The following is a 56,257-nucleotide window of genomic DNA, read 5'->3' as shown; positions in this document are numbered from 1 at the left end:
CATCGCGGTCGCCGACGCGTTCGACTCGATGACCTCCGACCGCTCCTACCGCGGGGCGCGGCCGGTGCCCGTCGCCGTCGAGGAGCTGCGCAAGAGCGCGGGCACCCACTTCGACCCCGTCATGGTCGACGCCTTCATCCGGGCGCTCGAACGCGAGCCGTGGCAGCCGCCGCGCCGGGTCGACCCGCCGCCGCCCGAGGCCGTCGCCACGACCATCAAGGACCACGACGACCCCACCACGCCCATCCAGGTCGTGACCGGGCCATGATCGCCACCGGACGTGTCTCACGCACCACGGGACGCTCGTTCAGCACCGTCCTGCGCAGGCTCGACTCGGGCCAGTTGCTGCTCATCTGCGCGGCCGGACTGGTCGCCGTGGCGGGCGTCGCCCACACCGCCACCGTCGGGCTGGACCGGCCGGAGATCGCCGTCGGGTTCGGCGCGCTGATCGCGGTCGGCGAGCTGGCCAGGCTCACCATGCCGGGCAACCGGGAGGTCGCGCCCATCGGGGCCGCCGCCGCGCTCGGCTACACCCTGCTGCTCGACCTCAGCCAGAACCCGCTGACCCACTCCGCGCTGCAGGTCGTGGCGGTGATCGCGGTCGGCATGGCGGCGGGGGCCGCGCCCCACCTGGCCGTGGGCCGCCCGCCCCGGCTGGACGCGATGGCCCGCAGGCTGCTCACCGGCGCGCTGCTGGCCTTCGCCTTCCGTCCGCTGGCCGATCCGCTCCGCCGGATGACCGAGCCGCCCACCAGCACCTGGTGGCCGGCGCTCGCCGTGATGGTCACCCTCATCGCCGTCAGCCTGCTGGTCGACGTGCTGATCGCCGCCTGGCTGCGGGCCGAGCAGGTGCGCACCGCGTTCCGGGTGGCGGTGCGCGACGAGCTCAACATGGCCTTCCCGCTCGGCGCCGCCGTGGCCGCCTCCGGCGTGCTGCTGGCGCTCGCCACCCACAGCATGGACCTCGTCGCGCTGCTGGTGTTCGCCGCGCCGCTGCTGGTCACGCAGGTGGCCTTCCGCAAGTACGCCGGCATCCGGGCGACCTACCTGCAGACCGTGCGCGCGCTGTCGCGGGTCACCGAGGTCGGCGGCTACGTCGAGCCCGGCCACTCGCGCCGGGTGAGCCGCCTCGCCGTGGCCGTCGGCAGGGAGCTGGGCATGGCCGAGCCCGAGCTGCTGGAGCTGGAGTACGCGGCCCTGATGCACGACATCGGGCAGCTCTCGCTGCGCGATCCGATCCCCGGCGGCGCGACCGTCCTCACCGAGCCCGAGCAGGCCCGCCGGATCGCCGAGCTGGGCGCCGAGGTCATCAGGCAGACGGGCGTGCTCGACCGGGTGGCCGAGGTGGTGCGGCGGCAGTGCGACCCGATCTCCGCCGACCCGCCGCTGTCCAGCCGGATCATCAAGGTCGCCAACGCCTACGACGACCTGGTGGGCCCCTCGACCGACCGCGACCGGGCGGGCGCGGCGCTGGAGCGCATCCGCTGCGCGCCGGGCGGCGCGTACGACCCGCACGCGCTGGAGGCGCTGGCCCGGGTGATCGACCGGGGCCGGCTCTGACCCCATTGTGGGGTTCCTACAGTTCGGCTCCGCCGGATCGGTGGTTTCGGGCGAAAGGGGAAAAGCCACCCGCGGTCATAGGGTAATCCGCGTGCTGACTGAGACGCTCGGACCCGTTCTGATCGCCAACCGAGGGGAGATCGCGCGCCGGATCATCCGTACGGTCAAACGGATGGGCTTGCGGGCCGTCGCCGTGCACTCGGAGGCCGACGCCGACCTGCCGTTCGTACGGGAGGCCGATGAGGCCGTGCTGCTCGGCCCCGCCAACCCCGCGCAGAGCTACCTCGACGTCGCCAAGGTGCTGGAGGCGGCCCGCGCCACCGGAGCGCGGGCGATCCACCCCGGCTACGGGTTCCTCTCGGAGAACGCCGCCTTCGCCCGCGCCGTGGTCGCGGCCGGGATGACCTGGATCGGGCCGTCGCCCGAGGCCATCGACCGCATGGGCGACAAGATCAACGCCAGGAACCTCATGGAGGCCGCCGGCGTGCCGGTCGCGGCGGGCACCCGCGAGCCGGTCACCGACCTGTCGCTCGCGCTGCGGGCCGCCGAGCGCATCGGCTACCCCGTCATGGTCAAGACCGCTGGCGGCGGCGGTGGCATCGGCATGAGCGTGGCGCACGACGACGAGGCGCTGGCCAAGGCGTACGAGCAGGCGGCGCGGGCGGCGTCCAGGTTCGCGGGCGACGCGCTTGACGGCCCCGCGGTGCTGATCGAGCGCTACATCGAGCGGGCCCGTCACGTCGAGGTGCAGATCCTGGGCCTGCCCGACGGCCGGGTGCTGGCGCTCGGCGAGCGCGACTGCTCGGTGCAGCGCCGCCACCAGAAGGTCGTCGAGGAGTCGCCGTCCCCCGGCATCACCCCCGAGCTGCGCGAGCGCATGCTGGCCGCCGCGGTACGGGCCGGCGAGGCGGTCGGCTATCTCGGCGCGGGCACGGTCGAGTGCCTGGTGGACGCCGACCAGCAGGACTTCGTGTTCCTGGAGATGAACACCAGGCTCCAGGTGGAGCACCCGGTCACCGAGCTGGTCACCGGCCTCGACCTGGTCGAGCTGCAACTGCGGGTGGCGGCCGGCGAGAGCCCCGACCTCGACGTACGGCCCCGCGGGCACGCGATCGAGTTCCGCGTCTACGCCGAGGACCCCAAGCGCTTCTTCCCCGGCCCCGGCGTCATCACGACCTGGGACGAGCCGGTAGGCGAGGGCGTACGGGTCGACTCGGGCTACGAGGCGGGCAACACCGTCACGCCGTTCTACGACCCGCTCATGGCCAAGCTGTGCGTGTACGGCGAGGACCGCGCGGACGCCCTGGCCAAGGGGCGCAAGGCGGTCGAGGCGTTCGCGGTCGCGGGACCCAAGAACAACCTGCCGTTCTGCGCCGAGCTGCTGGACAACGAGGAGTTCGTCAGCGGCGACTACGACACCGCGCTCGTCGCGCGGATGCGCGGCGGACGGGCCTAGAGTGAACACATTGACGAAAGAGGGGAGCCCCGGTGGCTGAGGTACGCGCTGAGATGGTGGCCAACGTCTGGAAGGTCCTCGTGAGCGAGGGCGACACCGTCTCGGACGGCGACACGCTGGTCATCCTGGAGTCCATGAAGATGGAGATCCCGGTGCTCGCCGAGGACGACGGCGTGGTCGCGCAGCTCAAGGTCGCCGAGGGCGACGTGATCCAGGAGGGCGATCTCATCGCCGTCATCGACTAGCCGCCCGCCCGCCGCCCGGTCAGCCGAGCCGGCGCTGCGCGCCCGCGAGGAACTTGTGCCGGTCGACGACGACGCGCTCGATCGTCCCCTGGCCCACGACGCCGCGCTTGTCGTGGGCCTCGAAGGCGAAGACCAGCCGGCGGCCGTCCACCTCGGTCAGCTCGACGCCGATCTGCACGTGCGTGCCGAGCGGGCTGGCCGCGAGGTGTTCGAGCGCCACCCGGGTGCCGACGGAGGTCTCGCCGGGCGCGAGGTGCTTCTCGACCGCCTGCACGGTCGCGGCCTCGGCGAGCGCGAGCAGGCGCGGCGTGGCCAGCACGGGCACGTCGCCGCTGCCGGCCCGCTTCGCGGTGTCCGACATCTCGACCATGATGAGCAGCTGAGAGCGGAGACCAGGAGCGAGCGTCATGGGGTCAGCCTAGCGACAGGGATGCCGACTTCCCGGAAACGCGGACAAGTGCCACCACAAGGCCCCAGGATATGGTTTGTACGGCTTAAGACATTTGAGTGGCATGTGGGTCAGGTGAGTCGTACACTCTCTGAGCTTCGTGACCACCGTGTTACCTCGCCGCGACACAAGTTCGCTTTGTTGGGAACCCGCGGGGGCGAGAGGTTACAGAGGTAGGAGGGTAGCGGGGGAATCATGGTGGCCCAAGGAACCACACTGGCGGGGCGGTATCGCTTGGATACCCGCATCGGCGCCGGTGGCATGGGCGAGGTGTGGCGGGGTGAGGACACCGTCCTCGCTCGCACCGTCGCCGTCAAGGTGCTGCTTCCGGGCCGCATGCAGGACCCCGGCTTCGTCGCTCGCTTTCAGGGGGAAGCGCGGGCGATGGCCACGATCAACCACTCCGGCGTCGTGGACGTCTACGACTACGGGGTGAGCGGCGACACCGTCTATCTGGTGATGAAGTTCGTCGACGGCGAGCCGCTCGACCGGCTGCTGGCCCGGCTGGGCCGCATCCCGCCGCAGGCGGCCATGGAGCTCATCGCGCAGGCCGCCTCCGCCCTGCAGGCCGTCCACGACCAGGGCATCGTGCACCGCGACGTCAAGCCGGGCAACCTGCTCGTGCAGCGCGACGGCACGCTCGTGCTCACCGACTTCGGCATCGCCCGCTCCGACCTCGCCAACCGGCTCACCGACGCCGGCATGGTGCTGGGCACGGCCGCCTACTGCGCGCCCGAGCAGGCCGAGGGCGCGCCCGTCACGCCCGCCGTCGACATCTACGCGCTCGGCGTGGTCGCCTACGAGTGCCTGGTGGGGCAGCGGCCGTTCGACGGTGACAGCGCGGTCACGATCGCGCTCAAGCACATCCGCGAGGCGCCGCCGCCGCTGCCTGCCGACATCCCGCAGCCGGTGCGCGCCCTGGTCGAGATCGCGCTGTCGAAGGACCCGGCCCGGCGCTTCCCGTCGGCCAGGGCCATGAGCGACGCGGCCAGGGCCGCCGGCAGCGGGCAGGCCCCGGCCCTTCCCGAGCCGTCCCCCGGCCAGGCGCCGCCCGTCACCGGCGCCACGATGGCGCCCCCAACGGACTACCCGCAGCAGAGCGGCCATTACGAGCAGGGCGGCCACTACGCCGAGACCGGCCACTACGAGCAGTACAAGACCGGCGCCCACCTGCCGGCGCAGGAGCAGACCACGGTCGCCGAGCGGCGCGGCGGGCGGCGGGCCGCCAAGGCGCCGCGCAGGGGCGGGCTGGTCGCGGCCATCGCCGCCGTGGTGGTGCTCGGCGCGGGCGCGACGGCGGTCGCGCTCACCGGCATGACCACCGATGCGCCGCCGCAGGTCACACCCAGCACCGAGCACATGGACGCCGAGTCGCCCACGCCGACGGTGACCAAGCGCAAGAAGAAGCCCACCTTGTCGCCCACCCCCAGGACGGTCACCACCCGGCCGCAGCCGGCGGAGACCTCGGAGGAGCCCACCCCGACCCCCACGCCGACCCCGACGCCCACCCCGACCCCCACGAAGACCCCCACCAGCACGCCGGCGTCCACGGCGAAGAAGGCGGAGGTGCCCCAGCTCGTCGGCATGCGCTATCAGGACGCGCAGGCGGCGGTCGAGGCGTCCGGGTTCACCGCGCGCGTCGAGAACAACACGGTCACCACGGACGGCCTGCGCTGCGGCAAGATCTCCGCGCAGTCGCCGAAGGGCGGGACGATGCTCGAAGTGGGCAAGGTGGTCAAGATGGTCGTCATCGACGGCGGCTGCGAGTCGCCGAGCCCGACGGCCAGCCCGACCACCTCCAAATAGCGCTCAGACCCCCGTCGTGTTGCGGGGGTAGGCGATCTGCGGGTCGGTGGCGATGTTCACCATGTAGGGGATGCCGGAGTCGAACGCCCTGCGCAGCGCCGGGCCGATCTCCGACGGGTCGGTGACCAGCTCGCCGCCCCCGCCGAGCGCGGTGACCACCTGGTCGTAGCGGCAGTTGGGCTGCAGCTCGGCGGCCACGTCGTAGCCGTACAGCAGCTGCATGGGGTGCTTCTCCAGGCCCCAGATGCCGTTGTTGCCGCAGATCATCACGACCGGGAGGCGGTGGCGGACGAGCGTGTCGACGTCCATCAGCGAGAAGCCGGCCGCGCCGTCGCCGAGCAGCAGCACCACCTGCGAGGACGGGCGGGCCAGGCGGGCCGCGATGGAGTAGCCGAGGCCGGTGCCGAGGCAGCCGTACGGGCCCGGGTCGAGCCAGTTGCCGGGGCGGCGCGGCTCGACGTATTTGCCGGCGTAGGAGACGAAGTCGCCGCCGTCGCCGATGACCACGGCGTCGTCGTCCAGGACCCGGTTGAGCTCGCCGTAGATGCGCATGGGGTGGATCGGGTCGGCGTCGGCGGCCAGTAGCTCGGCGTCGCCCGCGATGGCCGCAGCGGCCGCCTCGGAGAGCTTGGAGACCCAGGAGGCGTACCTCTCCGGCTTGACCCCGGCGTCGCCGCAGGCCGCGCCGAGGCCCCAGAACACCACCGACAGGTCGCCGGCGGCCTTGGCGGCCGGCTGCATGTGCGTGGCGAGCTGCGAGGGCGCGTCGGCGATGTGCACGACCCTGGCCAGCGGGGCGCCGTCCTTGCCGCCGAACCAGCCGTAGCCGAGCCGGAAGTCGAGCGGCGTGCCGATCACGACCACCAGGTCGGCCTGGGCGAAGGCGAGCCCGCGGGCGCGCGTCACGAGCAGCTCGTGGCCCGCGGGCAGGATGCCGCGGCCCTGGCCGTTCGGGATGACCGGCAGCCGCCAGGCCTCGGCGAAGTCGCGGGCGGCCTCCTCGGCACGGTCCATCCACACGTCGGAGCCGTAGACCAGCACCGGGCGCTCGGCCTCGGCCAGCAGCCGGGCGATGGCCGCCAGGTCGTCGGGGTCCGGCTCCAGCGGCGACGGCGTCTGCGTCTCCACCGCGTGCGGCTCGGAGGGGGCGAACAGGTGGTCCATGTAGAAGTCGAGGAAGACCGGGCCGCGGTGCGGCGCGACCGCCGTGCGGAAGGCCATCTCGACGTCCTGGCCGACCGAGTCGGCCCCGCTCGCGGTGAACGACAGCTTCGTGATCGGTTCGAGCAGCGGCGGGTGGTCCATCTCCTGCAGTGCGCCGCTGCCCCAGCGGGACTGGGGCGCCCGGCCGCCGAGCACGACCACCGGCGAGCCGTTGAAGTGCGCGGTGGCGACCCCGCTGACGCCGTTGGTGATGCCGGGACCGGCGGTCAGCACGGCGAGGCCCGGCTTCCTCGTCAGCCGGGCGGTCGCCTCGGCGGCGAACACGGCGCTCTGCTCGTGGCGTACGTCGAGGATGCGCATGCCCTCGTGCACCGCGCCGTCGTAGAGCGGGAAGACGTGCCCTCCCGACAGGGTGAACATGGTCTCGGCCCCATAGGCCTTGGACACGGCGACGGCCACGTCACCGGCATGCTTCGCAGACTCCATGCCGGGAACTTACCAACCAGTCACACTCGTAAACAGACCTTCACCGGCAGCACACCGACACCGCGCCCGTGTGGGTGCTGACCTCGATCTTCCGTGGCGCGGCCATGTCCCTTTCGACGGCGAGTGTGACGTTGGTGGCGGAGGCCGTCACGGCGTACGGCGCCGGCGGGACGACGACGGTGACGTCGCCCCTCGTGCGCACCACGGCCCGCACGGACGTCGGCCGGCCGGTGAACGCCGCCCGCACCTCGCCCGCGCCCGTCTCCAGGTCGGCGGACTCGCCGCCCAGCCCGCCGGCGTCGATGTCGCCGCTGCCGGTCCGCGCCCAGATCGGCCCGGCGACCCCGTCGAGCCGTACGGTGCCCGAGACCGAGGTCAGCCGCAGGCTGCCGAACAGGTCGTCCACGGAGAGCTCCCCGGCGGTCGTCCCCGCCACGACGTCGGTCTCCGGCGGCACGAAGACCGTGTAGTCCGCCTGGCAGAGCGAGCCGTCCGGCTGTCCTGAGCCGGGACAGTCGGTGCCCAGCCGCAGCGTGGCGGCGGCGGGGTCCCAGTTCTCCGACACCTTCGGCCGTTCCTTGGACCAGCTCAGCGACCGGCTGATCATCAGCTCGCCGGCCCGGCCGGGCACGATGAACAGGTTGACCGGCGTGGCCGTCGCCTTGATCTCCACGGTGTCGCCGTCGAACGGGATCGACCGCAGGTCGGTGACGACCGGCTCGCGGGCGCGGGCGAAGGCGGTCCAGAGCGCCGCCGTGGACCAGACGAGCGCGATCACGGTCGCCATCGCGCCGGCGGTCAGCCAGAGTGCCCTCACGGCGAGCTCCTGATCTTCAAGAACTGGAGCACGGCCAGCACCCGCCGGTGGTCACCCTCGGCGGGGGACAGGTCGAGCTTGGTGAAGATGTTGCCGATGTGCTTGCCGACCGCGCCCTCGCTGAGCACCAGCGCCTGGCCGATGCCGGCGTTCGAGCGGCCCTCGGCCATGAGCTGGAGCACCTCGTGCTCGCGGGGCGTCAGGCGTTCCAGGGGGTGGCTGTCGCCGCGCACGATGAGCTGCGCGACCACCTCGGGGTCGAGCGCGGTCCCGCCGGAGGCCACGCGGCGCAGCGCGTCGATGAACTCGGTCACGTCCGCCACCCGGTCCTTCAGCAGGTAGCCGACGCCGCCGTTCGCGGCCGAGGCGAGGAGCTGGGCGGCGTAGCGCTCCTCGACGTACTGGGAGAGCACCAGGACCGGCAGCCCCGGCTGCTGGCGGCGCAGCACCAGCGCGGCGCGCAGGCCCTCGTCGGTGTGCGTGGGCGGCATCCGCACGTCGGTGATCACCAGGTCGGGCCGGTGCTCCTCGGCCGCCCGCAGCAGCCCCTCGGCCTCGTCCACGGCCGCCACGACCGCCATGCTGGCCGCGTCGAGCAGCCGGATCAGCCCCTCGCGCAGCAGTACGGAGTCCTCGGCCAGCACTACGCGCACGGCAGGTCCACCTCGATCGTGGTCGGGCCGCCGAGGGGGCTGGAGAGCCGGAGCGCGCCGTCCACGGCGTCGACGCGCTGGGCCAGGCCGCGCAGGCCGGTGCCGCCGTCCATGCGGGCGCCGCCGCAGCCGTCGTCGTGGACGAGCACGTGCAGGCGGTCGCGCTCGCGCCGCACGCTCACCTCGGCCCTCGTGGCCGCGGCGTGCTTGGCGATGTTGGTGAGTGCTTCGGACACGATGAAGAAGGCCACCGCCTCGATGGTCGGGGTGACGCGCCGCTCGATGTCGACGCGCAGCTTGACAGGGAAGGGGGCGCGGGCGGCGACGCCGGACAGCGCCGCGTCCAGCCCCTGGTCGTTGAGCACGGCGGGGTGCAGGCCGCGGACGAAGTCCCGCAGCTCCTTCAGCGCCTGCTTGGCCTCCTCGTGGGCCTGCGCGATGGCGTCCCGGGCCGGCTCCGGCAGGTCGGTGAGGGTGGCGCGGGCCAGCCCCAGGTTCATGGCCAGCGACACCAGGCGCTGCTGGGCGCCGTCGTGCAGGTCCCGCTCGATCCTGCGGCGCTCGGCGTCGGCCGCGTCGATCACGCCCGCCCGGCTCTCGGTGAGCGTCTCGATCCGCTGCCCGAGCTCCGAACGGCTCGGGCCGAGCAGCGTACGGGCCACGAACAGGTCCAGCGCCGCCATCCCGCGCGCCAGCACCGGCGCGAGCAGCAGCAGCGCGAGCCCGACGGCCATGAAGACCGCCACCACCCGCCCGTCGCGCAGGTTGAACTCGAACTGCAGCGGCGGCCGCTCGATCTTGTCCGGCAGGAACGCCAGCAGCCCCACCACGGCACCGCCCCAGGCGAGCGCCACCAGGACCGCGGCGCCCAGCCCCACGACCGGCGACAGCAGGTGGTAGCCGATCTGCCGCCACGTGGCCGCGCTGCGCAGCGTGCTCGGCGTGCGCACGGGCGGGATGCGCGCCCCGAGGAACGCCTCGAACCGGGAGCGCTGCAGCCGCGTGAACAGCGGCAGGCCGCCCCGCAGCACGGGCGGCACGGCGATCGCGACCAGCGTCGAGCCGGCCAGCATCACGGCGACCGGGAGGCCGATCATCACGTGCGCCGTGTCCAGCCAGGCACGCGCCGACCACGGGCGGGGGACCTTCATGGCCTCAACGGTATTGACCGGGGCGATGGACGCGAAATGGGCTTGGTGTGCCGTTCGACGGTGGGGCTAGCCCCACCCTCCGATCAGCTGGCGGAACGCCGACGGGTCGAACGCGCCGCCCAGCGTGGGACCGAGGCTCCGGCGGGCCACGTCCGCGAACGCGTCCCCGTCGAGGGCGCCCGCGCCGTCCGGGAGCGCGCCGGCCAGCGGCCGCGCCGCCAGCATCTCCAGATCGGCCGCCGTGCCGCGCTCGACCGGGCCGGGCTCGGCCGGCCAGCGCCCGATGACCAGCCCGGCGAGGTCGAGCCCGCGGTGGGCCAGCGCCTCCAGGGTCAGCGCGGCGTGGTTGACCGCCCCGCGCCCTGAGCCGGACACCACGAGCACCTGGGCGCTCAGCAGCCGCGCGAGGTCGGCGATGGTGGCGCCGTCCTCGTCGTAGCGCTCCAGCAGCCCGCCGCTGCCCTCCACGAGCACCAGCCGGTTGCTCTCCGCCAGCTCGCGCACCAGCAGCGCCACCGCCGGCAGGGAGACCGGCGGCAGGCCCGCCGCCCGCGCCGCCGCGGCCGGGGAGAGCGGCTCGGCGAAACGGCCGAGCTCGAACGTCGTCGTCACCCCCGACAGCCGCATCACCGTGTCGAGGTCGCCGGGCGCGCCGGCGGCCAGCCCGGTCTGGGCGGGCTTGACCACGGCCACCCCCGCGCCCCTGGCTCGCCCGAGCGCGGCCACGGCGGCCGTCACCACGGTCTTGCCCACCGTCTCGCCGGTGCCTGTGACGATCAGTACGCTCACCCGGCCAGCCTAGACGCGGCCGGCGACCAACCCATGGATCCCCGCCGTACGGCGTCAGGGGCGGCGCAGGCGGGTGACGAACTTGTAGCGGTCGCCCCGGTAGAGCGACTGGGCCCACTCGACCGGGTGGCCGTCGGCGTCGAAGGCGTGCCGGGTGAGCAGGAGCATCGGCAGGCCGACGTCCACGCCGAGCGCCTTGGCGTCGTACGGGGTGGCGAGCACGGTCTCGATGATCTCCTCGGCGTCCGTCAGCCGGACGTTGTAGGCGTTGTGGAGGGTCTCGTACAGCGAGGAGTGGACCTCCAGCTCGCGCCGCAGCCGGGGGAAGCGGCGGGCGGACAGGTGGGTGGTGTCGATGGAGACCGGCTCGCCGTTGGCCAGGCGCAGGCGGTGGATGCGCAGCACGCGGCCGCCCGGGTTGATGGCCAGGCGGCGGGCGAGGGCCTCGTCGGCGGTGATGTAGCCCATCTCCAGGATCTTGGTGTCGGGCTCCAGGCCGGCGGTGCGCAGGTCGCCGATGTAGGAGGTGAGCTGCAGCACCTGGGCCACCTTCGGCTGCGCCACGAACGTGCCCTTGCCCTGGATGCGCAGCAGCCGCCCTTCGACCACCAGCTCGGTCAGCGCCTGCCGGACGGTGGTGCGGGAGGTCTCGAAACGCACGGCGAGGGTGCGCTCGGGCGGCAGGGCGGTGCCAGGCGGCAGACTCTTGGTCAGCTCCAGCAGGGCCCGTTTGACGTCGTAGTACTTCGGAACGCGGGGGCTGTCGTCTGTCACGCGCTCACCTTCACTTCTGCCACGGCGGTGAGGCGTGTCTGATCACCGCGAGATCATCGGAACCCACATTGGCCAAGGAGGTCAACCGCGGGCGGCGGCGGCCGGTCGGCACCGAGCGCGTACGGTGCCGGGCACGCGCGAATCCGGGCTGCTCAGGCTGATGGTGAAGGATATCCACAGCAGCGAGGCTCCCCGCAACCGAGGCCGCCGCGCCGGCGCCCGTGGCGCGCCCCGCCACGGCCTGACCAGCGGCGCGGCGCCGCCACGTGACCGTGGCGATCACCGCGGGCCCGCCCCCGCCGCAGGTTTCAGGCGATTCGATCATTGTGACGGTTCTCACAATATGAGATTGCCCAAAGGAGTCCGGCAAATGAACGGCGGTGCTCCGGCCGCCGGTTTGGTCGTGGCGGGGGAAAGCACGCATGATGCACTCGTGCCGACTCTCAGCGACCTCGTCGCCCGCCATACCGCTCTTGACGAGGCGGATCTCGACTGGCTGCACTCGCTGGTCTCCGACTGGCAGCTGCTCGCCGACCTGTCCTTCGCCGACCTCGTCCTGTGGGCGCCGCTGGCGGGGGAGAGCGGCTGGATCGCGATCGCCCAGATGCGCCCGACGACCGGCCCCACCGTCTACCACGACGACATCGTCGGCAGCGTGGCGGCCAAGGGCGAGCGGGCCCTCATCGACACCGCGTGGAACGAGCGCCGCATCTGCCGCGAGGGCGACCCCGACTGGTCCACGGGCGTGCCGGTCAGGGAGGAGACGATCCCGGTCCGGCGCGCGGTCGAGGGCGGCGAGGGCCGCTTCCTGGCCGTCATCCAGCGCTCCACCAACCTGTCCTCGGCCCGCACGCCCTCCCGGCTGGAGCTGACCTACCTGCAGAGCGCCTCCGACCTGGCGCAGATGGTGGCCGAGGGGCGCTTCCCGTTCTCGGGGGAGGAGCCGATCCTGGTCCGCTCGCCGCGGGTCGGCGACGGCCTGCTCCGCCTCGACCGGGCGGGGCGCGTCACCTACGCCTCGCCGAACGCCCTGTCCGCCTACCGCCGGCTCGGCCTGCACGCCGACCTGGTCGGCTCCGAGCTGGGCCCGGTCACCGCGACGCTGTGCTACTCCGACGAGCCGATCAACGAAGACCTCATGATCGTGGCCAGCGGCCGGGCGGCCAAGGAGACCGAGGTCGAGTCCGGCGGCACGACCGTGCAGCTCAGGGCCATCCCGCTGATCGTGGGCGGCGGCCGCATCGGCGCGCTGGTGCTCATCAGGGACGTCACCGAGCTGCGGCGGCGCGAGCGCGAGCTGATGACCAAGGACGCCACCATCCGCGAGATCCACCACCGGGTGAAGAACAACCTGCAGACGGTGGCGGCGCTGCTCCGGCTCCAGGCCCGCCGCCTGCAGGTGCCCGAGGGCCGCGAGGCGCTGGAGGAGGCCGTGCGCCGGGTCGGGTCCATCGCGATCGTGCACGAGACGTTGTCGCACGCGCCCGAGGAGTTCGTCGACTTCGACGAGATCGCCGACCGCGTCATCGCGATGGCCGGCGAGGTCTCGGCGGCGGAGGCGGCGGTGACGCCGCGCAGGGTGGGGGCGTTCGGGGTGCTGCCGTCCCTCATCGCCACGCCGCTCGCCATGGCGCTGACCGAGTTGCTGCAGAACGCGTTGCAACATGGACGCCCCAGGCGGCTGGAGGTGGTGGTGGAGCCGGCGCTCGACCGGCTCAACGTCACCGTTTGGGACGACGGGCGGGGGTTGCCCGAGGGTTTCGACCTCGACAGCAGCACCAGTCTGGGGCTGCAGATCGTCCGTACGCTGGTTGAGGGGGAGCTGTCGGGAAGGTTGTCCGTACAGCCGCGCCCCGCGGGCGGCACCGAGGTCGTGCTCTCGATCCCGCGTCCGGCGAGCGGTTGAGGTCGCTTGTGCAGGTGGGGGTCAGGCGGTCGCGCGGGCGCGGGCACGGGCGGCGCGGCGCTTGAGCGCGCGGCGCTCGTCCTCGCTGAGGCCGCCCCACACGCCGGCGTCCTGGCCGGACTCGATGGCCCACTTCAGGCAGGCGTCGACGGCCGGGCAGGAACGGCAGACCTGCTTGGCCTCCTCGATCTGCATGAGGGCGGGGCCGGTGTTGCCGATCGGGAAGAACAGCTCGGGGTCCACGTCACGGCAGGCAGCTCGGTGGCGCCAGTCCATGCGTCCACTCCTTAGTAGATGAAGCCTTTGGTCGGCTCCGTGCGGCTACTACTTTGTGAAGAGTTTCACTAACTCCAGCGAACGATGGCCCGAATCCTGTCGAGGACCGGGGTCGTCCGCTGACGGTCGAAGGGCCTAGGGGTTGTTAAAGGTCCTACGTTCCGACGTCAGCCTGAGCCTGTCAGCCACGCAGAGTGCACGCAAGAGGGTTTGCGCGAAGTTTTGGCCGTTATGGATGTCGGATGCGTCACACAATGACCGAATGTAACCAGCTAGACCAACACTTGTAATGCGTTCGGAGTAGACCGGAAGGTCACTGACTCGCGTTCGCCCAGGTAGTCGCCGTCCAGCTGAAAGGCCACGGGACGGTGCGCGGTGAGCGTGAACTCGGCCTCGTCGTGGAGCTGGACGAGGTGTTTCCCCGACGGAAGGGCCTCACTCTCCGTGAGCATGTGCTGGATCAGGGGCGTGAGCGCGACCGGGCCCATCCGGCGCAGCCCGAGCAGGTCGAGGCCGGTCTCGAAGCTCGCCCACGGGGTGGGGCGGACGGGCCTCGTGCCGACGTACGTCCACGGCGAGGTGTTGGAGATGATCGCCATGAAGACGCCCTCGGCCGCCGGGATGCCGGGGCCGGTCACCGTCATCGCGGGATGCCGCTTGTCCGTGGCCAGATAGTGGCGTAGAGCGGTGTTCACATACCGGGCGGGGGTAGCCTTCCTGCCGGTGCCGCGCAGGCCCTCCACGGCCCGTACGACCTCGGCGTCATAGCCCATCCCCGCGCAGAACGTGAAATAGCGGCTCTGGCCCTCCCAAAGGGCCTGGCCCAGGCCGACCGTCCGCCGGCGGCCCTCGCGCAGCGCCTCCAGCACCGCGCCGGTGGCCTCGACCGGGTCGTTGGGCAGGCCGAGCGCGCGGGCGAAGACGTTGGCGCTGCCGCCGGGGATGACGATGAGCGCGGGGCGGCGGGTGCTGGGGTTGTCCGGCACGTCCTGCGGCGCCGGCGGCCCGTCGCCGTTCACCGGGTTGAGCAGGCCGTTGACGGTCTCGTTGATGGTGCCGTCGCCGCCGAGCACGGCCACCACGTCGTAGCCCTTGTCGCGCGCGGTCGCCGCCAGACCGGCGGCGTGCCCGCGGTAGCGGGTCTCCTCGACGGCGAGCTCCACGGCCGCGCCGAGCGCGCGGATGAGGACGTCCCTCGTGCGGGCGTTCGTGGTCGTGGCCTTGGGGTTCACCAGCAGCATCGCGCGCATGCCGCCAGCGTAGCCCCTGATCGGGGACCCGCTTCAGTGGCCTCGGGGAGGTAGGGTACGGGGCGTGAACCGTCGTCCGCTCACCCTCGTGATCGCCGCCGTCGTCGTCAGCCTGGAAGGGCTGCTCGCCCTCGGCCTGGGCGTCTTCGTCGCCGTCGAGACCGTGGTCGGCAGGCCCGGCAACCTGACGAGCGCGATCGCCGAGGCGGCGTTCGGGGTGCTGATCGGCGCCGGGCTGCTCTGGGTGGCCTGGGGCGGCCTGTTCAGGATGGAGCGGTGGGGCCGCGCGCCCGGTGTGGTGGCCCAGATCTTCCTGCTGCCGGTGATCTACACGCTCTTCGAGTCGGACCTGCCGCAGCTCGGTGTCCCGCTGCTGGTGGCCGCGCTGGCGGGGCTGGTCGCGTTGCTGGCGCCGCCCACCACGCACGCGCTCTACGGCGACGAGCAGCACGCGGCCTAGCTGCCCGGCCGTCTCATCGACGTTCGCGAGCAGCCCTGACCCGTCAGTCCTCGGCTGTCAGGCCCTCGCGCAGCTGGGCGAGGGTGCGGGCGAGCAGGCGGGAGACGTGCATCTGTGAGATGCCGAGCTCGGTGGCGATCTGCGACTGCGTCATGTTGCCGAAGAACCGCAGCAGCAGGATGCGCTTCTCGCGCGGCGGCAGCCGCTCCAGCAGCGGCTTGAGCGACTCGCGGTATTCGACGCCTTCCAGCGACTCGTCCACGATGCCGAGCGAGTCGGACACCGCGGGGGCGTCGTCGTCGCCGGAGTCGGGCGCGTCGAGGGACACCGTCGAGTAGGCGTTGGCCGACTCCAGCCCCTCCAGCACCTCCTCCTCGGTCATCTTGAGGTAGGCGGCCAGCTCGGCGACCGTCGGGGCGCGGCCCTCGCGCTGCGACAGATCGCTTATGGCCTTGGTCAGCGAGAGCTTCAGCTCCTGCAGGCGGCGCGGCACGCGGACCGCCCAGCCCTTGTCGCGGAAGTGCCGCTTGATCTCGCCGACGATGGTGGGCGTGGCGTAGGTGGAGAACTCCACGCCGCGGTTGAGGTCGAAACGGTCGATGGACTTGATCAGACCGATGGTGGCGACCTGGGTCAGGTCGTCCAGCCACTCGCCCCTGTTGCGGAAGCGGCGAGCCAGGTATTCGACCAGGGGAAGGTGGAGCTCGACCAGCTCGTCCCTGATGCGCTGACGGCGCGGCTCCTCGGGGCCCAGCTCGGCCAGCTCGGCGAAGAGCTGACGGGCGCGCACCCTGTCGGGCACGGCGTGTTCGCTGGTGGCCATGGCTCCAGTCCTTTCCGTCACGCCGGCCCCGCCGTGCTCTGGGCCGTTCCTCGGCGCTTACGGAGGACGATGGCCATGCGGTCGGCGCTGTCGGTCACCGCGTCGACGTCGTCGGCCAGCGCGGTGAGCACCATCCAGGCGAAGTCGTCACGCTTGGGCGCGGAACTTCCGACCGTCGCCACCTCGACCCTGACCTGCATCTCCTGCCCGGTCAGCTCGAACTCGGCGGTGAGGTCGGTGCCGGGCACCGCCTCGTTGAGCAGCATGGCGCACGCCTCGTCGACCGCGATCCGCAGGTCCTCGATCTCGTCCAGCGTGAAGTCCAGCCGCGCCGCCAGCCCAGCGGTGGCCGTACGCAGCACGGACAGGTAGGCGCTCGCGGCGGGGAGCCGGATGCTCACCACGTCGCGGATGCCGGCCACGCCCTGCGCGCGCGTCTCGGTTTCCTCGGTCACGTTCCTCCTCGCATATCCGACGCCAACTGCAACTTACCGCCCCGGAGAGGTGCTTGGACGAATCAGACTCGCCATCTACGGAAAAGGCTCTGCGCGGTCGTGGACCGCGCAGAGCCTTTGTGCCGTTTTAGGCAGCCTTGGTCTCCCAGAAGATCTTGGAGATCTCGTCGATCTTGCCCAGCAGCTCGTCCGCCTTGGCGACGTCGACCGTGCCCTTGGCGCCCGCGGCGCCCGCGAGCTTCGTGGCGTCCCAGAAGAGCTGGTGGAGCTGAGGGTACTGCTCAAGGTGCGGCGGCTTGAAGTAGTCGGTCCAGAGCACCCAGAGGTGGTGCTTGACCAGCTCAGCGCGCTCCTCCTTGATGTGCAGCGCGCGGCCGCGGAACACCGGGTCCTCGTTGGCCGCGTACTTCTCCATGATTGCCTTGACCGACTCGGCCTCGATGCGGGCCTGGGCGGGGTCGTAGACCCCGCAGGGCAGGTCGCAGTGCGCGGAGGCGACGTGCTTGGGTCGTAGCAGTCGTGCGAGCATCGGAAAGTCCTTCCTGGATGCTGAATCAGCTTGGTCCACAACCGACCTTACTCGGGTCCGGAAGGCGGCGGAGTGGGGGGTAGAGCCGATGAGAGTGCGTGTCGAGGGCGATTCCATGCGACCCGGTCTGGTCCCCGGCGACTGGCTCCTCGTCCGCAGGAACGTCCCCGTGCGCCCCGGCGACGTGGTCGTGGCCCGGCTGCCCGGCGAACCTGAACGGCTCATCGTGAAACGGGCGCAGTGGCACGGGGCGGACGGATGGTGGCTGGAGAGCGACAACCAGCGGGCGAGCGGCCGGCGGGACAGCTGGGACTTCGGGCCGGTCCACGACATCGTGGGGCGCGTCGTGCTGCGCTACTGGCCGCTGGTCCGCCGGCGGCGGTGAGCGCGGCCCGGGGGCAGCTCAGAACGGGCTCAGGACGGCCTCAGGGCGTCTCCTGGCGGCGGCGGGCCCGGTAGGCGGCCACGTTGGCCCGGCTGGCGCAGCGGGCCGAGCAGTAGCGGCGGGAGCGGTTGGAGGAGGTGTCGAGGAAGGCCCGGCCGCAGCGCGGCTCGCGGCAGCGGCCCAGCCGGTCCGCGCCCAGCTCCGCGACGACCGCGGCGAGGCCCATCACGGCGGTGGCCGCCGGGTCCTCGGCCAGGTGCAGGTGCCAGGCCCCGCCGTCGTGGGCGGAGAGCTGGGGACGTACGGGATAGCGCACGAGCAGGGCGTTGAGCCGCTCGGCCACGGCCCGCTCGTCGCCGGCCACGTCGAAGACCGCGGCCAGCTCCTGGCGCAGCCGGATCAGCTCGGGCGGCGGCACGAGATCGTTGACGAGCCGGACCGCCCACGCGGCGTAAGAGGTCAGGTCCATGCCGGAGTATTACACGCCCGGTGGGGGCTCCGGCCCGCGCCGGAGCCCCCACCGTGGTCAGCCCTCGGGGTGCAGCACGCGCCGCAGGAACGTCTTCGTCCGCTCCTGGGCGGGGTCGCCGATCACCTGGGACGCCGGGCCGTCCTCGACGACGACGCCGCCGTCCATGAACACCACCCGGTCGGCCACCTCGCGGGCGAAGCCCATCTCGTGGGTGACCACGAGCATGGTCATGCCCTCCTCCGCCAGCTTGCGCATGACGGCGAGCACGTCGCCGACCAGCTCGGGGTCGAGCGCGGAGGTGGGCTCGTCGAAGAGCATGAGGTCGGGGTTCATGGCCAGGGCGCGGGCGATCGCGACGCGCTGCTGCTGCCCGCCCGACAACTGGCCGGGATGGGTGTCGCACTTGTCGGCGACGCCCACCTTCTCCAGGTTCTCCCTGGCGACGGCCTCGGCCTCGCTCCTGCTCCGCTTCAGCACCCGTTGCTGGGCGATCATGACGTTCTGCAGCGCGGTCATGTGCGGGAACAGGTTGAACTGCTGGAAGACCATGCCGATGCGGCGGCGTACCGCGTCGAGGTCCACGTCGGGGTCGGTGACCTCGACGCCCTCCACGAAGACCTTGCCCCTGGTGGGCGTCTCCAGCAGGTTCACACAGCGCAGCAGGGTGGACTTGCCCGAGCCCGACGGGCCGATGACGCACACCACCTGGCCGGGCTCGACGGTCAGGTCGATGCCCTGGAGCACCTGGTTGTCGCCGAAGGACTTGTGCAGGTCCGCGATCTCGATGGCGTGCGTCATCGCTTCCTCCCCTTGCGCCCCTCCAGCCGGGAGGCGAGGTATCCCAGCGGGATGGTGACGATCAGGTACGTCACGCCCGCCACCATGATCGGCGTGGCGTTGGCGTACTGGGAGGCCAGGTCGTTGCCGAACTTGGCCAGCTCGACGTACTCGCCGGACACGCCCAGGAACAGCACCAGGGAGGAGTCCTTGAGCAGCGCCACGAACTGGTTCGTGGTCGGCGGGATGACCATCCTGATGGCCTGCGGGATGATCACCGTGACCTGGGCGCGGGTGGCGGACATGCCGAGCGACCTGGCCGCCTCCGTCTGGCCCTTGGGCACGGCCTGGAGGCCCGCGCGGAAGACCTCCGCCTGGTAGGCGGCGCCGACCAGGCCCAGGCCGAGGATGCCCTGCCCGTACGTGCCGAAGGGCACCTGGAAGCCGGGCAGCGCCAGCGGCAGGAAGGTGATCATCAGGAAGATCAGCAGCGCGGGCAGGCCGCGGAAGATCTCGATGTAGACGATCGCGATCCACCGGTACGGCCGCACCTGCGACAGCCGCATGAGGGCCAGCAGCAGCCCCAGCACGAACGCGAAGACGAACCCGCCGACCGCGTAGATGATCGTGTTGCGCAGCGCGACCGTGAACAGCTCGGGCAGCGCGTGCCCGGCCACGTCGGGCTTGGCGAAGTTCTGCGCCAGGCTGCCCCAGTCGGCGTACAGGATGACGGCGACCAGCGCGACGACCAGCACGGCGTACTGGACGGCGCGGCTGATCTGCTGCTTCTTCCGCGGGCTGAGCCTGGCGCGGGCAGGCTCAGCCGTCTTGGGCAGGTCGGTCATGGGTCAGCCCAGCTCGCCGGGCTTCTTGCCGAACCACTTCACGTAGATCTTCTCGTAGGTGCCGTCCTGCTTGGCCTTGGCCAGCTCCTCGTTGATGGTCTTGACGAGGGTCGGGTCGGCGTCCTTCTTCAGGCCGATGCCGTACTGCTCGCCGGTGTCGAGGCTGGCGATCAGCTCGAACTTCTCGGCGACCTCCGGCTTCTTCAGCCAGGTGAGCACGACCGGCAGGTCCTGGATGATGACGTCGGCCTGGCCGGCCTGGAGCGCCAGCAGCTCCTTGGGGGAGTCGGCGTACTCGGTGGGGTTGAAGCCCTGCTTCTTGGCGTAGTCGAGGCCGGTGGTGCTGGCCTGGGCGCCGAGCTTGAGACCCTTCGCCTTGACGTCCTCCAGGGACTTCGCGCCCGTGCCCTTCTTGGCCAGCAGGGCCTGCGTGGCGTCGAAGTACGGGTCGGAGAAGGTGATGTTCTGGGCCCGCTCGGGGGTGATGGTCATGCCCGCGGCGGCCACGTCGCACTTGCCGGCGGCCATGGCGGCGCCGCTCTTGATCACCGCGAAGTCGATGTCCACGATGTTCTGGGTGACGCCGAGCTTCTTGGCGGCGAGGTCGACGATGTCGACGTCGAAGCCGACGACGTTGCCGCTCGCGTCCTTGAACTGGAACGGCTCGTAGGGGATGTTGGTGCAGACCGTGAGCTTGCCGGGCTGCACCAGCTTCACCGCGGCGGCGCCCGAGCCGGTGCCGGCGCTGGCGCTGGTGTCGGCGCCGCCCGAGCCGGAGTCGCTGCCGCACGCGGACAGGGCGAGAGCGGCGGTCAGGGCGAGCGCGCCGGCGGCGTAGCCACGGCGGCCCTTGGGGCTGAGGGCCATGTACGGCCTCCTATGAAGTGAAAAGCCACAGAACTTGCGTTTTGTGCAGTTTAGATGCGATTTTGCGCCGTTCCGTCATCAGCGGTTTAACGATGCGTCAACGGAACGGCCTCGAACCGTCCATCCGGGTGCCCCATGGTGCCCCAGCGGGGACGCTGGCTCGGACCACCGTCTCACGATGTGGCACTATGGGGTGACGGGTGACCCCCGAACCCCCATCACGAGATGACGCCGAGGGGACCCTGGCAGCTACAGAAGCCATCCCGCTCGCGATCATCCGCCGAAGGTTGTTCCGCTTCCGATGACTCCAGGGGTCGCTGTGGCTGTCACGCCCGCTTCTGCGCCAGGTTCCTCATCCGTCGAAAACCTCGATCTCGATCCCGCCTTCGCGCTGCACCGCGGCGGCAAGATCGAGATCCGCTCCACCATTCCGGTCCGCGACGCCGACGACCTGTCGCTCGCCTACACGCCCGGCGTCGCCCGGGTCTGCACCGCCATCGCCGAGACGCCGGCGCTCGCCCACGACTACACCTGGGCCTCCAGGGTCGTCGCCGTGGTCTCCGACGGCACCGCCGTGCTCGGCCTCGGGGACATCGGCCCGGCGGCCGCCATGCCCGTCATGGAGGGCAAGGCGCTGCTGTTCAAGGAGTTCGGCGGCGTCGACGCCGTGCCCATCTGCCTCGACTGCACCGACGTCGACGCGCTCGTCGAGACCGTGGCGCGGCTCGCGCCGTCGTTCGGCGGCATCAACCTCGAGGACATCAGCGCGCCGCGCTGCTTCGAGGTCGAGGCCCGCCTGCGCGACCTGCTCGACATCCCCGTCTTCCACGACGACCAGCACGGCACCGCCATCGTGGTGCTCGCCGCGCTCCAGAACGCCGCCCGGCTGACCGGCCGGACCCTCGGCGACCTGCGGGCGGTCGTCGCGGGCGCGGGCGCCTCCGGCGTCGCGGTGACCCGCATCCTGCTGGAGGCCGGCATCGGCGACATCGCGGTCTCCGACTCCAAGGGCCTGATCTACCAGGGCAGGGAGGGGCTCAACCCGGTCAAGGAGGCGCTCGCCCGCGACACCAACAGGGCCGGGCTCACCGGCTCCACCGAGGAGGCCCTGGCCGGCGCCGACGTGTTCGTCGGGCTGTCCGGCTCGACGGTCAGCGAGCAGGCCATCGCCTCCATGGCCGACGGCTCGATCGTCTTCGCCCTGTCCAACCCCACCCCCGAGGTCCACCCCGAGGTCGCCGCCCGGCACGCCGCGGTCGTCGCGACCGGCCGCTCCGACTTCCCCAACCAGATCAACAACGTGCTGGCCTTCCCCGGCGTGTTCCGGGGCGCGTTCGACGTGCGGGCCTCCACGATCACCGAGAACATGAAGGTGGCCGCGGCCGACGCGCTCGCCGCCGTCGTGGGCGACGACCTCGCCGCGACGTACGTCATCCCGAGCCCCTTCGACGAGCGCGTCGCGCCCGCCGTCACCGCCGCGGTGGCCGCCCAGGCGCGCGCCGACGGGGTCGCCCGGCTCTGATCGGCTTGCTGCAGTGGTTTTCGGCGGGCGGGGCTCTTGCGGGCCCCGCCCGCCGCCGCGTTGAGCCGGTGACGGTCGAGCTGCAGGAAGCTGCTGGGGGAAGTTGTTGCAGAGAGTTGGGGCAACCTTTGGGAACGGCCCTCATCCTTTACCCAAGGTGCTATAACTGTAGCTCTCTGTAATGACCGTGGGCGCCGACTCCTGTGCAGAGGAGAGCGATGGAACGCGAGCCCAACCGGCTGCTGCAGCAGCTCATCGCGGAGGCGGGTTTCTCCCACAAGGGACTGGCCAGGCGCCTCAACGACCTGGGTGCCGCCCGCGGCACTCCGGGCCTCAAATATGACCATAGTTCGGTGCTGCGCTGGATCGGTGGCCAGCGACCGAGGGACCCGGTCCCCGGACTGCTCACGGAGATCTTCGCGATGCGCCTGGGCAGGCCGGTCACCACGGAAGACCTGGGCATGCCCGCCGTCGTCACGCCCCTCGATCTTGGACAGGAGTTCACGCACACCTGGCAGGAGGGGGTCGCGACCGTGACCGCACTGTGGCGGGCCGACGTGGAAAGACGGCGGTTCCTGATCGACTCGACCTTCGCCATCGGAGCAGGCTCGGTCGGAGCCGTCCGCTGGCTGACGTCCCCACCCGAGGGACGTCCGAGCGGCGGCGGGGCGCGGCGCGTCGGCCGCGCCGACATCGCCGCCATCCAAGAGGTGACCCGGTCCTTCGGGGAGCTCGACAACCGTTTCGGCAGCGGCCGGGTCCGCGCGTCCGTCATCAAATATCTCGACACCGCCGTTACGCCGCTGCTCAAGGACGGCCTCTACGGCGACGCCACCGGCCGGCAGCTCGCGGCGGCCGCCGCCGAGCTGACCCGGCTGGCCGGCTGGATGGCCTACGACATGGAGCAGCACGGTCTCGCGCAGCGCTACCTCATCCAGGCGCTCCGCCTGGCCAGGGGTGCCGGCGACCAGACCCTCGGCGGCGAGATCCTGGCCGGCATGGCCCACCAGGCCATCTACATGGGCCAGCCGGACCACGCGCTCGACCTGGCGCGGGCGGCCCAGCTCGCGGCGCGCGGCGCGGGCGTCGGCACCCTGCTGGCCTCCGCGCACGTCCTGGAGGCGCACGCGCACGCGGCGCGGGGCGACTCCCGCTCCTGCGGCGCCTCGCTCAACCAGGCCGAGCACTTCTTCGAGGTCCGCAAGCCCGCCGACGAGCCCTCGTGGCTCGGCTACTTCGACGAGGCCTACCTGTCCGCCAAGTTCGCCCACTGCTTCCGCGACCTCGGTGACGGCCACCGGACCGTCCAGCACGCGCGGCGCTCGCTCGACATGGACTCCCGCTTCGTGCGGGGGCGGATGTTCAACCTGTCCCTGCTGTCGGCCGGGCTGCTCCAGTGCGGGGAGCTGGAGCAGTCCTGCGTGGTCGCCTCCAGGGCGCTGTCGCTCGCCGGTGAGCTGCAGTCCGCCCGGTCCCGGTCCTACGCCGCGGACCTGCGGCGGCGGCTGGAGCCGTACAAACATGAGGGGGCGGTGGCTGAGTTGCACGAGGCCACCCGCCAGCTCGCGGCGGTCTGAGGAAAAGCGGACGGCCCGGAGCGTCCACGCGGGACGCTCCGGGCCGCTCTGCCGGGTTACTGCAGCAGTTCGCCCTTCGGGCTCACGATGGCCTTCGTCTCGGCCAGGCTCGCCTGGTTGTAGACGTCGGCGACCTCGCCGTCGAAGTACGGCGAGCTGATGAAGTCGATCCGGTTGTTGCCGTCCTGGTCGGCGAAGGTGCTCGTCAGGCCGTTGACGTAACCGGTGCGCTTGTTGTTGTTGTACTTGATCAGCCAGGGGCCGCCGTCGGCGCCCGGCGTCATCGAGCACTTGAGCGCCTGGTGGGTCTCCACCTTGAAGGTGTTGATCTGGTACGTCTTCGTGGCGGTCTTGCCCATGCAGTACTTCGGCGTCAGGCCGGTGTAGGGCCTGTCGCCGTCGGGGTGCGGGGCGCTCGGGTAGCCGAAGGCGATGACGTTCTGGCCCATGGGCTGGTTCCAGGCGAAGCCCTGGCCGCCGACGACGTCACCGAGCCGGCCGAGATCCTTGGCGACGCCGATGAAGTAGTGGCCCTCGAAGTACTTGCGGGACGTGCCGGGCTTGACCCACTTCTGCGTGTAGTAGTGGGTGATGGAGTAGTTGCCGGCCTTGTCGGGGCCGGTGCCCTTGTCACCCGGGCCCTTGTAGTCGTCCCACTCCTTCTTGGACACCTGCTCGACGACCGGCTCGCCGAACTTGAAGCCCTGGCCCTTGCCGACCTTGGCGGCGACGTACTTCGCCTTGGTGGTCTCGACCTTCTCCAGGACCGCGTCCGGGTGGTCGGGGCCGACCAGGTCGGAGGCCTTGTCCTCACCCTCGGACCAGCACTCGCCGAGGTTGAGCTGGCACTTGAGGAAGTCCTCCTTGGAGATCTCCCGCGGCTTGATCCACTTGTCGCCCTGCCACGCCTTGTACTCGCTGAGCGGGACCTCCTTCTCGGCGCCGAGCTCGACGCCGTTGTGAACGGCCACGAAGGCGTAGTCGCCGTCGTAGTCGTCATAGGTGTCGAGGTCGTAGGCGGTGAAGGCGTAGGCGCCGACGTAGATGCCCCAGGGGGCCTTGCCCTGGTAGTAGCCGGGGATGAAGACCCACTTGCGGAAGACGTCCTTGCCGCGCTCGTACACGCAGTGGCCAGCGGTGACGACCAGGTTGCGATGGCGGGACTGGATGGAGGTGGCCGAGCACCAGCGGTACTTGCCGGAGCGGTCGATGAAGAAGACCTTGCCGATGGTCTTCGGCAGGTTGACGTTCTTCACCTTGGTGGCGGTGGCGACGGACCCAGTGGGTGCGGTCAGGCCGGGCTTGCCGTCGTCGGGGGTCTTGCTCTGGGCGCCCACGAGCTTGGGCACGTTCTTGAAGTCCCAGTAGTACTGGGTGGCCTTGCGCAGGGCGGCGCCGTTGGCGTCGAGCCAGAAGTTCGCGCTGCTGTAGGCGTCAGCGGGCTTCGGCGCGAGCGGGTCGGTGGCCCAGTGCGGCTCGGCACTGGCGGGGAAGGCGAAGGTGGCGGCGGTCAGGCCGGCGGCGGCGAGGGGGATGAGCAGGCGCTTCAACGGGAGGCTCCACGGCGGTTGTCAAGAAACAGCGTAAGGACCCTATCGATCAATGATCGTTCTGGTAAGGGTCCTTCTCGGATTTGTCCCCAGATAGGCCGAAGGGCCCGGCGAAAGCCGAGCCCTTCGGGTAAAGCAGTGGTCTGAGGTTTGGACCCCCAGCTCCAGAGGATGTCCTGAATTAGGACATCTTGCCGGACCACAGAGCGGCAGCAGCCTTGTAGACAGCGGCCGTCTCGCCGTCGAAGTACGACGAGAAGATCGTGTCGTAGCGGTTGTTGCCGTCCACGTCGCCGAACACCGCGGTGGTGACACCGTTGACGTAGCCGAGACGCTTGGCGTTGCTGTACTTGAGCAGCCACGGCGAGCCGTTGTAGCCGGGGGTGACGGCGCACTTCAGGGACACGAGCTCCTCGGCCTTGATGGCCGCGACCACGGTCCGCTTGGTGCTGGTCTTGCCGTAGCACCACTTCGGCGTGACACCCGTGTAGGGCTTGTTGCCGTCGGGGTGCTCGCCACCCGGGTACCCGAAGGTACGGACGTACTTGCCGGTCGGCTGGTTCCAGGCGAAGCCCTGGCCACCGACGTTGTCGCCCAGACGACCCGCGTCCTTGACGAAGTTCTCGATGAGGTAGAACTCGGTCTTGAAGAACTTGGTGTCGCTGCCGGGCAGCACCCACGACTGCGTGTAGAAGTGGGTGATGGTGTAGTTGCCCTGCTTGTCGACGTTCTTGTAGCCGGGGCCCTCGTAGCGGTCGTAGTCCCGCTTCGAGACCATCTCGGTGATGGGCTCGCCGAACTTGTAGCCCTCGCCCTTGCCGATGCGGGCGTTCTTGTAGGTCTGGTAGCTAACCTCGACCTTCTCGACGACCGCACCCGGGTAGTCCGGGCCGACCTTCTTGGTGCGCTCGCCGCGCTTCACCCAGTAGGAGTCCGTGGAGGTCGGGTCGAGCTTGCCCTTGAGGAACTCCTCCTTGGAGATCTCGACGTCCTTGGCCTCCTTGAGACCCTGGTACGCGTCGAACTCCGACTTGGTCACCTTCTTGGCGTCGCCGCCACCCAGCGTGATGCCGTTGTAGACGGTGACGAAGGCGTAGTCCTTGTCGTAGTCCTCCATCGTGGAGAAGTCGTAGTGGGTGAAGGCCTGCTTACCCACGTAGATGCCCCACGGAGCCTTGCCCTGGTAGTAACCCGGGACGAAGACCCACTTGTCGAGGACGTGCCCGTTCGCACCGGTCTGGTACACGCAGTGACCAGCGGTGGCGACCAGGTTGTGGTAGGTCGACTGGATCGAGGTGGCGGAGCACCAGTACAGCTTGCCGTCGCGGCCCTCGAAGAACACCTTACCGACGGTCTTCGGCAGGTTCACGTTCTGGACCTTGACGGCGGCCTTCTTCTCCTCGCCAATCGGGGCGGTGGAGCCCGGCTTGGTGTCCGGGGAGTAGCCGCCCTTCTGGACGAGCTTGTTGACTTCCTTGTAGTCGTAGCGGTACACGGACGCGGCCCGGAGGGCGGCGCCGTTCGCCTTGAACCAGAAGTCAACGGTCTCGGCGACCTTGTTGTTCGGGGTCAGCGGCGCGTCGTCGACGACACCCGAGGCGGAAGCCGTGCCGGCCAGACCAGCAGCCAGCAGACCGGTGGCCAGGATGGCGCCACCGGCGGGGAGGAGGATGCGCTTCAAGGTAACTCCTTGCGCTGTCGTGGAACGCCTCTTGCGTCCCATGCGTCAGTAAAGGGATAGCCAGGAACATACAGTGTTGATCTTGAGCTCGGGTAGTCGCTTTGGAAGGAAAAGAGGCGACAAGTCGGGCGTAATCGTTCTGTGATGTTTAGACGGCTCGTGCGCAGGAGTTGAGGGAAGCGGCCCTTGCGGTCATTTGCCCTGATCAACATAAGGGAGTTGTGAGGGCGGTCCGCGGAGCGCCGGCGCTCCCGAGATCTCCGCTCCGCGAGGAGTGTGACGCAGATCACAGTGCTCTGATGGCACCGTCTGGGCCCGGCGTGCGTCCAAAGCCCTTCACATTCGGGCCGGAACGCAGAAAGGGCCCGGCTGGAGGCCGGGCCCTTCGCTACGAACGGTTCACGACCGGTCGCGGTGTGTCACTTAGACGATCTTGCCGGACCAGTTGGAGGCCGCGGCCTTGTAGACCGTGTTGGTCTCGCCGTCGAAGTACGGCGACGAGATGTAGTCCACGCGGCCGTTGCCGTCCTGGTCGTTGAAGGTGCTGGTGACACCGTTGACGTAGCCGAGACGCTTGGCGTTGCTGTACTTGTACAGCCACGGACCACCGTCGGCGCCCTCGGTCATGGCGCACTTGAGGGCCACGTGCTCCTCGATCTTCTTGGCGGCGGAACCGACCAGCTTCTTGGTGGTCTTGCCGTAGCACCACTTCGGCGTGACGCCGGTGTAGTTCTTGTTGCCGTCGGGGTGAGGAGCGGCCGGGTAGCCGAACACGCGGACGTACTTGCCGGTCGGCTGGTTCCAGGCGAAGCCCTGGCCGCCGACGTTGTCGCCGAGGCGGCCGGCGTCCTTGGCGAAGCCCTCGATGATGTAGAACTCGGTCTTGTAGAACTTGGTGTCCGAGCCCGGGAGGACCCACGACTGCACGTAGTAGTGCGTGATCGTGTAGTTGCCGCGGTTGTCCGACTTCTTCTCGCCGGGACCCCTGTACTTGTCCCAGTCGGCCTTGGAGACCTGCTCGGTGATGGGCTCACCGAACTTGTAGCCCTCGCCCTTGCCGACCCGCGCGATGCGGTACTTGTCGCTGGTGGTCTCGACCTTCTCCACCACGGCGCCCGGGTAGTCGGGGCCGACCTTCTTGGCCTTCTCGCCACGCTTGACCCAGTAGGAGTCGGTGGAGGTGGGGTCGAGCTTCGCCTTGCGGAACTCGTCCCGGCTGATCTCGACGTCCTTGGCGTCCTTGATGCCGGTGTGGGCGTCGAACTGCGACTTCGTGACCTTCTTCGCGGTCCCGCCGCCGAGGGAGACACCGTTGTAGACGGTGACGAACGCGTAGTCGCGGTCGTAGTCCTCGTAGACGTCGAAGTCGTAGTGGGTGTAGGCGGTCTTGCCCACGTAGATGCCCCAGGGGGCCTTGCCCTGGTAGTAGCCCGGCACGAAGACCCACTTGCTCATGACATCGCTGTTGGAGCCGGTGTCGTAGACGCAGTGGCCGGCCGTGGCGACCAGGTTGCGGTACTTGGACTGGAGGGAAGTGGCGGAGCACCACTTCTTCTCGCCCTTGCCGTTGACGAAGAAGACCTTGCCGATGGTCTTCGGCAGGTTCACGTTCTGAACCTTCGCGGTGGTCTTCTTCTCTTCGCCGATCGGGGCGGTCGAGCCCGGCTTGGTGTCCGAGCTGTAGCCACCCTTGGTCTGGAGCTTGGCCACGTCGGTCTTGTCCCAGACGTTGGACTCCTTGGCGGCCTTGAGGGCAGCACCGTTGTTCTCCGCCCAGAACTGGGCGATCGCCTTGGCGTTGGCCGCGGTGGTCGCCATGTTGTCCTTGGCGACGTCCGTGTCGGCCTGGGCCGAACCGGCCAGGCCGGCGGCCAGAAGGCCGGTAGCCAGGATGGCGCCACCGGCGGGGATGAGGATGCGCTTCAAGGGAACTGCTCCTTGGTCTGTCGTGGGTCGCAACACGCGGCCCATGCGTCAGTAAAGGGATTGCAAGGAACATAGCGCGGTGATCTCCGCAGGTGAAACCCGGTCTGGACGATTCGGAAGGCCCCGTTACCCCCGTTACCTCGTCGTTATCTGTCAGAGGCCGTCCCGTGTTGTGGCTGTTTTTGCAGGGTAGATGGGGTTTGCAGCTTGCGGGAAGAAAGTTCCGTTAGCGGGTGATCATGGCGAGTATGTGACATAGATCACAGGAACCGAAATCGGGTGTCTCCCGTCTAATTCCGGCCGATCTTCACAGGTGATCTTCAGGAAGCGGTCCGGAACTCACAGGAAGCAGCGCGAGGGCCCCCGCCATGACTGGCGGAGGCCCTCGCGTTCCCCTGGCAGGGCTCGGTGGTGCCTACTTGTAGAGCTCGCCCTTCGGGCCGACGATCCTGCCGGACCAGACGTTCTTGGCCGCGTTGTAGACCGCGGCCGTCTCACCGTCGAAGTACGGCGAGGTGATGTGGTCGATGCGGTCGTTGCCGTCCTGGTCGGCGAAGGTGCTGGTGACGCCGTTGACGTAGCCGCCGCGCTTGGCGTTGCTGTAGTTCAGCAGCCAGGGACCGCCGTCGTAGCCGGGCGTCACGGCGCACTTGAGCCCGATGTGCTCCTCGATCTTCAGCCAGGAGGCCCCCACGGCCTTCCCTGTCGTCCGCCCGTAGCAGTGCTTGGGCGTGACGCCGCTGTACGGCTTGCTGCCGTCCGGGTGCGGCGCGGCCGGGTAGCCGAAGGTGCGGACGTACTTGCCGCTCGCCTGGTTCCAGGCGAAGCCCTGGCCGCCGACGACGTCGCCGAGCCGGCCCGCGTCCTTCGACAGCAGGATGTAGTAGTGGCCGCCCCAGCGGCGCTTGGGGCCGGTGAAGCGCTCGTAGTCGCGGCGGTTCACCTGCTTGACGCCGTCGAAGAGGATGCCGTTGTAGACGGTGACGAAGGCGTAGTCCTTGTCGTAGTCCTCGTAGACGTCGAAGTCGTAGTGGGTGAAGGCCTGCTTGCCGACGTAGATGCCCCACGGGGCCTTGCCCTGGTAGTAACCGGGCACGAAGACCCAGTTGTCCATGACGGCCTTGTTGGTGTCGGTGTCGTAGACGCAGTGGCCGGCGGTGGCGACCAGGTTGCGCTGGTTCGACTGGACGGAGGTGGCCGAGCACCAGCGGAACTTGCCGTGGCCGTCGACGAAGAAGACCTTGCCGACGGTGCGGGGCAGGTTGACGTTCTGGGCACTGCCCGCGGACTTCGCCGAGCCGGTCGGCGCCGTGGTGCCGGGGCGGCCGTCAGGGGTGTAGCCGCCCTTGGAGACGACCTTCCTGACCTCCTTGGAGTCCCAGGTGTACTGCTTCGCGGCGCGCAGGGCGGCGCCGTTCGAGGCGAGCCAGAAGGAGGCGACCGAGGCGGCCTGGGCGTTGCTGCGGGCCATGGGGTCGTGGGAGACGCCCCCGTCGGCCTGCGCGGTGCCGGACAGGCCGGCCGCGAGCAGGCCGGTGGCGAGGATCGCGCCGCCGGCGGGCAGAAGGATTCGGGTCACGATAACTCCAGGTTGTGCTGACATGAGGCGCCTCGTGCACCTGACGAAACTCAGCAAAATTGGACGACCCGGAACCTATAACGCTGACCACAGGTGTGGAAGTTGTGAGGAGAGCGCGTCAACGTTCCAGTGGTCGCCGCGACCTTCCCGAGATCCGGAGATCGGCTGATCGCACGCAGTGACCGACCGGTTGCATATGACTTGGGTCACATTTGCTGGAAAGGTGTGTCGTCAGGCGATTTTCGCGGGCGTGCTCTGCGCCGCCGCGCGCTGGTAGACCGTGCCCGCGACCGTGTCGAAGTAGGGCGAGGAGATCGCGTCGTAGCGCTTGTCGCCGTTGCGGTCCCAGTTCAGGCTGTTGACGCCGGCCAGGCTGCCGATCTTGCGGTCCGGGTCGTAGCCGATCACCCAGGGGCCGCCGCTGGTGCCCGCGCTGAAGTCGCACTCCGGGAGCTGCACGCCCTTCTGCAGGTCGAGCGGCGGGGCGGGCTTGTTCCAGCTCGTCCGGCCCTCGCGGCACATCCGCAGCGTCTTGCCGTCGTACAGGCGGTTGCCGTCGGGCTGCGCCCCGGCCGGGTAGCCGAAGGCCGCGGCCGTGTAGGTGCCCGGCTTCCTGTTGAGCTCCAGGCCGAGGCCGCCCACGTTGTCCTGGAGCCGGCCGACGTCCTGCATGATGTACTGGCCGTTCTTGTTCACCCAGGCGAAGCCGCGGTGGACGGTGACGAAGGCGTAGTCGTAGTCGTAGTCGCCCCTGCCGATCCAGTCCTCGTGCAGGCTGATGGACGAGGCCACGTAGATGCCCATCGGCTGCTCGCCGCCGAGGCCCGGGTTGGGGACGAAGATCCAGTAGTCGGCGACCTTGCCCTGCCGCGGGTCGTAGGCGCAGTGCCCGGCGGTGGCGACCACGCTGCGGTTCCTGGCCGTGACCGCGCTGGCCGAGCACCAGTACTCCTTGTCGCCGAAGCGGAAGAAGACCTTGCCCATCGTGCTGCCGACCTGGGCGCCCTTGCGCGGCAGCGCGGGCGCGGCGAGGCGGCCGGCGCCGAGCTTGCCGGTGCTCGTGGCGCTCGCTTTGCGTGCGGCAGGGCCGGCGGCGCCGCCCGCGGACGTGGACGTGGACTTCGGCACGACGGCGGCGCCGGGCGTGGCCGGGCTGAAGCTGTCGGTGTGCTTGAACTTCTCGGGCTTCCAGTAGTCGGCGACCCGCTTGACGTCCGCGGCGGTCTTGGCGAGGGCGATGCTCTGCACCTTGCCGGCCGCGGCGGTGGCCTTACCGGCCTGCGCGGTCTGCGCTGTCTGCGCGGCGGCGATCCCCGTGTGGGCAGGCAGCATCAGCAGCGCGCCGCTCAGCGCGGCGGCCAGCAGCTGCCGGGCCCGGGAGATCATGAAAATGCCTTTCTTGGGGTCGTAAGGGGCGATTTTTCCAGATGAGTGGAGGGTATTGCAGCCCGGATAGGGATTCGTTACCTGATCCAGGTTCCAACGTGAACTATAAGGATGCCGTCAGGCCGCCACTTCGATACGTCGGAACGATCAAAAGTCTTTCGACGTTCGCCCAGGTCAGAGCCATGATCGTGATCATGGTGCGCGGATCGGAACGCGTCGGCATTTCGTCGTGATCAAGTGGCGGGAGTCACGCGGAATGAGACCGGGGAGACCCCGGATCCCTACGGGAGCCGGGGTCTCTCAGCGGCGGGACGGTCACGGTATGTTGCCGGTCCACCTGTTCGCCGCGGCCTTGTAGATCTTGTACGTCTCACCGTTGAAGTACGGCGACGAGATGCGGTCGTCACGGCCGTCGCCGTCGGTGTCCCACGCCACGCTGCCCACGCCCACCAGGTAGCCGGTGCGTGAGGCGCTCTTGTAGCCGGAGAGGAAGGGCCCGCCGCCGGCGGTGAAGGAGCACGCGAGGCCGATGTGCTCCTGCGCGTTGTACTTCTTGGCCTCCGGCATCGGCCGGGTCCTGCCGGAGCAGTGCTTCATGGCGGGGCCGCCCGCCGGGTAGCCGAAGGCGAACACGTCCAGCTCGGCGCTCCGGTTCCAGGTGAAGCCCTGGCCGCCGACGTTGTCGCCGAGCCGGCCGGCGTTCCTGACCTGCCCGCGCCAGGACCTGCCGGTCTTCTGCCACGAGACCTTCACGCCGTTGTGGACGTTGACGAACGCGTAGTCGTAGTCGTAGTCCTCCGTCACCGCGAAGCCCTCGTGCGCGTTGAAGGTCCTGGCGGCGTAGACGCCGTACGGGGGGTTCTTCCCGTTCTGGTAGGAGGGCATGAACACCCAGTTGTCGTGGAAGGCGTTGCGCCTGGTGTCGTACACGCAGTGGGCGGAGGTCGCCACGAGGTCGCGGTGTTTGCTCCGCACCGAGGTGGCCGAGCAGGAGCGCCAGTTGCGTGGGTCGCGCGGGTCGGTGCGGGGCAGCGTGAAGAACACGCGTCCCACCGTGCCGGGCAGGGCGACGCGTCTGCCGTCGGGCGGCGCGGAGCCGGTGACCTGTCTGAGGCGGTCCGGCGTCCAGAACAGGACCGCCTGCTCGGCGGGGGTGGTGACGTTCCTGGCGACGACGTTCGAGGGTGCCGTCGCGCCGGCCGTGCTGCTGAGGCTCCCCGCTGCCAGCCCGGCGGCTGTCAGGGTGGTCGCGAGGCGCCTTGCTCGGGAATGCATGGAGCTCCTTCCGGTTCTCGGCGGCCCAGGGCGGGGCGCTGCGGCCCCGGTGGGCCAGGAAAACGCTGGAAACGGTATTGAAGGGTCTCGGCGGGTCGTGAGTATTCGACGGAAAGAAGAGGCGAGATAGCGGGATCGCATGTATGACGAGAAAGCATCTCCGCAGGTCAGAGGCGGTTTCTGCGCTTTCTGGTAACGGTGCCGACTGCATTCATGAAAGTCACCACTTACCAACCGAATTTTGTTCTGGTTGGATGGGGGCATGGACTCGCGCACCCCCTGTCTCATCGGCATCGCGCAACGCACCGTGCGCGAGCAGCCCGGCCCCGAACCGCTCGATCTCTGGGAGGAGGTCGCGCGGGCCGCGGCCGACGACGCGCGGCTGCCGGTCGAGCGGCTGGAGTCCATCCAGATCGTGCACACCGACTCCTGGCAGTACGACTCGCCCGTCGGGCGGCTGGCCGAGCGGCTGGGGGCGGCGCCGCGGCACCGGGCGTACTCGAAGGTCAGCGGCACGGCGCCGCAGACGCTGATCGGCACGGCGGCGGCCGGGATCGCGGCGGGGGAGTTCACCTGCGCGCTGGTGACCGGGGCCGAGGCGCTGGCCACGCGGCGGGCCTACCGGCGGGCGGGCGAGCGGACGCCGTGGAGCCATCCGGCCGACCCCAAACCCCCGTACGGCTGGGAGCGGCCCCCGAGCCCGGCCGAGCTGGCGCACGGGCTGGTGCTGCCGGTGCACACGTACCCGATCATGGAGACGGCCCGGCGGGCGGCGCTCGGGATCTCCGTCGAGGAGGAGATGCGCGAGCGCGGGCGGCTGCTGGCGCCGATGACCGAGGTGGCCGCCGCCAACCCGTACGCCTGGCGGCGCACCCCGCGCGGCCCCGACGAGCTGGTGACCGACAGTCGCTTCGTCGGCTGGCCGTACACCAGGGACACCGTGGCCGTGCTGGAAGTGGACCAGGCGGCGGCCGTCGTGCTCGCGAGCACCGGGCTGGCCGACCGGCTGGGCGTGCCGCAGGACCGGCGGGTCTACCTGCGCGGGTGGGCGTACGGCGAGGACACCTGGGAGGTGGCGGCGCGGCCCGCGCTCGGCTCTTCGGAGGCGATCCCGCGCGTGGCCGCCGCCGCCTTCGCGCGGGCCGGGCTCGGCCTCGCCGACATGGACGCGCTCGACGTCTACAGCTGCTTCGCCATCGCGCTGCGGCAGGCGTGCGACGCGATCGGGCTCGACCCCCTCGACCGGCGCGGGCTGACCGTCACCGGAGGGCTGCCGTACGCGGGCGGCCCGGCCAGCGACTACGTCCTCCACTCGACGGCGACCATGGCCGGGCTGCTGCGCGCCCAGGCGGGGCGCGGGCTGGTGACCGGGGTGGGGATGCACCTGACCAAGCACACGTACGCGGTGTGGTCCAGCGAGCCCGGCGGCCGGCTGGGCAGCGCCGCGCCGGTGTTCACGGCCACGGGCGTGCCCGTCGTGGACGTCCACGAGGGCGAGGCGACGGTCGCCGGCTACACCGTCGCGCACGGCAGGGACGGCGCGCCCGAACGCGGCATCCTCGTGGTGGACCTGCCCGGCGGCGGGCGGGCGCACGCCGTGGTGGAGGAGCCGGGGCTGCTGGCGGAGGCCGAGTCGCGGGAGCTGGTGGGGCAGCGGGTCCGGCTCGTCTCGCCGGACGGCAAGGTCAACCTCGCCTCCTGGTGACCGGTTGTGAATTCGTGACCAGTTCGCCGCTTGCGTCGTGGGCGGCCGCTCCCTTGAACTGGGAGCGAGGGCGCAAGCCGCACTACTTCACGAGGAACGCCGGTGGCCGACCGGTTAGACGTCATCGAAGCGGGACAGAGCGGGCGCCGCCGCAGGCTCGGCCTGGCGGTGCTGCTGGTGGCCGTGCTGGTGCCGGTGATCGGCCTGATCGCGAGCCGCCGGCCGCCGCCCGCCGCGCCGCCGCCCGCCCCCGAGCCGATCAGGTCGCTGACCAGGATCGACAGCCCGCCCAACGTGCTGCGGGTCACGCCGGTGACGAAGGGCGGCGAGGCGGTCATCGACGTGGTGTTCCCCGACGGGCGGCGGGCGAGCGTGCGGTATCCGGCCGAGCTGGACCTGGCCGGCATGGGGGTGCGGCCGTTCCAGGGGTTGTGGATCGACGGGTTCTACCGGCAGGTGACGGCGCCGTACAACGGGGAGATCGAGATCACCCAGGGCGGCGAGCCCATCCGCGAGTACGCCCCCAACGTCACCCTGTGGCCCCAGCAGGCGGGCAGCGGCGGGCGGGGCCAGGTGCTGCTGTTCGCCTTCGGCAAATGGCGCCTCGCCCTGTACGACACGGGGGAGGGCCTGACGTTCGAGCAGCGGCTCGCCGTGGCCAGGCGGCTGCGCGGCGAGGAGACCGAGGACGGCTACCTGGTGCTGTCGGGCGGCGGCCCGGTCCGGCTGGCCCGGCCGGGGGAGAAGGCCCGGGGCAATCCCGTCGGGCCGCAGCTCTGGTTCGGCGGCGGCGGGCGGGCGATGGTCGCGCTCGTGCCGGCGCCCCATTGCGGGAAGACGGATCCGGTGCCGTACGTGATCAGCGGGCGTGGCCGGCCCGCGCGCGCCGTGTGCCGCGGCGGCGTGCAGATCGCGGTGACCGGCCCGGACGCCTACCGTGAGCAGGCGCTGCGCGGGATCAGGGTGACCTTCAAGGACTAGCCGCGGCCGGTTCTGTAGGGTGCGGCCATGTTCGCCGTTACCGCCACACAGACCGACCCCGACAACCCGCTCGCCGGCCTGACGCTGGGGGAGCACCCTGAGCCGAAGACGCCGGACGGCTGGACGACCGTCTCGGTACGGGCGGCCGCGCTCAACCACCACGACCTCTGGACGCTCAAGGGCGTCGGCATCCGCCAGGACCGGCTGCCGATCGTGCTCGGCTGCGACGCCGCCGGCGTGGACGAGGACGGCAACGACGTCATCGTGCACGCGGTGATCGGCTCCGGCCCGGACGAGACGCTGGACCCGCGGCGCTCGCTGCTGTCGGAGGTGCACGACGGCACGTTCGCCGAGCGGGTGGCCGTGCCGCGCCGCAACCTGGTGCCCAAGCCGGCCGCGCTCAGCTTCGAGGAGGCCGCGTGCCTGCCGACGGCCTGGCTGACCGCCTACCGGATGCTGTTCGACAAGTCCGGGCTGCAGCCGGGCTCGACGGTCCTGGTGCAGGGCGCGGGCGGCGGCGTGGCCACCGCGCTGATCGCGCTCGGCCGGGCGGGCGGCTTCCGGGTCTGGGCGACCAGCCGTTCGGCGGACAAGCGCGAGCGGGCCCTGCGGCTGGGCGCCGACCAGGTCTTCGAGAGCGGCGCGCGGCTGCCCGAGCGGGTGGACGCGGTCATGGAGACCGTCGGTCAGGCCACCTGGGACCATTCGCTCAAGTCGCTCAAGCCGGGCGGGCGCATCGTGGTCAGCGGCGCCACCAGCGGGGCCGTGCCGCCGGCCGACCTCAACCGGGTGTTCTTCCTGCAGCTCTCGGTGGTCGGCTCGACGATGGGGACGCGCGAGCAGCTTCAGCGGCTGGCGGTGTTCCTGGAGCAGACGGGCGTGCGGCCGGAGATCGACCGGACGCTGCCGCTGGCCGAGGCGCGCGACGGCTTCGCCGCCATGGCGGAGGGCGAGCTGTTCGGGAAGATCGTCTTCACCGCCTGATAAGTAACGGGTTACTTTTCGAGCTCCCGGTGATACAAAGGAAAGAGAGTTGTATCACCGGGAGGCCCGATCATGGACGTGGAGCCCTTCGGCCCGGGTTCGATGCACTGGGAAACCGCGGGCGAATATCGCAACCTGCTGGTGGCCGGCAGCGCCCTGGTCCTGCAGACCATGCATCCGGCGGTGGGGGCGGCGGTCGCCGAGCATTCGACGTACAAGTCGGATCCGTGGGGGCGGCTCAACCGCACGCTGGAGTCCGTACAGACCTGGGTGTACGGCGGCGAGGCCGGCCCCGCGGAGGGGCGGCGGCTCAGGGAGATCCACCGCACGATCAGGGGCGTGGACGAGCGCGGCCGGCCCTACCACGCGCTGAACGCCGAGGCGTGGGCCTGGGTGCACCTGACGCTGTTCGAGCGGTTCGTCGCGCTCAACCGCCACTTCGGCACCCCGCTCACCGGCGCCGAGCAGCGCCGGCTCTACGTGGAGTCGCGGCAGCTCGGACGCATGCTGCGGGTGCCGGAGCGGGAGCTGCCCGCGGACCTGGACGACTACTGGCGCTACTTCGACCGCATGGTGGCCGAGCGGCTGGAGCCGCATCCGACCGCGCTGGACGTGCTGTCGGTCATGCGGGGGACGCCCGCGCCACCGGGACTGCCCGCACCGCTGCGCCGGCTGTGGACGCCGGTGGGAGCGGGCGCGGGCGAGTTCAACCACTTCGTCACGGTCGGCACTCTGCCGCCCGCCGTGCGGGACAAGCTCGGCCTGCGCTGGACGATCCGGGACGAGCGGCGGCTGCGGCGCGTCGGGCAGGCGGTCGCGGCGCTGACGCCGCGGTTGCCGGAACGGCTGAGGTACATGCCGATCGCCTACCGCGCCCGCAGGGCCGCCCGCGCCGCCGCGTGACCGGGGTCAGCGTTCGAGGATGTCGCGGATCCGGCGGGAGGCGTCGTCCAGCGCCGTCCGCAGGTCGTGCAGCTTCTCGCCGGTCAGCCGGGCGTCGGAGGCCTCCCTGCGCGCCTGCGCCACGAAGTCGGCCAGCAGCTCGCCCAGCTCGGCGTCGAGATCGGCGCGGGACGGCGGCGCGCCGCCGAGCGTGCCCCAGATCTCGGTCCACATCCGGCGCCACTCCCTGGTCAGCCGCTCGCTCTCGCCCTGCCACTGGTGGGCGTGGTCCTGCCACTGCCGCCACTGCTCGTCCCGCAGCCGCTGGAACTCCTCCTTCTGCCGCCGGCCGAAGCCGACCGGGTCCTCGCGGCCGCCGGTGCGCACGTCTTTCGCCATCCGGGTCAGCTCGTCGCGCAGGGACTTGACCGTCTCGCGCACGTCCTCCTTGACCTCGCGGGCGATGTCGCGCACGGAGGCGGAGATCTCCTCCTCCAGGTCGTCGAGCTCGTCGAGGCGGGCGTTGAGCTCCTCGCGGCCCTTGTCGGTGATCGAGAAGACCTTCTTGCCGTCGGCCACCTCGTGGGTGACCAGGCCCTCCTCCTCCAGCCGGGCCAGGCGGGGGTAGATCGTGCCGGGGGAGGGCGAGTAGACGCCGAGGAAGCGGTCCTGGAGCAGCCGGATCACCTCGTAGCCGTGCCGCGGGCTCTCCTCCAGCAGCTTGAGCAGGTACAGCCGGAGCCGGCCGTGACCGAAGACAGGGCTCATCAAACACCTCCGAGGAGACCCCCGCCTTCAGGCGAGGGAGAATTCGGACTCCTGCGGAGCAGGGCAGGAGCAGGCGATACACCGTCAGGCGGACCGCCGTCTTTCGTGATCGGCCAGTACGTGAGTGATCTCGCACCTAGGATCGACAGGTGGCGCAGACCTTGAAGCGGGCCTACAAATACCGCTTCTACCCGACCCCCGAACAGGCCGACGAGCTGGTCCGGACGTTCGGCTGCGTACGCCTGGTCTACAACAAAGCGCTCGAAGAACGGACCCGCGCTTACAAGCTTGAAGGCCGCGGCGTCTCCTACACCGAGTCGTCCGCCGCGCTGACCGCCTGGAAGAAGACACCGGAGCTGGCGTTCTTGTCTGAGGTGTCGTCGGTGCCGTTGCAGCAGACGCTGCGGCACCTGCAGGCGGCGTTCGCGAACTTCTTCGCCCGCCGGGCCAAATACCCGACGTTCAAGAGCAAGAAGAGGTCGCGGGCATCGGCCGAATACACCCGCTCGGCGTTCCGCTGGCGCGATGGTCGGCTCACCCTGGCCAAGATGGGCGCGCCACTGGACATCGTGTGGTCGCGCCCACTGCCCGAAGGAGCCGAGCCCTCCACAGTCACCGTGTCTAAGGACCCGGCCGGACGGTGGTTCGTCTCCCTCCTGGTCGAGGAGAAGATCGCGCCCTTGCCGCCGGTCGAGCGGTCGACGGGCCTGGACGCGGGCCTGACCGCGCTGCTCACGCTGGCGTGCGGCGAGCAGATCGCCAACCCGCGTCACGAGCGTCGCGAGCGGCGCAGGCTGGCCAAGGCTCAGCGGGCCCTGGCCCGCAAACAGAAGGGGTCGAAGAACCGGGCCAAGGCCCGGCTGAAGGTGGCACGGGTGCACGCCCGGATCGCCGACCGCAGGCGCGACTACCTGCACAAGGTCACCACCCGGCTGGTGCGCGAAAATCAAGTGATCGCCGTGGAAGACCTGGCCGTCCGCAACCTGCTCAAGAACCATGCCCTGGCCCGCGCCATCTCCGATGCCGGCTGGCGGGAACTGCGGTCCATGCTGGAGTACAAAACCGACTGGTACCGCCGCACGCTGGCGGTCGTGGACCGCTTCTTTCCCTCCTCCAAGTTGTGCTCGGTCTGCGGAACGCTGCAGGAGGAGATGCCGTTGAGCGTCCGGGTGTGGGTCTGTGCGTGTGGCGCGGTCCATGATCGGGAGGTGAACGCGGCCCAGAACGTGCTCGCCGCCGGGCTGGCGGAGAGCTGAAACGCCTGTGGAGCTGGTGTAAGACCTCAACGGGAGTCCTCCTCTCGGGCGGGCGGTCGGCGGTGAAGCAGGAAGACCGATCGGCGACGGTCGGAATCCCCCTCGTCCCGCGAGGGGGAGGATGTCAATCCTTCTCCCCCTTGAGCAGTGCGACCTCGCCGGAGACCGTGGTCGCCGACACCGAGGCCATGCCGCCGCCGAGCCGCCCCGACATGGTCTTCATGCCGGGCCCGCTCGAGTCGGACAGTTCGTCGAACGTGCTGACCAGCCGCCCGGAGGTGGAGCGGAGGGTGACGTCCGCGTCCACGTTGTCCGGCAGCCTGACCAGGATGTCACCGGAGACGCTGGTGAACGTCACATGTCCGGTGGGTCGCAGTGCCAGGTCGGCGGTGATGCGGCCGGAGACGGTGTTGGCCCTGAGCCGGCGCGGCGTGCCGTCGGCCACCGTCAGGTCGCCCGAGACGCTGTTGAACGACAGGTCGCCCTCCATCGCCCGGCTCTCGACCGGCCCGGAGACGGTGTTGGCGGTGACCTCGCCGCTCACCCCGTCGAGCACGATCTCGGCCGAGACGCCCTTGACGCGCGTGGAGCGCTCGAAGCCGGCCACGACGGCGGGCGCCGACACGACGCCCGCGCTCACCCGGCACGACTTGGGGACGGCGATGGACAGCACGGTCCTGCGCCGGTCGCGGCGCAGCCAGCCGAGCAGGCCGTCCCAGGTGAGGTCCTTGTAGGCGACGGTGAGCGAGCGCGTGTCCTCGTCGTAGGTCACGATGAGCGGCGAGGCCGAGTCGATCTCGGCCACCTCCAGTGTCGGCGGGCCCTCACTGGCGAGCACCGCCAGCCGGCCGGCGACGATGCGCACGTCGAGCGATTCCACGGCGCCGAAGGTCAGCTGCTCCGGCGCTTCGACGGTCCACTGCTGCATGCTTCCGCCCTTCTGGCAACACCTCGTATGAGAACACGATATGTCGCGATCGGCGGAAACTCAAGATGTATCGCGTTTTGTGCGGGCGGCGGCTATTCGTCGTCCTCGTCGTCCAGCCGGGCCAGCCACGTGGCCAGCCGCTCCACCGGGGTCTCGAACTCGGGGTTGAGGTCCACGAACTCGCGCAGCCGCTCACCCAGCCACAGCAGGCTGACCTCCTCCTCGCCCCGGCGCTCGACCAGCTCCTCGATCCCCCGGTCGGTGAAGTACATCGCTCTCCATCCCGTCATCCGTCCGCTCACTGCGTCTCGCCCGAACTCTAGCCCCTGGCCAGCACGGACCCGGAAACGGCGGATGCCGGTGGCCCCGGAAGGGCCACCGGCATCCGTGGAGAAACCCGGATCAGGCGAAAACCTGGCGCAGGATCTCCTCCAGCTCCGTGTCGTGCGCGTTGTGCGAGCCCGAGGCCGGCGAGCTGTTGGGCGTGCGCGAGACCCGGCGCACCGGCCGGCCGCCCAGCGCCTGCGGGTCCTCGGCCAGCTTGAGCGTGAGGTAGGGCCACGGACCCATGTTGACCGGCTCGTCCTGCGCCCAGACCAGCTCGACCTGGCCGTAGCGGCCCAGCTCGGCCGCCAGCTCCTCACCCGGGAACGGGTAGAGGCGCTCCAGCCGGACCAGCGCCACGTCCTCGCGGCCCAGCTTGCCGCGCTCGGCCAGCAGCTCGTAGTAGAGCTTGCCGGAGCACATCACCACGCGGGTGACCTTCGCCGGGTCCACCGTCGTGTCGCCGAGCACCGGCTGGAAGGTGCCCGAGGTGAAGTCGGACGCCTTGGACGTGGCCGCCTTGTGGCGCAGCAGCCACTTCGGCGTGAAGACCACCAGCGGCTTGCGCCGCTGCGACTCCACCTGCCAGCGCAGCAGGTGGAAGTAGTTGGCCGGGGTGGTGGGCTGCGCGACGGTCATGTTGTCCAGCGCGCAGACCTGCAGGAACCGCTCGATGCGGGCCGAGGAGTGGTCGGGGCCCTGGCCCTCGTAGCCGTGCGGCAGCAGCAGCGTGACCGAGGACTTCTGGCCCCACTTCTGCTCACCGGACGAGATGAACTCGTCGATGATCGTCTGTGCGCCGTTGACGAAGTCGCCGAACTGCGCCTCCCAGCACACCAGGGCGTCGGGGCGTACGACGCTGTAGCCGTACTCGAAGCCGAGCGCCGCGAACTCGCTGAGCAGCGAGTCGTAGACGTAGAACTTCGTGGTGCCCTGGTTGAAGCTCTTCAGCGGCGTGTGGTCGGCGCCGGTCATCCGGTCGACCAGCACCGCGTGCCGCTGCGTGAACGTGCCGCGCCGGGAGTCCTGGCCGACCAGGCGGACCGGGTGGCCGTCGAGCAGCAGCGAGCCGAAGGCCAGCGTCTCGCCCATCGCCCAGTCGATCGCGTCCTGCTCGACCATCTGGCCGCGGCGCTGCAGCACCGGCGCCAGGCGCGGGTGCGGCGTGAAGCCGTCGGGGAGGTTGAGCTGGGTGTCGACGATGCGCTTGAGCGTCTCGTGGGTGATCGCCGTCGGCGTGTCGTCGTGCGACCACTTGACGACCTCGGTCGGCGGCACCCGCATCGCGGCCGCCTCCTGCGGCTTCTTCGCCGCCTCGCGGACCTCGGTGAACGCCTGCTCCAGCTTGGCCTGGTAGTCGCGCAGCGCCGACTCGGCCTCTTCGACCGTGATGTCGCCGCGGCCGATCAGGGCCTCGGTGTAGAGCTTGCGGGTCGAGCGCTTGGCGTCGATGAGGTCGTACATCAGCGGCTGGGTGAACGCCGGGTTGTCGCCCTCGTTGTGACCGCGGCGGCGGTAGCAGATGAGGTCGATGACGACGTCCTTGCGGAACGCCCGCCGGTATTCGTAGGCGAGCTGTCCCACGCGGACCACGGCCTCGGGGTCGTCGCCGTTGACGTGGAAGATCGGGGCCTGGATCATCCGCGCCACGTCGGTGGCGTAGACCGACGAGCGGGACGAGGCCGGCGAGGTCGTGAAGCCGACCTGGTTGTTGACCACCACGTGCACGGTGCCGCCGGTGCGGTAGCCGCGCAGCTGCGACAGGTTGAGCGTCTCGGCCACGACGCCCTGGCCGGCGAAGGCCGCGTCGCCGTGGACGAGCACGGGCAGGACGGTGAAGCCCTCCTCGCCGCGCTCGATGAGGTCCTGCTTGGCGCGTACGACGCCCTCCAGGACCGGGTTGACCGCCTCCAGGTGGGAGGGGTTGGCCACCACGGACGCGGTGATGGTCTTGCCGCTCGGCGCGGTGAACGTGCCGGTGGCGCCCAGGTGGTATTTCACGTCGCCCGACCCGTGCGCGGTGCGCGGGTCGATGTTGCCCTCGAACTCGCCGAAGATCTGGGCGTAGGACTTGCCCACGATGTTGGCCAGCACGTTGAGCCGGCCGCGGTGGGCCATGCCGATGACGACCTCGTCGAGGTCCTCGTCGGCGGCGTCGCTGATCACCGAGTCGAGCAGCGGGATCAGGGACTCGCCGCCCTCCAGCGAGAAGCGCTTCTGGCCGACGAACTTCGTCTGCAGGAACGTCTCGAACGCCTCGGCGGTGTTGAGCCGCGACAGGATGTTGAGCTGCTCGTCGCGCTCCGGCGACTTGTGCGGCTTCTCCACCCGCGCCTGGATCCAGGCCCGCTCCTCGGGGTTCTGGATGTGCATGTACTCGATGCCGACGGTGCGGCAGTAGGAGTCGCGCAGCACGCCGAGGATGTCGCGCAGCTTCATCAGCGGCTTGCCGCCGAAGCCGCCGGTGGCGAACTCCCGCTCCAGGTCCCACAGCGTCAGGCCGTGCGACTGGATGTCGAGGTCGGGGTGCTTGCGCTGCTTGTATTCGAGCGGGTCGGTCTCGGCCATGAGGTGGCCGCGCACGCGGTAGGCGTGGATCAGCTCGATCACCCGGGCGGACTTGGCCACGTCGTCGTCGTGGGTGGCCGAGATGTCCTGGACCCAGCGCACCGGCTCGTACGGGATGCGCAGCGCCTCGAAGATCTCGTCGTAGAAGCCGTCCTCGCCGAGCAGCAGCCGGTGGATCTGGCGCAGGAAGTCGCCCGACTGGGCGCCCTGGATGATCCGGTGGTCGTAGGTGCTGGTCAGCGTCATGACCTTGGAGACGGCCAGGCGCGACAGGGTCTCGGGGGAGGCGCCCTGGTATTCGGCCGGGTATTCCATCGCGCCCACGCCGATGATGGTGCCCTGGCCGGGCATCAGGCGCGGGACGGAGTGGACCGTGCCGATCGTGCCGGGGTTGGTCAGCGAGATCGTGGTGCCGGCGAAGTCGTCGACGCCGAGCTTGCCGGCGCGCGCCTTGCGGACGACGTCCTCGTAGGCCATCCAGAACTGCCGGAAGTCCATCTCCTCCGCGCCCTTGATGGAGGGCACGAGGAGCTGGCGGTCGCCGTTGCTCTTCTGGACGTCGATCGCCAGGCCGAAGCCGACGTGCTCCGGCTTGATCAGCGTCGGCTTGCCGTCGACCTCCGCGTAGGAGTAGTTCATCTCCGGCATGGCCCGCAGCGCCTTGACGATCGCGAAACCGATCAGGTGCGTGAAGGAGACCTTGCCGCCGCGACCCCGCTTGAGGTGATTGTTGATCACGATGCGGTTGTCGATGAGCAGCTTCGCCGGGATGGCGCGCACGCTGGTCGCCGTCGGGACCGACAGGGACAGGTCCATGTTGGCCGCGGTGCGGGCCGCGGCGCCGCGCAGCCTGACCTCCTCGGCGTCCTTGGGCACGGGGGTGGCCGGCTGCTTCGGCTTCTCGGCCGCGGCGGGAGCCTTGGCCGCGGCCGGAGCCGTCACCGTCGCTTTGGCCGGTGCGGGGGCGGGCGCGGTCGTAGTGCCGTTCGCCGCCTCCCTGACCGGGGTTCGGCCCGGCCCGTAATCAGGGTTGTAGTCAGCGAAGAAGTTCCACCAGGCCTTGTCTACCGACTCGGGGTCCTGGAGGTACTTCTGGTACAGCTCGTCGACAAGCCACTCGTTCTGACCGAAGCTTGCCAGCGGGTTTGTCCGCGACGACTCAGACGACACGGCGGAAATCGCCCTCTTCCGCAGATCGGCGTTGATGTTAGAGAACCTGTCCAAGGCTACTCGCCCGGACTGGCAGCACGTGCCGAAGAGCGCGCGCCGCCCCGAACGATCCTCTCAGGACCGCGCAAAGAGGTCACGCCCCCCCTTGCCAATCCGGGTGGCACTGGGGATTGTTACTGTTTGATATCAACACCGGGGCGGCAGGTTTAGTTCCGCGCGGACAACAGTCTGGTGGCGATCCGGACACCCGGCGACAGCTCCGCCAGCAGATCGGCCAGCTCCTCGCCGGCCTCCTTCAGCTCCTCCAGCGTCATCGGCTCCAGCCGCTCCAGCAGGAAGATGGCGTTGACCGTCTCCTCGGTGAGCCGGGTGCGGGCCACCTGGCGCCAGTTCCACCTGCGGCAGGTGACGCCGAGGTCGTCGCGCCAGATCACCTCGCCCGGCTCCGGCGTGCCGAGCGCCTCCTCCGAGGGCTCGTCGCCGGCCGCGCGCACCAGCCGCGCCGGGCCGGAGTAGCGGTCGAGGTCCTCGCCGCCGATCGGCAGCGCGTGCTTGACGCTGATCGCGTTGTAGGCGTCGACCGCCCGGTTGATCTCCGGCAGCGGCATGCGCCGGGTGAGCGCGTCAACCGACGGCCGGGTGCGCTGCGGCTTGGCGCCGAACGCGCGGTAGGCGTCCTTCCAGGCGTCGATCTTCGCGGGCTGCGCCTCCGCCTCGGCCGCCGCCGCCAGCCAGGCGCGGGAGCGGTCGTCCGTGGGGCCGTTGGCCAGCCCGTGCGCGGTCATGACCAGGACGGCGAAGTCGGGTCGGAGCTCGTGGACGGCGTCGTCCACCCAGATGTCGTCGAGCACGCTCCCAAGTCTATGAGGGGAGCAAATCGCAAAATTCACTTTGCAAAATTGTCTTTGCGGTTTACCGTGGTCGGTATGGAGGAGCAGTACAGGATCAGTGACCCGCGGGTGCTCAGGGCCGTCGCCCACCCGCTGCGGGTGCGCCTGCTCGGCCTGCTGCGCAGCGACGGCCCGGCCACCGCCAGCGAGCTCGCCCGCAAGGTGGGCGAGAGCTCCGGCTCGACCAGCTACCACCTGCGCGAGCTGTTCAAGTTCGGCTTCGTCGAGGAGGACGACGAGCGGCGCGACGGCCGCGAGCGGCGCTGGCGCGCCCGTCACGTCTACACCTCGTGGGACGCGGCCGAGATGAGCGCCACGCCCGAGGGCCGCGAGGCGGTCCGGATCATGCACCTGCGCCAGGCCGAGACGGTCGGCCGGATGCTGGGGGAGTTCGACCTCGCGGACTGGCCGCGGGAATGGGTGGACGTCTCCGGCATGAGCGACCACATCCTCACGCTGCCCCCCGCCGCGCTCCGCGAGTTCGCCGACCGCGCCGAGGCGCTGCTGCGCGAGCTCGCCGACCGCCACGCCGATGATCCCGACGCCAGGCAGGTGCAGGTCTGGTACGGCGGAGTCCCCCGCAGCCCCGGACAGGAGGAGTCTTGACCGCACGCTCGGCCTTACGCCGCTACCTGCTCGTCTGTTTCCTGACCTGGCTGCCGCTCGGCCTGATGATGTCCTCCCAGGTCCTGCTCATGACCGAGCGGGGGCTCGGGCTGGCCGAGATCGGCCTGACGGTGACCGTGTTCTCCGTCGTCACCGCGAGCCTGGAGCTGCCCACCGGAGGGCTGGCCGACGTGATCGGGCGGCGCACGGTGCTGGCCGCCTCGGCCGCGTTCCTCACGGCGGGCCTCGCGCTGATGAGCGTGGCCACGACGCTGTGGGCGTTCCTGGCCGTCGGCGTGCTCAAGGGCGTGGCGCGGGCGCTGTCCAGCGGCCCGTCCACCTCCTGGTACGTCGACACCCTGCACCGGATCGAGGGCCACGACGCCGACCTCAAGCCGGGCCTGGCGAGGGGCGGCGCCATGGAGTCCGCGTCCCTCTGCGTCGGCGTGCTGGCCGGCGGCGTCCTGCCGGCGGTGGTGCCGCCGAAGCTGATGTTCCCGCTGGCCGCGCCGAGCCTGGTGGCCGCCGTGGCGGCGGCGCTGCTGCTGGCCGTGGTCCTCGTGGCGCTGCCCGAGCCGCCCCGCGAGCGGATGTCGCCGGCCGGGGTGCTGCGCGGGGTGCCCGCCACGATCGCCGGCGGGCTGCGGATGGCGGCGGGGCGCGCGCTGCTGCGCCGGCTCATGCTGGCCGCGGTGTGCTCCGGCGTCATGCTCACCGCCATCGAGCTGCTGACGCCCGGCCGGCTGGCCGAGCTGGCCGGCTCGGCGGAGCAGGGCAGCTTCGCCTACGCCGTCGTCGCGGCGCTCGGCTTCGCGGGCAGCGCTGCGGGCAGCGCGCTCGCGCCCCGCGCGGCCCGCGTGGCGGGGAGCTCGGCCAGGGGCGCGATCGCGGGCGCTGTGGTGTGCGGGCTCTCGGTCGCCACCCTGGCCGCCACGTCGGACCTCGGCGGGACCGCCGGCCTGGTGAGCGCCGCGGCGGCCTACGTCGTGCTGTTCGCCGGGCTCGCGGTGACCTCCGTGCTGTCGCTGGAGCTGACGCACAACGCGGTCACCGCGGCCGAGCGCACCACCCTGACCTCGATCTCCTCGCTGTCCCTGCAGTCCGGCGGGGTCGCGGCCAACCTCACGCTCGGCGCGCTGGCCGCCCAGGCGGGCCTCGCCGCCGCCTGGACCGTGGCCGCCGCGGTCACCCTGGTCTCGGCGCTGCTGTACGTGCGGCTGCCGGTGCTCACACGCTCCAGTCCAGCTCCGGCCCCACCGGTACGATCCGGCTCGGATTGATCCCGGTCTGCGTCATGAAGTAGTGGCGCTTGATGTGGTCGAAGTCGGTGGTCTCGCCGAAGGCCGGGATGGCGTGGAGGCGGCGGGCGTAGGCCCACAGCGCCGGATAGTCGGTCAGCCGCCGCACCATGCACTTGAAGTGCGGGTAGTAGACGGTGTCGAACCTGGCGAGTGTGGTGTAGAGCCGCACGTCGCTCTCGGTGAGGGTGTCGAAGAGATAGGCGGACTCGGCCAGGCGCACCTCCAGGTGGTCGAGGGTGGTGAAGACCCGCGCCACGGCCTCCTCGTACGCCTGCTGGTCCCGGGCGAAGCCCGCCTCGTAGACCGCGTTGTTGAGCCCGTGGTAGAGGCGGTCGTTCATGATGTCGATGTCGGGGCGCAGCCGCTCGGGATAGAGGTCGGGCGAGGTGCCCCACGACATCTCCAGGTCCAGGGTGATCCGGGGGAAGTCGTTGGTGACCAGGCGCTTCTCGTGGGTGTCCCAGACGCAGGGGACGGTGTAGCGGCCGGTGTAGCCGGGGTCGGTGGCGTGGTAGAGCTCCGACAGGTATTCGGGGTCCCCGCCGGGGACGCGCCAGCCCTTCTCGTCCCTGATCGGGTCGACGATCGTGACGTCCAGCAGGTCCTCCAGGCCCAGCAGCCGCCTGACGATCAGCACCCGGTGCGCCCACGGGCAGGCGTAGGAGGCGTAGAGGCGGTAGCGGCCCGGCTCCGGGGGGCCGAGGCGGCCGGTGAAGTGGTTGGGCTGCCGGACGAAGCGGCCATCGCCCGAGATCTCGCGGCTCGGCTTCATGGTCCCAGTAGAACATGATTCGGATCCAGAACCTCGTTCGGGCAGAATCCAGCTCATGACGAAATTCGTGGTGACCCCTGCCAGCCGGGCGCAGCGGGAGGCGTGGACGGGCGGGGCGATCCCCGACGTGGAGCGGGTGCGGCCGGGGCTGTGGTCCATCCCCGTGCCGATCCCCGTCAACCCCCTGCGGTACGTCCTGGTCTACGCCCTGGAGCTGCCGGACGGCGTCGCGATCGTGGACGCCGGCTGGGACACCGACGAGGCGTACGAGGCCCTCTGCGCCGGCCTGGGCGTGGCCGGATACGCGATCACCGACGTCAAGGGCGTGCTCGTCACCCACATCCACCCCGACCACTACGGCCTGGCCGGCCGGGTCCGCGAGGCGTCGGGGGCGTGGATCGCCCTGCACCCCGCCGACGCCGGCCTGCTGCGCGAGCGCTACGACGACGAGGCCATCGACGGCCTCGTCCGCCGCGAGCGGGCGCTGCTGGAACGGTGCGGCGTGCCCGCGGCGACGCTGGACGAGCTGGCCGGCGCGTCGATGATGATCCGTCACATGGTCACCATGGCCCGCCCCGACCGGCTCGTCGAGGACGGCGACGACCTGGGCCTGCCCGGCTGGGACCTGCGCGCGATCTGGACGCCCGGCCACTCGCCCGGTCACCTGTGCTTCGTCTCGCCCGAGCGGCGGGTGCTGTTCTCCGGCGACCACGTGCTGGCCAGGATCACCCCGATGGTGGCCGTGCACCCGCAGTCGCCGCCCAACCCGCTCGCCGACTACCTCGACTCCCTGGCCGCCGTGGGCGGGCTGGAGGTGGACGAGGTGCTGCCCGCCCACGAGTACCGCTTCCTTGAGCTGGCCGGACGGGTGGGCAGCGTGCTCGCCCACCACGAGGAGCGGCTGGCCGAGATCGAGCGGGTGGTGGCTGGGCACGACGGCGTCACCTGCTGGGACACCGCGACGCGGCTCACCTGGTCGCGGCCCTGGGAGACGATCCCGCCGTTCATGCGGCGCTCGGCCAACAACGAGACGCTGGCGCACCTGGTGTGGCTGGAGGCCAAGGGACGGGTACGGCGTACGCCGGGAGAGCCCGACCTCTGGCATCCGTAGGGATCAGTGGCGCGGGGCGCCTGGCGGGTTATGGTACTCGTACTAGAACGTTGTTCTCCTGCCATGGAGGTTCCATGCTTCGGTTCGATGACAGGGTCGCGATCGTCACAGGGGCCGGGCACGGCCTCGGCAGGTCGCACGCGCTCCTGCTGGCCGAGCGAGGCGCCAAGGTCGTCGTCAACGACCTCGGGGGCGCGCTCGACGGCACGGGGGCCTCCGCGGGCCCCGCCGCGGAGGTGGCCGAGCTCATCAACAAGAACGGCGGTCAGGCCATCGCCAACGCCGGCAACGTCGCCACCCCTGAGGGCGCGCGGGACATCGTGAACGCGGCCGTGGACGCGTTCGGCAAGGTCGACATCGTCATCAACAACGCCGGCATCCTGCGGGACAAGTCGTTCGGCAAGATGACGGTCGAGGAGTTCGACGCGGTGATGGCCGTGCACGTGCGCGGCTCGTTCCTGGTCAGCCTCGCCGCCTACCCGATCATGAAGGCCGCCGGCTACGGCCGCGTGGTCAACACCTCCAGCCCGGCCGGCCTGTTCGGCAACTTCGGGCAGGCCAACTACTCGACGGCCAAGATGGGCCTGGTCGGGCTCACCAAGACGCTCGGCATCGAGGGCGCGCGCAGCGGCATCAGGGCCAACGCCATCGCCCCGGTCGCCTGGACCAGGATGACCGAGTCGCTGCTGCCGGCCGAGTTCGAGGCCAAGTTCACGCCGGAGCGGGTGAGCGCGCTGGTGGCGTACCTGACGCACGACTCGTGCGAGGTCAGCGGCGAGGTGTTCACGGTCGGCGCGGGCCGGGTGGCGCGGGTGTTCGTGGCCGAGGGGCCCGGCTGGAAGACCGACGACATCACGCCGGAGGCCATCGCGGACAACTGGGAGTCGATCATGGCTGAGCAGCCGTACGTGCTGTCGGCCGGCGACTCGATGAAGGCGATGCTCTAGTCCTTGATCGTGTGAAGACTGCCATCACGTGATCACTTGAAGTCTGCTCGAAGACATCTAGGGTCACGTGTTGGCAGTGGCCGCCTCTGTGGACCTTCCCGCCGGCTGGCTGCCATCGACGAATTGATGGACCAGACCACCGGCCGCTCCGTCCATCCGCGTGGGGAAGCACAAGACGGCTCTTAATCACGGCTTCCTCCCCCTGAGGCCATCCCCGCGTGCGCGGGGAGCACGCCATCGTGATCCCGAACCACATGCTGGAGCAGGGACCATCCCCGCGTGCGCGGGGAGCACTACATCAGGTCCTCCTCCGCGCCGTGGTGCTCGGGACCATCCCCGCGTGCGCGGGGAGCACGGCAGCAACGCGGTGTGGATCGACGAGGTGACGGGACCATCCCCGCGTGCGCGGGGAGCACTCTTGATGACCTGCGCGTTTGTCCGAGACGGAGGCCGTTTCTGAGCACTTTCATGGATTCGGACATTCTGGACGTGTCAAGCAGCCCGTACGTGATGGCGATGCCACCCACCTTGCCGCAGTAGCGGCTGCACATGAGTGTCGCACGGCATCCGCCGTACGCACCTATCTGGCACAGCCGACCGCAGACGATCAGCCGCAGCCATGCATCGCCGGAGACGCGAGAACCTTCGACGCCCGACGTTTCCGCTGGTCAATGGTACTTGGACAATGCTCCCGGCAAGGCTCGAACCTGTAGCTCCGACCCGTGGGGTCGGCCCTCTGCTTGTCCGGCAACAACACCTACTTTGTTCGGTCATCGACGGAAGTCAGGCGAGTTCGGTCGATTCTCACTATTGATTTGCCGCATCGGTGACCTTATTGTCGGCGGCATGACCCCCCAGCCGGGCTCCGCCGGCGACGTGCTGACGCTCATCAGCGCCGGCTCGGCGACGACCCGTTCCGACCTCGCGAGGCTCACCGGCCTCGCCCGGTCCACGATCTCCCAGCGTGTGGACGCTCTGATCGAGCGCGGCCTCGTCGAGGAGAGCGAGAGCGGCGAGTCCACGGGGGGCCGGCCGCCGCGCCAGCTCCGCCTGCACACCGAGGACCACGCCTTCGCCGGCGTCGATCTCGGGGCCACGCACTGCCGGGTCGCGCTCATGGACATCTCCGGGCAGGTGCTCGCCGAGTGCGAGGACCCGCTGCTCATCGGCGAAGGCCCGGAGAAGGTGCTCGCCCACGTCGACCAGCGGCTCGACCGGCTGCTCGGCGAGGCGGGCCGGACCCGGCCCATGCTCCGCGCGATCGGCATCGGCGTGCCGGGGCCGGTCGAGTTCGCCACCGGGCGGCCGAACAACCCGCCGATCATGCCGGGCTGGAACGACTACCCCGTCCCCGAGTACTTCGGCGGCGTCAGCGTCCTCGTCGACAACGACGTCAACGTGATGGCGCTCGGCGAGCACCGCCACTCCTTCCCGGAGACCAGGCACCTGCTGTTCGTCAAGGTCGGCACCGGCATCGGCTGCGGCATCGTGGCCGACGGCAAGCTGCACCGCGGCGCCCAGGGCTCGGCCGGCGACATCGGCCACATCCGGGTGAGCGGCCACGACGACGCCGGCTGCCGCTGCGGCAACAGCGCCTGCCTGGAGGCCGTGGCCGGCGGCGCCGCCATCGCCCGCAAACTCGCCGAGCTGGGCCTGCCGGCCGAGCGCGGCGCCGACGTGGTGGCGCTCGTCCAGGCCGGCGACACGCAGGCGCTGCGCCTGGTCAGGGAGGCGGGACGGCACATCGGCGAGGTGCTGGCCGGGCTGGTCAACTTCTTCAACCCCGAGGTCATCGTCATCGGCGGCGCGCTGTCGCGGGTGCACGAGCATCTGCTGGCCGGCATCAGGGAGACGGTCTACCGCCGCTCGCTGCCGCTCGCCACGCACCACCTGTCCATCACGCCGAGCCGCACCGGGATCGACGCGGCCGCGCTCGGAGCGGGCCTGCTCGCCATCGAGCACTACCTCTCACCCGAGAACATCAACCGCATCGTCAGCGCCTGACCACCGGGCCGACAGACAAGGACCACCGATGCTGGTGATCAAGGGCATCGTCAAACAGTTCCCAGGGGTGCGCGCGCTGGACGGCGTGGACCTTGACGTACGGGCCGGCGAGGTGCACTGCCTGCTCGGCCAGAACGGCGCGGGAAAGTCCACGCTCATCAAGGTCCTGGCCGGCGCGCACCAGCCGGACGAGGGCACCATCGTCTTCAACGGCGACCAGGTGCGCCCCGCCAGTCCCATCGACGCCATCAGGCTCGGCATCGCCACCATCTACCAGGAGCTCGACCTGGTCGACGGGCTCAGCGTGGCCGAGAACATCTTCCTCGGCCACGAGCCCGCCAAGCTCGGCTTCGTCAACCGCGCGGCGGCCAACAAGGCCGCCCGCGAGGTGCTCGAACGCCTCGGCCACGGCGAGATCCGGCCGTCCGCCGAGGTGGGCCGGCTGTCCCCGGCGGCCAAGCAGGTCGTGTCGATGGCGCGGGCGCTCTCCCACGACGCCCGGCTCATCATCATGGACGAGCCGTCGGCCGCCCTCGCCCACGACGAGGTCGGCAACCTCTTCCGGATCATCCGCGAGCTGACCGCCCAGGGCGTCGCCGTCGTCTACATCTCCCACCGCCTGGAGGAGATCCGCGAGATCGGCGACCGGGTGACGGTGCTGAAGGACGGCCGTACGGTCGCCGTCGGCCTGCCCGCCCGCGACACGCCGACCACGCAGATCGTCTCCCTCATGACCGGCCGCAACGTCGAGTACGTCTTCCCGCCGCGCGGCGGGCGCACCTTCGGCGAGGAGGTGCTGCGGGTGGAGAACCTGAACGCGCCCGGCGTCTTCTCCGGCGTGTCGTTCTCGGTCCGCGCGGGGGAGATCGTGGGGCTGGCCGGGCTCGTCGGCTCGGGACGCTCCGAGATCCTGGAGGCCGTCTACGGAGCCCGCTCCGCCACCGGCCGCGTGCTGCTCGACGGGCGGCCTGCGGGACGCGGCGTGGTCGGCGCCGTACGGCGCGGCATGGGGCTCGCCCCCGAGGAGCGCAAGGCCCAGGCCCTGCTCCTCGACCAGAGCGTCACCGCCAACATCACGCTCGGCAGCCTGCCCGGCTTCGCCAAATTCGGCTGGCTCGACCGCAAGCGGGAACGGGCCGAGGCCAAGCGGCTGTCCGAGATGCTGGACATCCGGCCACCCGACCCCGAACGCCCGATCCGCACCCTGTCGGGCGGCAACCAGCAGAAGGCCGTGCTGGCCCGCTGGCTGCTCGGCGGGCGCAAGCTCCTGCTGCTCGACGAGCCCACCCGCGGCGTGGACGTGGGCGCGCGCGCCGAGCTCTACGCCGTCATCCACGACCTGGCCGAACGCGGCATCGGCGTGCTGCTGGTCTCCAGCGAGGTGCCCGAGGTGCTGGGCCTGGCCGACCGGGTGCTGGTGCTGCGCGAGGGGTCGGTCATCCACGAGGGCGACGCCGCGGAGCTCGACGAGCACCGCGTACTGGACATGATCATGAATGGGAGGGCGGCCTGATGAGCGAGCCCACGACGGACCGCCGCGCGGCGGGGGTGGCGGCGCTCGCGCCCACGCGCCGCCTGGGCGAGATGCGCCACCTAGGACTGCTGGTGGCGCTGGCGATCCTGGTGGTGGTCGGCCTGGTGACCCGGCCGGAGAACTTCGCCACCACCTCCAACCTGGTCAGCATCCTGTCGCTGGCCGCCACGATCGGCGTCATCACGGTCGGCGCGACGTTCGTCATCATCGGCGGCGGCATCGACCTGTCGGTGGGCGCGGTCATGGCGCTCGCCTCGGTCTGGGCGACGACGCTGGCCACGCAGGCGTACGGGCCATGGGTCATGGCCATCTGCGCGATCCTCGTCGGCACCGGGGCCGGACTGGTCAGCGGATGGCTGATCGCCTACGGGCGGCTGGTGCCGTTCATCGCCACGCTGGCCATGCTCGTGGCCGCGCGCGGCCTGGCCCAGCGGATGTCGGACCGCAGGACGCAGCTCGTCCAGCCCGACAACGCCGCCCTCGTCGAGCTGTCGACCACGCGGGTGCTCGGCGTCCCGCTGCTGGTCTACATCTTCGCCCTGGTCGTGGCGCTCGGATGGGTGGTGCTCAACCGCACCACGTTCGGGCGGCGGACGTACGCGGTGGGCGGCAATCCCGAGGCGGCCCGCCTGGCCGGCATCGACGTGCGCCGGCACACCATGCTGCTCTACGCGCTGTCCGGGCTGTGCTGCGGCATCGCCGCCATCCTCATCATGGCCAGGACCACCACGGGCTCGTCCACGCACGGCGATCTGTACGAGCTGGACGCCATCGCCGCCGTGATCATCGGCGGCACGCTGCTCACCGGGGGCCGGGGGACGATCATCGGCTCGATCCTGGGCCTGCTGATCTTCACCCTCATCACCAACCTGTTCATCCTCAACGGCCTCGACACCAGCGACCAGCTGATCGCGAAGGGCCTGATCATCGTCGTCGCCGTCCTTCTCCAGCGACGGAACCTGAAGGAGAGAGCAACATGAGTGAGAACGTCGCGCGCAGGGGATTCCTCGTCGGCGGGCTCGGCGGAGCCGCACTGCTCGCCGCGGGCTGCACCAGCAACGAGCCCGCAGCGGCGCCCAGCAGCGCCGCGGCGGCCCCCGCCCCCGCCGCGAGCGGCAACGACCAGCCCGGCACCAAGGTGACCATCGGCTTCTCCGCGCCGGCCGCCGACCACGGCTGGATCGCCGCGATCGCCAAGAACGCCGAGGCCACCGCCAAGCAGTACAGCGACATCGACTTCAAGCCGGTCGAGCCGACCAACGACATCAACCAGCAGATCTCCGCGGTCGAGTCGCTGATCGCGCAGAAGGTGAACGCGCTGGTCATCCTGCCCAACGACGGCCAGCAGCTCAACCAGGTCGCCCTGCAGGCCACGGCGGCGGGCATCCCGGTGATCAACCTGGACCGCGTCTTCCCCGACAAGCTGGCCTACCGTACGTGGATCGGCGGCGACAACTACGGCATGGGCGTGGCGGCCGGCCACTTCATCGGCAAGCAGCTCAAGGACAAGGGCGTGTCGAACCCGGTGATCGTCGAGATCCAGGGCATCGCCACGCTGCCGCTCACCCAGGACCGCAGCAAGGGCTTCGCCGACGCGCTGAAGACCTACGGGTTCAGCGTGACGGCCAAGCAGGACGCCAAGTTCACGGTCGAGACCGGCAACCAGGTGGCGACGTCGCTGCTGCAGGCGCACAAGAAGATCGACGCCATGTGGAACCACGACGACGACCAGGGCGTGGGCGTGCTCGCCGCGATCAAGGAGGCGGGCCGCGACGAGTTCATCATGGTCGGCGGCGCCGGCTCGCTGAACGCGATGAAGGAGATCCAGTCGGGCACGTCGGTGCTCAAGGCGACCGTCACCTACAGCCCTACCATGGCCTCTTCGGCGATCAGGCTGGCTCGCTTGGTCGCGCAGGGGAAGGGGATGAGTGATCTCGTGGAGAACTCCGTTCCGCAGTCCATCACGCTCGCTTCCGAGACCATTACCAAGGACAACGTCGAGAAATACCTGGAACTCGGCTTCGAATCCTGATCGGGGGTTGCATGTCAGACAAGACCACCATCGGCGTGGGCATGATCGGCTACGCGTTCATGGGCCGCGTCCACTCCCAGGCCTGGCGGAGCGTGGGGGCCTTCTTCGACCTGCCGCTGGCGCCGCGCATGGCGGCGATCTGCGGCCGGTCGAAGGAGCGCACCGAGGCGGCGGCGGCGCAGCTCGGCTGGGCCGCCGCCGAGACCGACTGGCGCGCGCTGATCGAGCGGGACGACGTGCAGATCGTCGACATCTGCACGCCCGGTGACTCGCACGCCGAGATCGCCGTGGCCGCGCTCGCCGCCGGCAAGCACGTGCTCTGCGAGAAGCCGCTGGCCAACACCGTGGCCGAGGCGGAGGCGATGGTGCGGGCCGCCGCCGCCGCGCCGTCCTCGGTCAAGAGCATGGTGGCCTTCAACTACCGGCGGGTTCCGGCGATCGCGCTGGCCCGCCGGTACGTCGAGGAGGGCCGGCTCGGCGAGATCCGGCACGTACGCGCCCAATACCTCCAGGACTGGATCGTCGATCCCGAGTTCCCGCTGGTGTGGCGGCTGCAGAAGGACAAGGCGGGCGCGGGCGCGCTCGGCGACATCGGCTCGCACAT

At 70.4% G+C, this 56,257-nt stretch carries 51 protein-coding genes and 1 pseudogene (2 of these 52 cut by a window edge); 24 read left to right on the top strand and 28 right to left on the bottom strand.

Annotation, left to right across the window (positions count from 1 at the left end; all coding sequences use genetic code 11):
• The 4 genes from ABD292_RS41935 to ABD292_RS41920 all read left to right on the top strand — a co-directional run.
• Positions 1–268, top strand: the end of a protein-coding gene (locus ABD292_RS41935) for an HD-GYP domain-containing protein (RefSeq protein ID WP_344217705.1). The gene continues 1,088 nt to the left of window position 1, outside the view; the window shows 268 of its 1,356 coding nt (coding positions 1,089–1,356); the start codon falls outside the window, past its left edge; the stop codon is at positions 266–268.
• Positions 265–1,560: an HD-GYP domain-containing protein gene (locus ABD292_RS41930; RefSeq protein WP_344217703.1), complete on the top strand. Its 1,296-nt coding sequence runs from the start codon at positions 265–267 to the stop codon at positions 1,558–1,560. The genes ABD292_RS41935 and ABD292_RS41930 overlap by 4 nt, the downstream gene beginning before the upstream one ends.
• Before the next feature lie 91 nt (positions 1,561–1,651).
• Entirely contained in the window at positions 1,652–3,016 is a 1,365-nt protein-coding gene (locus tag ABD292_RS41925; protein ID WP_344217701.1) for an acetyl-CoA carboxylase biotin carboxylase subunit, read from the top strand.
• A 32-nt stretch (positions 3,017–3,048) separates the two neighbouring features.
• Entirely contained in the window at positions 3,049–3,261 is a 213-nt protein-coding gene (locus ABD292_RS41920) for a biotin/lipoyl-binding carrier protein (protein WP_329590226.1), read from the top strand.
• 19 nt (positions 3,262–3,280) lie between these two features.
• Here the strand turns inward: ABD292_RS41920 and ABD292_RS41915 are convergent, their stop codons facing one another.
• Positions 3,281–3,670 carry a thioesterase family protein gene (locus ABD292_RS41915; protein ID WP_329590228.1) on the bottom strand — a complete coding sequence of 130 codons (390 nt, stop codon included), beginning with the start codon at positions 3,668–3,670 and terminating at the stop codon, positions 3,281–3,283.
• 273 nt (positions 3,671–3,943) lie between these two features.
• On the opposite strand from ABD292_RS41915, the gene ABD292_RS41910 reads away from it, so the two are divergent.
• The gene (locus ABD292_RS41910) at positions 3,944–5,515 is read left to right on the top strand and encodes a serine/threonine protein kinase (protein ID WP_344217698.1); all 1,572 of its coding nucleotides are present in this window, start codon (positions 3,944–3,946) and stop codon (positions 5,513–5,515) included.
• Between the two features lie 3 nt (positions 5,516–5,518).
• Here ABD292_RS41910 and ABD292_RS41905 read toward each other — a convergent pair whose 3' ends face one another.
• The 6 genes from ABD292_RS41905 to ABD292_RS41880 form a co-directional block, all read right to left on the bottom strand.
• Positions 5,519–7,165: an acetolactate synthase gene (locus tag ABD292_RS41905; RefSeq protein ID WP_344217696.1), complete on the bottom strand. Its 1,647-nt coding sequence runs from the start codon at positions 7,163–7,165 to the stop codon at positions 5,519–5,521.
• A 40-nt stretch (positions 7,166–7,205) separates the two neighbouring features.
• Positions 7,206–7,982, bottom strand: coding sequence for a DUF4097 family beta strand repeat-containing protein (locus ABD292_RS41900; protein WP_344217694.1), 777 nt, complete (start codon positions 7,980–7,982; stop codon positions 7,206–7,208).
• The gene (locus tag ABD292_RS41895; protein WP_344217692.1) at positions 7,979–8,635 is read right to left on the bottom strand and encodes a response regulator transcription factor; all 657 of its coding nucleotides are present in this window, start codon (positions 8,633–8,635) and stop codon (positions 7,979–7,981) included. Before ABD292_RS41895 ends, ABD292_RS41900 begins: the two co-directional genes overlap by 4 nt.
• Entirely contained in the window at positions 8,626–9,786 is a 1,161-nt protein-coding gene (locus ABD292_RS41890) for a sensor histidine kinase (protein WP_344217690.1), read from the bottom strand. Before ABD292_RS41890 ends, ABD292_RS41895 begins: the two co-directional genes overlap by 10 nt.
• A 66-nt stretch (positions 9,787–9,852) precedes the next feature.
• A complete protein-coding gene (gene bioD, locus ABD292_RS41885) occupies positions 9,853–10,575 on the bottom strand; it encodes a dethiobiotin synthase (RefSeq protein ID WP_344217688.1) in 723 nt (240 codons plus the stop codon).
• Positions 10,576–10,629: 54 nt separating this feature from the next.
• Positions 10,630–11,349, bottom strand: a complete 720-nt coding sequence (locus ABD292_RS41880) for a GntR family transcriptional regulator (RefSeq protein ID WP_091078782.1) — start codon at positions 11,347–11,349, stop codon at positions 10,630–10,632.
• A gap of 433 nt (positions 11,350–11,782) precedes the next feature.
• On the opposite strand from ABD292_RS41880, the gene ABD292_RS41875 reads away from it, so the two are divergent.
• Positions 11,783–13,255 (top strand): histidine kinase N-terminal domain-containing protein, encoded by a 1,473-nt coding sequence (locus tag ABD292_RS41875; protein ID WP_344217685.1) that lies wholly within the window; start codon positions 11,783–11,785, stop codon positions 13,253–13,255.
• 21 nt (positions 13,256–13,276) lie between these two features.
• Here ABD292_RS41875 and ABD292_RS41870 read toward each other — a convergent pair whose 3' ends face one another.
• Both ABD292_RS41870 and ABD292_RS41865 read right to left on the bottom strand, forming a co-directional pair.
• Positions 13,277–13,531: a WhiB family transcriptional regulator gene (locus ABD292_RS41870; RefSeq protein WP_344217683.1), complete on the bottom strand. Its 255-nt coding sequence runs from the start codon at positions 13,529–13,531 to the stop codon at positions 13,277–13,279.
• A gap of 272 nt (positions 13,532–13,803) precedes the next feature.
• Complete coding sequence (locus ABD292_RS41865; protein ID WP_344217681.1) at positions 13,804–14,781, bottom strand: diacylglycerol/lipid kinase family protein; 978 nt, start codon at positions 14,779–14,781, stop codon at positions 13,804–13,806.
• 64 nt (positions 14,782–14,845) lie between these two features.
• On the opposite strand from ABD292_RS41865, the gene ABD292_RS41860 reads away from it, so the two are divergent.
• Positions 14,846–15,241 (top strand): hypothetical protein, encoded by a 396-nt coding sequence (locus ABD292_RS41860; RefSeq protein ID WP_344217679.1) that lies wholly within the window; start codon positions 14,846–14,848, stop codon positions 15,239–15,241.
• 43 nt (positions 15,242–15,284) lie between these two features.
• Here the strand turns inward: ABD292_RS41860 and ABD292_RS41855 are convergent, their stop codons facing one another.
• The 3 genes from ABD292_RS41855 to sodN form a co-directional block, all read right to left on the bottom strand.
• Entirely contained in the window at positions 15,285–16,064 is a 780-nt protein-coding gene (locus tag ABD292_RS41855) for an RNA polymerase sigma factor SigF (RefSeq protein WP_177240539.1), read from the bottom strand.
• Between the two features lie 17 nt (positions 16,065–16,081).
• Complete coding sequence (locus ABD292_RS41850) at positions 16,082–16,519, bottom strand: ATP-binding protein (protein ID WP_329590254.1); 438 nt, start codon at positions 16,517–16,519, stop codon at positions 16,082–16,084.
• Positions 16,520–16,646: 127 nt separating this feature from the next.
• Positions 16,647–17,048, bottom strand: coding sequence for a superoxide dismutase, Ni (gene sodN / locus ABD292_RS41845; protein ID WP_242375941.1), 402 nt, complete (start codon positions 17,046–17,048; stop codon positions 16,647–16,649).
• A gap of 115 nt (positions 17,049–17,163) precedes the next feature.
• On the opposite strand from sodN, the gene ABD292_RS41840 reads away from it, so the two are divergent.
• The gene (locus ABD292_RS41840) at positions 17,164–17,433 is read left to right on the top strand and encodes a S24 family peptidase (RefSeq protein WP_425565243.1); all 270 of its coding nucleotides are present in this window, start codon (positions 17,164–17,166) and stop codon (positions 17,431–17,433) included.
• Positions 17,434–17,473: 40 nt separating this feature from the next.
• Here ABD292_RS41840 and ABD292_RS41835 read toward each other — a convergent pair whose 3' ends face one another.
• From ABD292_RS41835 to ABD292_RS41820, 4 genes are read right to left on the bottom strand one after another with little or no spacing between them, the layout of a single operon-like run.
• A complete protein-coding gene (locus tag ABD292_RS41835) occupies positions 17,474–17,902 on the bottom strand; it encodes a CGNR zinc finger domain-containing protein (RefSeq protein ID WP_344217673.1) in 429 nt (142 codons plus the stop codon).
• A gap of 57 nt (positions 17,903–17,959) precedes the next feature.
• A complete protein-coding gene (locus tag ABD292_RS41830; RefSeq protein ID WP_344217671.1) occupies positions 17,960–18,703 on the bottom strand; it encodes an amino acid ABC transporter ATP-binding protein in 744 nt (247 codons plus the stop codon).
• The gene (locus ABD292_RS41825) at positions 18,700–19,527 is read right to left on the bottom strand and encodes an amino acid ABC transporter permease (RefSeq protein WP_344217669.1); all 828 of its coding nucleotides are present in this window, start codon (positions 19,525–19,527) and stop codon (positions 18,700–18,702) included. Before ABD292_RS41825 ends, ABD292_RS41830 begins: the two co-directional genes overlap by 4 nt.
• A gap of 3 nt (positions 19,528–19,530) precedes the next feature.
• Positions 19,531–20,394: an ABC transporter substrate-binding protein gene (locus ABD292_RS41820; RefSeq protein WP_344217667.1), complete on the bottom strand. Its 864-nt coding sequence runs from the start codon at positions 20,392–20,394 to the stop codon at positions 19,531–19,533.
• A 319-nt stretch (positions 20,395–20,713) separates the two neighbouring features.
• Between ABD292_RS41820 and ABD292_RS41815 the strand changes: the two genes are divergently transcribed.
• Complete coding sequence (locus tag ABD292_RS41815) at positions 20,714–21,916, top strand: NAD(P)-dependent malic enzyme (protein WP_344217665.1); 1,203 nt, start codon at positions 20,714–20,716, stop codon at positions 21,914–21,916.
• A gap of 218 nt (positions 21,917–22,134) precedes the next feature.
• Positions 22,135–23,493: an NsdA family TPR-like regulatory protein gene (locus ABD292_RS41810; RefSeq protein ID WP_344217663.1), complete on the top strand. Its 1,359-nt coding sequence runs from the start codon at positions 22,135–22,137 to the stop codon at positions 23,491–23,493.
• A gap of 56 nt (positions 23,494–23,549) precedes the next feature.
• On the opposite strand, the gene ABD292_RS41805 is transcribed toward ABD292_RS41810, so the two are convergent.
• The 6 genes from ABD292_RS41805 to ABD292_RS41780 all read right to left on the bottom strand — a co-directional run bounded on the left by ABD292_RS41805 (position 23,550) and on the right by ABD292_RS41780 (position 32,890).
• Positions 23,550–25,043, bottom strand: a complete 1,494-nt coding sequence (locus tag ABD292_RS41805) for a trypsin-like serine peptidase (RefSeq protein ID WP_344217661.1) — start codon at positions 25,041–25,043, stop codon at positions 23,550–23,552.
• A gap of 181 nt (positions 25,044–25,224) precedes the next feature.
• On the bottom strand, positions 25,225–26,724 hold the full coding sequence (locus ABD292_RS41800) for a trypsin-like serine peptidase (protein ID WP_344217659.1): 1,500 nt from the start codon (positions 26,722–26,724) through the stop codon (positions 25,225–25,227).
• 423 nt (positions 26,725–27,147) lie between these two features.
• Positions 27,148–28,650: a trypsin-like serine peptidase gene (locus tag ABD292_RS41795; protein WP_344217657.1), complete on the bottom strand. Its 1,503-nt coding sequence runs from the start codon at positions 28,648–28,650 to the stop codon at positions 27,148–27,150.
• Positions 28,651–29,065: 415 nt separating this feature from the next.
• Positions 29,066–30,229 carry a trypsin-like serine peptidase gene (locus ABD292_RS41790; RefSeq protein WP_344217655.1) on the bottom strand — a complete coding sequence of 388 codons (1,164 nt, stop codon included), beginning with the start codon at positions 30,227–30,229 and terminating at the stop codon, positions 29,066–29,068.
• Between the two features lie 231 nt (positions 30,230–30,460).
• A complete protein-coding gene (locus ABD292_RS41785) occupies positions 30,461–31,615 on the bottom strand; it encodes a trypsin-like serine peptidase (protein WP_344217653.1) in 1,155 nt (384 codons plus the stop codon).
• A 315-nt stretch (positions 31,616–31,930) separates the two neighbouring features.
• On the bottom strand, positions 31,931–32,890 hold the full coding sequence (locus ABD292_RS41780; RefSeq protein ID WP_344217652.1) for a trypsin-like serine peptidase: 960 nt from the start codon (positions 32,888–32,890) through the stop codon (positions 31,931–31,933).
• A gap of 262 nt (positions 32,891–33,152) precedes the next feature.
• Between ABD292_RS41780 and ABD292_RS41775 the strand changes: the two genes are divergently transcribed.
• The 4 genes from ABD292_RS41775 to ABD292_RS41760 all read left to right on the top strand — a co-directional run bounded on the left by ABD292_RS41775 (position 33,153) and on the right by ABD292_RS41760 (position 37,463).
• The gene (locus tag ABD292_RS41775) at positions 33,153–34,595 is read left to right on the top strand and encodes an acetyl-CoA synthetase (protein ID WP_344217650.1); all 1,443 of its coding nucleotides are present in this window, start codon (positions 33,153–33,155) and stop codon (positions 34,593–34,595) included.
• Between the two features lie 102 nt (positions 34,596–34,697).
• Positions 34,698–35,576, top strand: coding sequence for a hypothetical protein (locus tag ABD292_RS41770; protein WP_344217648.1), 879 nt, complete (start codon positions 34,698–34,700; stop codon positions 35,574–35,576).
• A 27-nt stretch (positions 35,577–35,603) separates the two neighbouring features.
• Positions 35,604–36,560 (top strand): zinc-binding dehydrogenase, encoded by a 957-nt coding sequence (locus ABD292_RS41765; protein ID WP_344217646.1) that lies wholly within the window; start codon positions 35,604–35,606, stop codon positions 36,558–36,560.
• Positions 36,561–36,632: 72 nt separating this feature from the next.
• Positions 36,633–37,463 carry an oxygenase MpaB family protein gene (locus ABD292_RS41760; RefSeq protein ID WP_344217644.1) on the top strand — a complete coding sequence of 277 codons (831 nt, stop codon included), beginning with the start codon at positions 36,633–36,635 and terminating at the stop codon, positions 37,461–37,463.
• Between the two features lie 6 nt (positions 37,464–37,469).
• Here the strand turns inward: ABD292_RS41760 and ABD292_RS41755 are convergent, their stop codons facing one another.
• A complete protein-coding gene (locus tag ABD292_RS41755) occupies positions 37,470–38,210 on the bottom strand; it encodes a PadR family transcriptional regulator (RefSeq protein WP_329590290.1) in 741 nt (246 codons plus the stop codon).
• Between the two features lie 149 nt (positions 38,211–38,359).
• On the opposite strand from ABD292_RS41755, the pseudogene ABD292_RS41750 reads away from it, so the two are divergent.
• Positions 38,360–39,555, top strand: a pseudogene (locus ABD292_RS41750) (RNA-guided endonuclease InsQ/TnpB family protein); the annotation flags it as partial.
• Between the two features lie 35 nt (positions 39,556–39,590).
• Here the strand turns inward: ABD292_RS41750 and ABD292_RS41745 are convergent.
• From ABD292_RS41745 to ABD292_RS41730, 4 genes are all read right to left on the bottom strand, one after another.
• The gene (locus tag ABD292_RS41745; protein WP_344217639.1) at positions 39,591–40,394 is read right to left on the bottom strand and encodes a DUF4097 family beta strand repeat-containing protein; all 804 of its coding nucleotides are present in this window, start codon (positions 40,392–40,394) and stop codon (positions 39,591–39,593) included.
• A gap of 92 nt (positions 40,395–40,486) precedes the next feature.
• On the bottom strand, positions 40,487–40,666 hold the full coding sequence (locus tag ABD292_RS41740; protein WP_020544136.1) for a DUF6104 family protein: 180 nt from the start codon (positions 40,664–40,666) through the stop codon (positions 40,487–40,489).
• A 130-nt stretch (positions 40,667–40,796) separates the two neighbouring features.
• Entirely contained in the window at positions 40,797–44,456 is a 3,660-nt protein-coding gene (locus ABD292_RS41735) for a multifunctional oxoglutarate decarboxylase/oxoglutarate dehydrogenase thiamine pyrophosphate-binding subunit/dihydrolipoyllysine-residue succinyltransferase subunit (RefSeq protein WP_344217637.1), read from the bottom strand.
• 206 nt (positions 44,457–44,662) lie between these two features.
• Positions 44,663–45,307, bottom strand: a complete 645-nt coding sequence (locus ABD292_RS41730; protein WP_344217635.1) for a B3/B4 domain-containing protein — start codon at positions 45,305–45,307, stop codon at positions 44,663–44,665.
• A gap of 75 nt (positions 45,308–45,382) precedes the next feature.
• Between ABD292_RS41730 and ABD292_RS41725 the strand changes: the two genes are divergently transcribed.
• Together ABD292_RS41725 and ABD292_RS41720 are read left to right on the top strand one after the other, a co-directional pair.
• Entirely contained in the window at positions 45,383–45,952 is a 570-nt protein-coding gene (locus tag ABD292_RS41725; protein ID WP_344217633.1) for a winged helix-turn-helix domain-containing protein, read from the top strand.
• Entirely contained in the window at positions 45,949–47,232 is a 1,284-nt protein-coding gene (locus tag ABD292_RS41720; RefSeq protein WP_344217631.1) for an MFS transporter, read from the top strand. Before ABD292_RS41725 ends, ABD292_RS41720 begins: the two co-directional genes overlap by 4 nt.
• Here ABD292_RS41720 and ABD292_RS41715 read toward each other — a convergent pair.
• Positions 47,180–48,025, bottom strand: a complete 846-nt coding sequence (locus ABD292_RS41715) for a glutathione S-transferase family protein (protein ID WP_344217629.1) — start codon at positions 48,023–48,025, stop codon at positions 47,180–47,182. The two genes, ABD292_RS41720 and ABD292_RS41715, sit on opposite strands and share 53 nt — an antisense overlap.
• Before the next feature lie 55 nt (positions 48,026–48,080).
• Between ABD292_RS41715 and ABD292_RS41710 the strand changes: the two genes are divergently transcribed.
• The 7 genes from ABD292_RS41710 to ABD292_RS41680 all read left to right on the top strand — a co-directional run.
• Positions 48,081–49,136 (top strand): MBL fold metallo-hydrolase, encoded by a 1,056-nt coding sequence (locus ABD292_RS41710; protein ID WP_344217627.1) that lies wholly within the window; start codon positions 48,081–48,083, stop codon positions 49,134–49,136.
• Between the two features lie 74 nt (positions 49,137–49,210).
• Positions 49,211–50,083, top strand: a complete 873-nt coding sequence (locus tag ABD292_RS41705) for an SDR family NAD(P)-dependent oxidoreductase (RefSeq protein WP_344217625.1) — start codon at positions 49,211–49,213, stop codon at positions 50,081–50,083.
• 846 nt (positions 50,084–50,929) lie between these two features.
• The gene (locus ABD292_RS41700; protein ID WP_344217623.1) at positions 50,930–52,087 is read left to right on the top strand and encodes an ROK family transcriptional regulator; all 1,158 of its coding nucleotides are present in this window, start codon (positions 50,930–50,932) and stop codon (positions 52,085–52,087) included.
• 28 nt (positions 52,088–52,115) lie between these two features.
• Positions 52,116–53,600 carry a sugar ABC transporter ATP-binding protein gene (locus ABD292_RS41695; protein WP_344217621.1) on the top strand — a complete coding sequence of 495 codons (1,485 nt, stop codon included), beginning with the start codon at positions 52,116–52,118 and terminating at the stop codon, positions 53,598–53,600.
• Entirely contained in the window at positions 53,600–54,601 is a 1,002-nt protein-coding gene (locus ABD292_RS41690) for an ABC transporter permease (protein WP_329590311.1), read from the top strand. The genes ABD292_RS41695 and ABD292_RS41690 overlap by 1 nt, the downstream gene beginning before the upstream one ends.
• Positions 54,598–55,653 carry an ABC transporter substrate-binding protein gene (locus ABD292_RS41685; RefSeq protein ID WP_329590313.1) on the top strand — a complete coding sequence of 352 codons (1,056 nt, stop codon included), beginning with the start codon at positions 54,598–54,600 and terminating at the stop codon, positions 55,651–55,653. The genes ABD292_RS41690 and ABD292_RS41685 overlap by 4 nt, the downstream gene beginning before the upstream one ends.
• Before the next feature lie 11 nt (positions 55,654–55,664).
• A protein-coding gene (locus ABD292_RS41680) for a Gfo/Idh/MocA family protein (RefSeq protein WP_344217616.1) crosses the window boundary here: on the top strand, positions 55,665–56,257 show its 5' portion. Its footprint extends 565 nt past the window's final position; only the first 593 of its 1,158 coding nucleotides appear in the window; it begins with the start codon at positions 55,665–55,667; the stop codon falls past the right edge of the window.

It is taken from the genome of Nonomuraea bangladeshensis (genome assembly GCF_039529455.1).
Taxonomy (GTDB): Bacteria; Actinomycetota; Actinomycetes; order Streptosporangiales; family Streptosporangiaceae; genus Nonomuraea; species Nonomuraea bangladeshensis.
The sequence above is the reverse complement of the archived record's forward strand: the minus strand, read 5'-3'. Positions and strand labels throughout refer to the sequence as shown.

Excerpts from the sequence above, each read along its gene's own strand:
- ABD292_RS41725 (WP_344217633.1), top strand. The coding sequence starts at position 45,383 with ATGGAGGAGCAGTACAGGATCAGTGACCCGCGGGTGCTCAGGGCCGTC.
- ABD292_RS41705 (WP_344217625.1), top strand. The coding sequence starts at position 49,211 with ATGCTTCGGTTCGATGACAGGGTCGCGATCGTCACAGGGGCCGGGCAC.
- ABD292_RS41775 (WP_344217650.1), top strand. The coding sequence starts at position 33,153 with ATGGACTCGCGCACCCCCTGTCTCATCGGCATCGCGCAACGCACCGTG.
- ABD292_RS41690 (WP_329590311.1), top strand. The coding sequence starts at position 53,600 with ATGAGCGAGCCCACGACGGACCGCCGCGCGGCGGGGGTGGCGGCGCTC.
- ABD292_RS41835 (WP_344217673.1), bottom strand. The coding sequence starts at position 17,902 with ATGGACCTGACCTCTTACGCCGCGTGGGCGGTCCGGCTCGTCAACGAT.
- ABD292_RS41740 (WP_020544136.1), bottom strand. The coding sequence starts at position 40,666 with ATGTACTTCACCGACCGGGGGATCGAGGAGCTGGTCGAGCGCCGGGGC.
- sodN (WP_242375941.1), bottom strand. The coding sequence starts at position 17,048 with ATGCTCGCACGACTGCTACGACCCAAGCACGTCGCCTCCGCGCACTGC.
- ABD292_RS41810 (WP_344217663.1), top strand. The coding sequence starts at position 22,135 with ATGGAACGCGAGCCCAACCGGCTGCTGCAGCAGCTCATCGCGGAGGCG.
- ABD292_RS41890 (WP_344217690.1), bottom strand. The coding sequence starts at position 9,786 with ATGAAGGTCCCCCGCCCGTGGTCGGCGCGTGCCTGGCTGGACACGGCG.
- ABD292_RS41825 (WP_344217669.1), bottom strand. The coding sequence starts at position 19,527 with ATGACCGACCTGCCCAAGACGGCTGAGCCTGCCCGCGCCAGGCTCAGC.
- ABD292_RS41865 (WP_344217681.1), bottom strand. The coding sequence starts at position 14,781 with ATGCGCGCGATGCTGCTGGTGAACCCCAAGGCCACGACCACGAACGCC.
- ABD292_RS41745 (WP_344217639.1), bottom strand. The coding sequence starts at position 40,394 with ATGCAGCAGTGGACCGTCGAAGCGCCGGAGCAGCTGACCTTCGGCGCC.
- ABD292_RS41695 (WP_344217621.1), top strand. The coding sequence starts at position 52,116 with ATGCTGGTGATCAAGGGCATCGTCAAACAGTTCCCAGGGGTGCGCGCG.
- ABD292_RS41780 (WP_344217652.1), bottom strand. The coding sequence starts at position 32,890 with ATGCATTCCCGAGCAAGGCGCCTCGCGACCACCCTGACAGCCGCCGGG.
- ABD292_RS41755 (WP_329590290.1), bottom strand. The coding sequence starts at position 38,210 with ATGAGCCCTGTCTTCGGTCACGGCCGGCTCCGGCTGTACCTGCTCAAG.
- ABD292_RS41760 (WP_344217644.1), top strand. The coding sequence starts at position 36,633 with ATGGACGTGGAGCCCTTCGGCCCGGGTTCGATGCACTGGGAAACCGCG.
- ABD292_RS41700 (WP_344217623.1), top strand. The coding sequence starts at position 50,930 with ATGACCCCCCAGCCGGGCTCCGCCGGCGACGTGCTGACGCTCATCAGC.
- ABD292_RS41685 (WP_329590313.1), top strand. The coding sequence starts at position 54,598 with ATGAGTGAGAACGTCGCGCGCAGGGGATTCCTCGTCGGCGGGCTCGGC.
- ABD292_RS41855 (WP_177240539.1), bottom strand. The coding sequence starts at position 16,064 with ATGGCCACCAGCGAACACGCCGTGCCCGACAGGGTGCGCGCCCGTCAG.
- ABD292_RS41765 (WP_344217646.1), top strand. The coding sequence starts at position 35,604 with ATGTTCGCCGTTACCGCCACACAGACCGACCCCGACAACCCGCTCGCC.
- ABD292_RS41930 (WP_344217703.1), top strand. The coding sequence starts at position 265 with ATGATCGCCACCGGACGTGTCTCACGCACCACGGGACGCTCGTTCAGC.
- ABD292_RS41710 (WP_344217627.1), top strand. The coding sequence starts at position 48,081 with ATGACGAAATTCGTGGTGACCCCTGCCAGCCGGGCGCAGCGGGAGGCG.
- ABD292_RS41830 (WP_344217671.1), bottom strand. The coding sequence starts at position 18,703 with ATGACGCACGCCATCGAGATCGCGGACCTGCACAAGTCCTTCGGCGAC.
- ABD292_RS41915 (WP_329590228.1), bottom strand. The coding sequence starts at position 3,670 with ATGACGCTCGCTCCTGGTCTCCGCTCTCAGCTGCTCATCATGGTCGAG.
- ABD292_RS41715 (WP_344217629.1), bottom strand. The coding sequence starts at position 48,025 with ATGAAGCCGAGCCGCGAGATCTCGGGCGATGGCCGCTTCGTCCGGCAG.
- ABD292_RS41870 (WP_344217683.1), bottom strand. The coding sequence starts at position 13,531 with ATGGACTGGCGCCACCGAGCTGCCTGCCGTGACGTGGACCCCGAGCTG.
- ABD292_RS41785 (WP_344217653.1), bottom strand. The coding sequence starts at position 31,615 with ATGATCTCCCGGGCCCGGCAGCTGCTGGCCGCCGCGCTGAGCGGCGCG.
- ABD292_RS41905 (WP_344217696.1), bottom strand. The coding sequence starts at position 7,165 with ATGGAGTCTGCGAAGCATGCCGGTGACGTGGCCGTCGCCGTGTCCAAG.
- ABD292_RS41840 (WP_425565243.1), top strand. The coding sequence starts at position 17,164 with ATGCGACCCGGTCTGGTCCCCGGCGACTGGCTCCTCGTCCGCAGGAAC.
- ABD292_RS41820 (WP_344217667.1), bottom strand. The coding sequence starts at position 20,394 with ATGGCCCTCAGCCCCAAGGGCCGCCGTGGCTACGCCGCCGGCGCGCTC.